The sequence below is a fragment of the Paenirhizobium cremeum genome, from assembly GCF_022884085.1.
Taxonomy (GTDB): Bacteria; Pseudomonadota; Alphaproteobacteria; order Rhizobiales; family Rhizobiaceae; genus Allorhizobium; species Allorhizobium cremeum.
On sequence record NZ_JAGGCS010000018.1, the window covers coordinates 55,731 to 102,744 of the forward strand.

Annotated in this window: 38 protein-coding genes and 1 pseudogene (1 of these 39 running past the window's edge); 13 read left to right on the forward strand and 26 right to left on the reverse strand. The window is 60.8% G+C overall.

Annotated features, from left to right (window positions below):
* Positions 1-2,845 carry the 5' portion of a Ti-type conjugative transfer relaxase TraA gene (traA, locus tag J5N58_RS23480; protein WP_112592643.1) on the reverse strand. Its footprint begins 458 nt before the window's first position, so only the first 2,845 of its 3,303 coding nucleotides appear in the window; its start codon is at positions 2,843-2,845; its stop codon lies beyond the left edge, outside the window.
* Positions 2,846-3,103: 258 nt separating this feature from the next.
* On the opposite strand from traA, the gene traC reads away from it, so the two are divergent.
* The 5 genes from traC to J5N58_RS23505 all read left to right on the forward strand — a co-directional run bounded on the left by traC (position 3,104) and on the right by J5N58_RS23505 (position 6,483).
* On the forward strand, positions 3,104-3,400 hold the full coding sequence (traC, locus tag J5N58_RS23485) for a conjugal transfer protein TraC (protein ID WP_112831521.1): 297 nt from the start codon (positions 3,104-3,106) through the stop codon (positions 3,398-3,400).
* 4 nt (positions 3,401-3,404) lie between these two features.
* A complete protein-coding gene (gene traD / locus J5N58_RS23490) occupies positions 3,405-3,620 on the forward strand; it encodes a type IV conjugative transfer system coupling protein TraD (RefSeq protein WP_162708394.1) in 216 nt (71 codons plus the stop codon).
* Positions 3,607-5,532, forward strand: a complete 1,926-nt coding sequence (gene traG / locus J5N58_RS23495) for a Ti-type conjugative transfer system protein TraG (protein ID WP_112831522.1) — start codon at positions 3,607-3,609, stop codon at positions 5,530-5,532. Before traD ends, traG begins: the two co-directional genes overlap by 14 nt.
* A 275-nt stretch (positions 5,533-5,807) precedes the next feature.
* The gene (locus J5N58_RS23500) at positions 5,808-6,065 is read left to right on the forward strand and encodes a WGR domain-containing protein (protein WP_112831531.1); all 258 of its coding nucleotides are present in this window, start codon (positions 5,808-5,810) and stop codon (positions 6,063-6,065) included.
* 139 nt (positions 6,066-6,204) lie between these two features.
* Positions 6,205-6,483 (forward strand): HU family DNA-binding protein, encoded by a 279-nt coding sequence (locus tag J5N58_RS23505; RefSeq protein ID WP_112831523.1) that lies wholly within the window; start codon positions 6,205-6,207, stop codon positions 6,481-6,483.
* Positions 6,484-6,522: 39 nt separating this feature from the next.
* Here J5N58_RS23505 and J5N58_RS23510 read toward each other — a convergent pair whose 3' ends face one another.
* From J5N58_RS23510 to J5N58_RS23565, 12 genes are all read right to left on the reverse strand, one after another.
* Positions 6,523-6,693 carry a hypothetical protein gene (locus tag J5N58_RS23510; RefSeq protein ID WP_244713357.1) on the reverse strand — a complete coding sequence of 57 codons (171 nt, stop codon included), beginning with the start codon at positions 6,691-6,693 and terminating at the stop codon, positions 6,523-6,525.
* A 340-nt stretch (positions 6,694-7,033) separates the two neighbouring features.
* The gene (tnpA, locus tag J5N58_RS23515) at positions 7,034-7,468 is read right to left on the reverse strand and encodes an IS200/IS605 family transposase (RefSeq protein ID WP_112831524.1); all 435 of its coding nucleotides are present in this window, start codon (positions 7,466-7,468) and stop codon (positions 7,034-7,036) included.
* A gap of 159 nt (positions 7,469-7,627) precedes the next feature.
* Positions 7,628-7,945 (reverse strand): DUF736 domain-containing protein, encoded by a 318-nt coding sequence (locus J5N58_RS23520; RefSeq protein WP_112831525.1) that lies wholly within the window; start codon positions 7,943-7,945, stop codon positions 7,628-7,630.
* A gap of 599 nt (positions 7,946-8,544) precedes the next feature.
* Positions 8,545-8,838: a type II toxin-antitoxin system RelE/ParE family toxin gene (locus J5N58_RS23525; RefSeq protein ID WP_112831799.1), complete on the reverse strand. Its 294-nt coding sequence runs from the start codon at positions 8,836-8,838 to the stop codon at positions 8,545-8,547.
* The gene (locus J5N58_RS23530; RefSeq protein ID WP_112831801.1) at positions 8,835-9,140 is read right to left on the reverse strand and encodes a type II toxin-antitoxin system RelB/DinJ family antitoxin; all 306 of its coding nucleotides are present in this window, start codon (positions 9,138-9,140) and stop codon (positions 8,835-8,837) included. The genes J5N58_RS23525 and J5N58_RS23530 overlap by 4 nt, the downstream gene beginning before the upstream one ends.
* Before the next feature lie 158 nt (positions 9,141-9,298).
* Positions 9,299-10,225, reverse strand: a complete 927-nt coding sequence (locus J5N58_RS23535) for an ArdC family protein (RefSeq protein WP_112831829.1) — start codon at positions 10,223-10,225, stop codon at positions 9,299-9,301.
* Positions 10,226-10,551: 326 nt separating this feature from the next.
* A complete protein-coding gene (locus J5N58_RS23540; RefSeq protein WP_112831803.1) occupies positions 10,552-11,160 on the reverse strand; it encodes a hypothetical protein in 609 nt (202 codons plus the stop codon).
* Positions 11,161-11,493: 333 nt separating this feature from the next.
* On the reverse strand, positions 11,494-11,958 hold the full coding sequence (locus J5N58_RS23545) for a hypothetical protein (protein WP_244713359.1): 465 nt from the start codon (positions 11,956-11,958) through the stop codon (positions 11,494-11,496).
* A gap of 4 nt (positions 11,959-11,962) precedes the next feature.
* Complete coding sequence (locus J5N58_RS23550) at positions 11,963-12,307, reverse strand: hypothetical protein (protein ID WP_112831805.1); 345 nt, start codon at positions 12,305-12,307, stop codon at positions 11,963-11,965.
* On the reverse strand, positions 12,304-13,194 hold the full coding sequence (locus tag J5N58_RS23555) for a DUF7007 domain-containing protein (RefSeq protein ID WP_112831807.1): 891 nt from the start codon (positions 13,192-13,194) through the stop codon (positions 12,304-12,306). Before J5N58_RS23555 ends, J5N58_RS23550 begins: the two co-directional genes overlap by 4 nt.
* Entirely contained in the window at positions 13,191-13,667 is a 477-nt protein-coding gene (locus J5N58_RS23560) for a hypothetical protein (RefSeq protein WP_112831808.1), read from the reverse strand. The genes J5N58_RS23555 and J5N58_RS23560 overlap by 4 nt, the downstream gene beginning before the upstream one ends.
* A gap of 96 nt (positions 13,668-13,763) precedes the next feature.
* Entirely contained in the window at positions 13,764-15,497 is a 1,734-nt protein-coding gene (locus J5N58_RS23565; RefSeq protein ID WP_112831810.1) for a ParB/RepB/Spo0J family partition protein, read from the reverse strand.
* 313 nt (positions 15,498-15,810) lie between these two features.
* On the opposite strand from J5N58_RS23565, the gene J5N58_RS23570 reads away from it, so the two are divergent.
* On the forward strand, positions 15,811-16,626 hold the full coding sequence (locus tag J5N58_RS23570) for a hypothetical protein (protein ID WP_162708405.1): 816 nt from the start codon (positions 15,811-15,813) through the stop codon (positions 16,624-16,626).
* Positions 16,627-16,877: 251 nt separating this feature from the next.
* Here J5N58_RS23570 and J5N58_RS23575 read toward each other — a convergent pair whose 3' ends face one another.
* The 8 genes from J5N58_RS23575 to J5N58_RS23610 all read right to left on the reverse strand — a co-directional run bounded on the left by J5N58_RS23575 (position 16,878) and on the right by J5N58_RS23610 (position 26,981).
* Complete coding sequence (locus J5N58_RS23575) at positions 16,878-21,980, reverse strand: lactate dehydrogenase (protein ID WP_112831814.1); 5,103 nt, start codon at positions 21,978-21,980, stop codon at positions 16,878-16,880.
* A gap of 101 nt (positions 21,981-22,081) precedes the next feature.
* A complete protein-coding gene (locus J5N58_RS23580) occupies positions 22,082-22,480 on the reverse strand; it encodes a DUF3085 domain-containing protein (RefSeq protein ID WP_112831816.1) in 399 nt (132 codons plus the stop codon).
* A 12-nt stretch (positions 22,481-22,492) separates the two neighbouring features.
* Complete coding sequence (locus J5N58_RS23585; RefSeq protein ID WP_112831831.1) at positions 22,493-23,095, reverse strand: DUF1419 domain-containing protein; 603 nt, start codon at positions 23,093-23,095, stop codon at positions 22,493-22,495.
* A 145-nt stretch (positions 23,096-23,240) separates the two neighbouring features.
* Positions 23,241-24,206, reverse strand: a complete 966-nt coding sequence (locus J5N58_RS23590; RefSeq protein WP_112831833.1) for a DUF3991 and toprim domain-containing protein — start codon at positions 24,204-24,206, stop codon at positions 23,241-23,243.
* 219 nt (positions 24,207-24,425) lie between these two features.
* Complete coding sequence (locus J5N58_RS23595; protein WP_112831818.1) at positions 24,426-24,611, reverse strand: hypothetical protein; 186 nt, start codon at positions 24,609-24,611, stop codon at positions 24,426-24,428.
* Between the two features lie 282 nt (positions 24,612-24,893).
* Positions 24,894-25,166 carry a hypothetical protein gene (locus tag J5N58_RS23600; RefSeq protein ID WP_112831820.1) on the reverse strand — a complete coding sequence of 91 codons (273 nt, stop codon included), beginning with the start codon at positions 25,164-25,166 and terminating at the stop codon, positions 24,894-24,896.
* Positions 25,163-25,984 carry a DUF429 domain-containing protein gene (locus J5N58_RS23605; protein ID WP_112831822.1) on the reverse strand — a complete coding sequence of 274 codons (822 nt, stop codon included), beginning with the start codon at positions 25,982-25,984 and terminating at the stop codon, positions 25,163-25,165. The genes J5N58_RS23600 and J5N58_RS23605 overlap by 4 nt, the downstream gene beginning before the upstream one ends.
* Before the next feature lie 16 nt (positions 25,985-26,000).
* A complete protein-coding gene (locus J5N58_RS23610) occupies positions 26,001-26,981 on the reverse strand; it encodes a 3'-5' exonuclease (RefSeq protein ID WP_112831824.1) in 981 nt (326 codons plus the stop codon).
* Between the two features lie 77 nt (positions 26,982-27,058).
* On the opposite strand from J5N58_RS23610, the gene J5N58_RS23615 reads away from it, so the two are divergent.
* The 3 genes from J5N58_RS23615 (at position 27,059) to J5N58_RS23625 (ending at position 31,999) form a co-directional block, all read left to right on the forward strand.
* On the forward strand, positions 27,059-28,576 hold the full coding sequence (locus J5N58_RS23615) for a hypothetical protein (protein ID WP_244713364.1): 1,518 nt from the start codon (positions 27,059-27,061) through the stop codon (positions 28,574-28,576).
* A gap of 94 nt (positions 28,577-28,670) precedes the next feature.
* The gene (locus tag J5N58_RS23620; RefSeq protein ID WP_244713366.1) at positions 28,671-31,343 is read left to right on the forward strand and encodes a UvrD-helicase domain-containing protein; all 2,673 of its coding nucleotides are present in this window, start codon (positions 28,671-28,673) and stop codon (positions 31,341-31,343) included.
* A 200-nt stretch (positions 31,344-31,543) separates the two neighbouring features.
* Positions 31,544-31,999 carry a hypothetical protein gene (locus J5N58_RS23625; RefSeq protein ID WP_244713375.1) on the forward strand — a complete coding sequence of 152 codons (456 nt, stop codon included), beginning with the start codon at positions 31,544-31,546 and terminating at the stop codon, positions 31,997-31,999.
* 62 nt (positions 32,000-32,061) lie between these two features.
* On the opposite strand, the gene J5N58_RS23630 is transcribed toward J5N58_RS23625, so the two are convergent.
* On the reverse strand, positions 32,062-32,973 hold the full coding sequence (locus J5N58_RS23630; protein WP_112831961.1) for an HNH endonuclease: 912 nt from the start codon (positions 32,971-32,973) through the stop codon (positions 32,062-32,064).
* A 410-nt stretch (positions 32,974-33,383) separates the two neighbouring features.
* Between J5N58_RS23630 and J5N58_RS23635 the strand changes: the two genes are divergently transcribed.
* Positions 33,384-34,838, forward strand: a complete 1,455-nt coding sequence (locus J5N58_RS23635) for an ATP-binding protein (RefSeq protein ID WP_112831963.1) — start codon at positions 33,384-33,386, stop codon at positions 34,836-34,838.
* A 131-nt stretch (positions 34,839-34,969) separates the two neighbouring features.
* Positions 34,970-38,272: a DEAD/DEAH box helicase gene (locus J5N58_RS23640; RefSeq protein WP_112831964.1), complete on the forward strand. Its 3,303-nt coding sequence runs from the start codon at positions 34,970-34,972 to the stop codon at positions 38,270-38,272.
* A gap of 354 nt (positions 38,273-38,626) precedes the next feature.
* Here J5N58_RS23640 and J5N58_RS23645 read toward each other — a convergent pair whose 3' ends face one another.
* Both J5N58_RS23645 and J5N58_RS23650 read right to left on the reverse strand, forming a co-directional pair.
* Positions 38,627-40,366, reverse strand: a complete 1,740-nt coding sequence (locus J5N58_RS23645; RefSeq protein WP_162708414.1) for a phospholipase D-like domain-containing protein — start codon at positions 40,364-40,366, stop codon at positions 38,627-38,629.
* Entirely contained in the window at positions 40,363-43,860 is a 3,498-nt protein-coding gene (locus J5N58_RS23650; protein WP_244713385.1) for an AAA domain-containing protein, read from the reverse strand. The genes J5N58_RS23645 and J5N58_RS23650 overlap by 4 nt, the downstream gene beginning before the upstream one ends.
* Positions 43,861-43,940: 80 nt before the next feature.
* On the opposite strand from J5N58_RS23650, the gene J5N58_RS23655 reads away from it, so the two are divergent.
* On the forward strand, positions 43,941-44,822 hold the full coding sequence (locus J5N58_RS23655; protein WP_112831967.1) for an SIR2 family NAD-dependent protein deacylase: 882 nt from the start codon (positions 43,941-43,943) through the stop codon (positions 44,820-44,822).
* A 197-nt stretch (positions 44,823-45,019) separates the two neighbouring features.
* On the opposite strand, the gene scpB is transcribed toward J5N58_RS23655, so the two are convergent.
* Both scpB and J5N58_RS23665 read right to left on the reverse strand, forming a co-directional pair.
* Complete coding sequence (gene scpB / locus J5N58_RS23660) at positions 45,020-45,706, reverse strand: SMC-Scp complex subunit ScpB (RefSeq protein ID WP_112831968.1); 687 nt, start codon at positions 45,704-45,706, stop codon at positions 45,020-45,022.
* A gap of 2 nt (positions 45,707-45,708) precedes the next feature.
* Positions 45,709-46,650 carry a DUF1403 family protein gene (locus J5N58_RS23665; RefSeq protein ID WP_112831969.1) on the reverse strand — a complete coding sequence of 314 codons (942 nt, stop codon included), beginning with the start codon at positions 46,648-46,650 and terminating at the stop codon, positions 45,709-45,711.
* 242 nt (positions 46,651-46,892) lie between these two features.
* Here J5N58_RS23665 and J5N58_RS23670 point away from each other — a divergent pair.
* Positions 46,893-47,014 (forward strand): annotated as a pseudogene (locus tag J5N58_RS23670) (IS6 family transposase); the annotation flags it as partial.

Below are 47,014 nucleotides of genomic sequence, written 5' to 3' on the forward strand. Positions count from 1 at the left end.
ACTGTTCGAGATCGCGTTTCAGCGCGGGGAGATTGAGCTCGGCGATCCGGCGCGCCTCGCGCGCCGCCTTGCCGGCGAGAATCCCTGTTCTGCCCTTGAGCGGACCGATCGATGCCGGATCGGTTTCCAGCTTTTGCAGCATTTGGCGAGCGCACTCCCTGTCGACCAGGACCGCATCGAACTCCATTGCCCGAAAGGCGGTCTCGGGATCGGCGAAGACGTAAGCGAAGCGGGCAGAGACTTCCTCCCATTGCTTCCTCAGGGCCGGATCGGCGTCGATCCTCTCGCCGACCCGATCGCCAACGGACTTCTCGAACCGGGTTATGCCGGCGACCATGGGCTTTTCCTCCTGTCTCTGTCGGGCGATCGGGGATTGGCGAAGACCAAGACGCTCGGCGAAGACGGCAAGGCGCTCCGCGAGATCGGCCAGTTTCGTCTTTTGCCGCAGCGTCCAGTCGAACCGGTCGAGTAGAAGCGTGCGCGCCACCTCGACGATGTGCAGGCCGCGGACCTCGGCAAAGCGAAGCGCCTCGCGATAGAGCTGCCCGCGTTCGTAGTCGAGCGTCGTCTCCTTGGCGTTCTTTCGCGACAGGACCTTCGTGAGACCACCGTTGAAGGCGAAGGACCGGTGCCCGTAATAGAGCTGCAGATCCTCGCGATGGCGGGTCATAGCCACATAAGTGAGATGCCGATCCAGCGAGAGCGACGCGAGCACCTTGACCTTGTCGACGGTCGCGCCCTGAGACTTGTGGATCGTCGTCGCATAGCCATGATCGAGATTGTTGTAGAAGCGTTGTTCGACCGTGACCTGGCGGCGCTGTTCGCCCTCACCCACGACAGCAACGATACGGTTCGGCCCGGCCTCGACGACATGGCCGATCATGCCGTTCTTGACGCCGAGCGAACCATCGTTCTTCAGGAAGACGATCTGGTCGCCGGCGTCGAAGCGACGAGTGCCGTCGGCGGTCTTGAACGCGTGTCCTTCGCCGAGGATGCCGCGCTCCACCAGTTTTGCCCGCGCCAAGTCGTTGAGCATACGCACGTCGCGGCGCAGATGCGCGAGCATCAGCATCGACTTTTTCGGATCGTAGTCGCGGTTCCAGTCGGCGATCAGGTGTTCGACGGCTTCCGCCTTCAGTGTCGATCCGAGTAACCTGCCCTGAGCTTGATAAGCTGACAGTGCTCGATCGACATTGCCCCGAGCAAGATCGAGCGAGGCGGCCCGCATCCAGTCCTCGCGCTGGCGATAGATCGTTTCGAGTTCGGCATAGCCGATGCGGTCGACGATGGCGCGGAAGGCCGCCCCCGCCTCGATCGGCTGGAGCTGTTCGGGATCGCCGACCAGAACGAGCTTCGCCCCTGCCCTGACCACCGCATCGACGAAGCCCGCCATCCGTTTCGAAGCGACCATGCCGGCCTCGTCCATGACAAATACGGTCCTGGCGTCGAGCGTGTCACGGCCCTGTTGCCAGCGCAGCTCCCAGGAAGCGAGTGTGCGGGAGTCGATGCCCGCCTCCTTCTCCAATCCCTCGGCAGCCTTGCCGGCGAGCGCGCCACCGACGACGCGATATCCGGCGAGCTCCCAGGCCTCGCGCGCCGCCTTCATCATCGTCGTCTTGCCCGCACCGGCGCGGCCGACGACCGCGGCGATCCGGGGAGGACCGGCAATACGCTCGATGGCGGATTTCTGTTCGTCCGAGAGCCGCTCATGCCGCCGGAACGTCGTATCGAGTATCGCTTTGGAAACGGCATGCGTCTCCGTGTTCGACAGCCAGATCGCCTGGCGCGCCATCGTCGCTTCCAGCCGGATCATCGACCGCGTCGTGTAGCGCGCCGGCATCTTGGCGCCGGTGGCGAATTCGACCGTGTCGCGCTGCAAACGCAGCACGGTCGGATCCTGGATGATGCGCGCCATCAGCTGCTGGAAGATTGTGGGATCGTCGACATAGCGATTGAGCACTTTGGCGACGTCGCGTTCATCGAAGACGCTCTTTTCGCGCGTGATCACGTCGAGGACGATGGCGGGAGTTCGAAGGATACGGCGGGTGTTTTCCGCGCGGCGCTGCTCGTTGAGTTCAATCCGCTCCAGCTCCGGCCGGACACCCTGGCTCTCGGCCTTGCGCTCGATCGCCTTCGCGCCGACGCCGATATGGATGGTCGGTTCAAGTTCGATCCCCTGCCTCTCGTAGGAGCGGCCATCGACGCGCAGATCGATGCCGCCGAGCGCCAGATGATGGTTCAGCCGCTCGAACCATCCGTCGCGCAGGGCGTTGAAATCCTCCGTCGAACCGGCCCAGAGCTCATAGAGGATCTTGCCGGATTTGGTGCGGACCGGCTGGCCGTCCTCGCCAATGACGGCAATCTTCTTTGACCCGAACCCGTCGTCGGCGAGCGGCCGCAACGTGGTCATAAGATGGATATGCGGGTTCCCTGTATTGTCGTGATAAACCCAGTCGGCAACCATGCCCTTGGCCAGGATGTGTTTCTCGACAAAATCCCGGAACAGGGCGATGTTCTGCTCCGCCGACAGTTCTAGCGGGAGTGCAACCGTCAGGTCGCGGGCAAGCTGCGCATCCGCACGTTTCTCGAAAGCTTCGACTTTGTTCCAGAAGGCTTCGGAGGCGCCGGCGACAGAACGATCAGCGATCAGGGAGCGAGCCCATTTGGGGGCGCCGGCGGGTAATTCAAACTCCTCGTGCAGCAGGCCTTGTTTGCGGGTGTAGTCGATGGTGCGGGCTTCTCGCTCGTATTCCATCTTCGCACAGTGCCGGTAGGCCGCAGACAGCACGACACTGCGGCCGGAGCCGCGACTGACGATGCTGGCTGAGAAATGGGCAATGGCCACGGCGAAGGAAACTCCAGGGTTCGAACGGGTTCGTCCGGAGCGGCTGGGGCCACACGGCCCCGCCAGGGCATGAAAGCAACACGTCGCATCGCGACGTATAATTGCGCCTTTGGAAACCGCTCCTTCGGAACGGCCGGGATCATGTCCCAAAGTATCGGCTTTGCCGATGTGCAGATCTGCACATTTCCAAAGATGCGCATCCGGGAGAGAGTGGGCGTCGCTGAAGCAACGCCACGACCACCAGGAGATGCGACCGGAATGAAGAAGCCGTCATCGAAAATCAGGGAAGAAATCGCCAGATTGCAGGACCAGCTGAAAGCCGCCGAGACGCGCGAGGCCGAGCGGATCGGCAGGGTGGCGCTGAAGGCCGGGCTCGGCGACATCGAGATCGAGGAGGCCGCATTGCAGGCGGCCTTCGAGGAGATCGCGAAACGCTTTCGCGCAGGCAAAGGCGAAGCGACCGGGAAGAAAAGCGCTGACGAGAGCAGGACCGGCGGTGAAGCCTCCGCGGCGCTCGCGTCTGGCGCGGCTGCGGGCAGGCCTGGCGAGGCTTGAGCGGATGGCCAGAGCGCTGACGACGGACGCGCGCAAGAAGGACACGCGCGAGAAAATCGAGCTTGGCGGCCTGATCGTCAAGGCAGGGCTGCGCTTTGAGAAACGCGCGCTGCTGCTCGGCCTGCTGATCGACGCCGGACGCCGGATCAGGGGCGATGAGGCGGAGCGGTCGCGCCTGACCGCGATCGGCGCGGAGGCCTTCGGTCATGACGGCGAATAGATTTCTGCTGTTCGCCCTGCCGGCCACAATCATGCTCGCCGCGATGTTTGCAACGTCGGGCATCGAGCACAAGCTTGCGAGCCTCGGAACGAACGCTGAGGCAAGGCTGATGATCGGCCGCGCCGGGATCGCCCTGCCCTATGTCGCGGCGGCCGCCATCGGCGTCATCGCTCTATTCGCCGCGAACGGATCGGTCAACATCAAGGCGGCGGGCTTCAGCGTGCTTGCCGGCAACGGCGCGGTGATCGCCGTCGCGGCGATCCGCGAGACAATTCGGCTTGCGGGCATCGCGGGCAGCGTGCCGGCGGGTCAATCCGTCTTCGCCTATGCCGACCCGGCGACGATGCTGGGGGCGGCGGCGGCTCTCTTCACCGGCATCTTCGCCCTGCGTGTGGCAATCAGAGGCAATGCCGCTTTCGCGCCAGCCGGGCCGCGCCGCATCGTCGGCAAACGCGCCGTGCATGGCGAGGCCGACTGGATGAAGTTGCCGGAAGCGGCAAAGCTTTTCCCCGAGGCCGGCGGCATCGTCATCGGCGAGCGCTACCGCGTCGACAGGGACAGCGTCGCCGGCATGCCGTTTCGCGCCGACGAGCCGCTGAGCTGGGGGACCGGCGGCAAGGCGCGGCTTCTTTGCTTCGACGGCACCTTCGGCTCCTCGCACGGCATCGTCTTTGCCGGCTCCGGCGGTTTCAAGACGACATCGGTGACGATCCCGACCGCGCTCAAATGGGGCGGCGGGCTTGTGGTCCTGGACCCGTCGAGCGAGGTCGCGCCGATGGTCGCCGAGCACCGTCGCAAGGCCGGCCGAAAGGTGATCGTTCTCGATCCCTCGGCATCCGGTGTCGGCTTCAACGCGATGGACTGGATCGGCCGCCACGGCAACACCCGGGAAGAGGATATCGTCGCCGTCGCCACCTGGATCATGACCGACAATGCGCGCACCGCGTCCGCCCGCGACGACTTCTTCCGGGCCTCGGCCATGCAGCTTCTGACGGCGCTGATCGCCGATGTCTGCCTGTCCGGCCATACCGACGCGCAGGACCAGACACTCAGGCGCGTGCGCGCCAATCTCTCCGAGCCGGAGCCGAAACTGCGCGAGCGCCTGACGCGCATCTATGAACAGTCGCAATCCGACTTCGTGAAGGAGAACGTCTCCGTCTTCGTCAACATGACGCCGGAGACGTTTTCCGGGGTCTATGCCAATGCGGTGAAGGAGACCCATTGGCTCTCCTATCCAAACTATGCCGGGCTCGTGTCGGGCGACACATTCTCGACCGACGATCTCGCCGACGGCGAAACCGACATCTTCATCGCGCTGGATCTCAAGGTGCTCGAAGCCCATCCGGGCCTGGCGCGCGTCGTCATCGGCGCGCTGCTCAACGCCATCTACAATCGCAACGGAAACGTCGAAGGGAGGACGCTTTTCCTGCTCGACGAGGTGGCCCGCCTCGGCTACCTGCGCATCCTCGAAACCGCCCGCGACGCCGGCCGCAAATACGGCATCACCCTGACGATGATTTTCCAGTCGATCGGCCAGATGCGAGAGGCCTATGGCGGCCGCGACGCAACCTCGAAATGGTTCGAAAGCGCGAGCTGGATTTCGTTTTCGGCAATCAACGATCCCGATACCGCCGACTACATCTCGAAGCGCTGCGGCGACACCACCGTCGAGGTCGACCAGACCAATCGATCGTCCGGCATGAAGGGATCGTCGCGGTCACGCTCGAAGCAGCTCAGCCGCCGGCCGTTGATCCTGCCGCACGAGGTCCTGCGCATGCGCGCCGACGAACAGATCGTGTTCACGTCGGGCAATCCGCCGCTCAGGTGCGGACGCGCCATCTGGTTCAGGCGCGAGGACATGAAGGCCTGCGTTGGGGAGAACAGGTTTCATAGGGGGACCGAAGTCCCGTGAAACAGAGAGTTGGGACCGATTGAGTTGGATTGCCTTATGTCCCGACCTGACGCGGATGCTGGCCAATGCGAGAGGATCGTGACCCGCACGGGACGAAACCGCTTGCCGGGTTCGGTGCGCTTGCGCATAGAGCCGTGCGGCAAAGCCGCCTCGCCCAACACCTCTCTATCTCTATCTCTAAAGACGGAAGACACATCAGAAAGATGAATCGATGAGCCCACATTGATTCAAATAAGTCGTTGGACGCCGTTTCGTTGGGACGCGACAATCCGGCCATGGAGAAAGAGGCAACAGACCCGGTTCATCTTCACCGTATCGATGAAACACAGAACATGCGGCGCTTCTATGCGCTGGCGATCCAGCCGACGCTCTTTGGCGGCGCATCGGTCATTCGCAACTGGGGTCGGATCGGAGCGAACGGCCAGACGATGATGGAGACATTCGACAGCGAGAGAGACGCCAGGCAGGTGTTCTCACGCCTGGAGCGGACCAAAAGAAGACGTGGCTATCGCGACGTTGCTTTCACCGATTGAGGGCACCGTAACGCGCAAGCCCGATGTTTCCTGTTGTTTGCGCGGGGATTGCGGGAAGGCCTCGAGCTTCACCCCTATCCTTGCCCGGTCTTCTTCATCATACCGGATGGATAAACCAGAACGAGGGAACCATCCAATCATGACAACGACCAACGAAATCGCCGACAAGATCGCATCCGAGCAGAACCTGACCAAGGCGCAGGCCAAGGCGATCGTCGAAAGCGTGTTCAAGCAGATTGCCGATGCGGCACAGGCAGGCTCCGAGACGTCCATACCTACCTTCGGAAAATTCAAGGTGAAGGAAACGCCGGAGCGCGACGGCCGCAATCCGGCGACAGGTGCCACGATCAAGATTGCCGCGTCGAAGAAGCTGACGTTTGCGCCGGGCAAGGCGGTCAAGGACTCGCTGAACGGCTAAGGCAGAAGAGCCGCATGGGGGAACGCAGAATAGAGCCTCCTAGAAAGGAGGCTCCGCGCCCAGTCGGCCGTCCTGTTCGGCCTCGATGACCGCAAGTTCGGCCAACACGATCTCCAGCTCCGCCGCAATCTGGCGGCGCTCGCTTTCGTCGCAGGCGCTCCTCAGTTCGGCTTTAAGCTCTTCGCGTTGCATTTCGAGGGACATCGTCATCGTTCGTCTCCTTGACGTTTCGTGAAAGACGACGTCCGCGGTCGGTGAGACGGGACAGGGTCAAGCATCGCCAAGGGCGACCGGCGGAGCCGGCGTGTGGGGGAGCCGAAATGCGCCAGCATTTTGGGGGGAACCGCTCGTGCTTCGACGCTTTCCCGGCTCTCCGGCACGATTGGTCATTCTGAGCAGACTTCTCCTCTCCGTATGGCACCAAAAAAAACCTGGATGCGGGCTCGATGCCCGCGGCCGGCTTCATCATGCGACACAAAGTCATGACCTCCACCAGAGGTGGAGGTTTGAAACGCTGCGCTTGAACCGCTAGAAGCGGTTTTGCTATAAGTTAGTAGCTGCGATTAAAGAGGTCGGCAAAGTCGGAAGCTTTGTCGACCTTTTCCTGATTACGGATGTAACGTCTGACGACCTGCTCGTCATAGCCAGCCGTGGACACGAAGTACCCTCGCGCCCAAAAGTGATAGCCCTTGTAGCGGCGCTTGCGGGCGTATTTGTTGGCAACGTAAATTGCCGTCTTACCCTTCAAAAAACCGACGATATGCGACACCGAGTATTTCGGCGGCATTGATATCAGCATGTGCACGTGGTCGGGCATCAGGTGCCCTTCCCGGATCTCGCAACCCTTTTGTCGAGCAAGAGTATGCAGAAGATCACCCAGTTCACGCCGAACGTCCCCGTAAAGGCGTTTCGTTCGGTACTTACTTGAAAACACCACATGGTACTTGCAGTCCCACGTCGCGTGCGATTGCGATCGTTCGTCCATAAAACCTCCGTTCTATGTCTCGGCCAATCTAACGGTCCAAGCACGGAGGTCTCTCAACTACGATGTAGAACGCGTCCAGTCCTCCACCGGAGGTGGAGGTTTACTTACTTCATAGAAAAGAGCCCCGCCGTGTCTGGCGGAGCTCTTCGGGATTTGGTCTCAGGCCTCGCGCTTGGGGCGGTTCCAGATGAGGGCGTATTCGCCGTCCGTCTCGCTTGGCCAAAGGGCTGCGGTGATCGGGGCATTGAAGCTCGGATCGTCCAGCTTGACCGAGATATATTCCTCGCCGTCGTTGGAGACCGCCTTCCAGCCGGCGCCGACTTCGACGCCGTTGCCGGCGGTGATGCGGAAGTCCGGAGCGTCGCGCGAGACGCGCTCGATCGGGTTCAGGCGGGCCTTCATACTCACGGTGAGCGTGCGCACCGTGCCGACGATCGAGTTGTTGCCGTTGGTGGTGAATTCGCCGATGACTGCCATGGTCGTGTTCCTTTCCGGTTGTTCGGGCCGCGCCGATCGCGGCCTCGATGACGGTGTAAAGACCGGGGGCGATCGACGCCGCACCGCCTGGCGGCCGCAACGCATGTGGAGGACGGCCGGGAGCGGCTTTCTTGGTTGCGCGAGGAATGCGAACCTGTTCGCAGGGGAAGAAAGCCACGGACGGCTGTTGCGGACGAGGCGATCGAGACGAAGGCGTCCTTCGGTCACACCAGATCCATCGAGGTCCGCGTCGGTGTGGCCTGCTCTCGGCCGGATGGAACATGATACCGGCAACCTCAGCTGACGATCATCCGCCAACAGGCTGCGCAACGTTCGGCGCCATGCTCATGTCCAACGTCATGGCTCTGGCCCGCTCCCGCCCTCGAAGCCACAGCCAATGTCTTCGGTCGCATCATCATCGCACTACGATCGAAAACCGGGCATGGTCGACGATGGCTACCTCGGTCAGGGAGGTTCTCGGTCTACCCTGCGAAACAACCGGTTGCTCTCCCCTGCTTCACCGCATATCGGCTGTAGGAGAAGGATAGCAGCCTTACTGGGATGTATTCCAACTAGCACCGTTTGCGAAGCGGGTACCTTCAGCCTTCAGGGAGCACGTCGGGCCACTGCTGCGCTCCATGCAGCACGCGCAGGATACGGATCGCCGTGGCAGTGACCACGTAGGCGCATATATAAGGTGTGCCAGAGATGACCAGTTCGCGTGTTCCGGCAACTCGGCCCGGACGGCCACTGTCAGGGAAATCGACAAGGCGGCGTGCGGCGCTGGCGATCCGTTCATCGATCGCGATCGCGGCGACGGGATTATTCGCCTCAATATGCGTGAATATGCCGTCGCGATCGGAGATCGCGAAGGCCGACCACATCAGCTTCACGACTTCGCGTCGCCGGCGCTGCGGGCGGCGGCTCGCCGCCTGGCAAAATGCGCTTCGGCCTCATCGTCGGCGATGTCCGGGCGAGTATCGCCCAGGGCTTCCAGCACCTTCGCCCTGAACCAGGCATCATGCGCCTCACCACCGGAAACAAGCTCCAGCGGCAATACGCCTTCATTGGCGGTGCGCGTGAGGAGGATGCGCACTGCGTCCGAAACTGTCAGGCCCATCCCTTCCAATACGGCGGTGGCGCGATCCCTGACGTCGGCATCAATGCGAGTTTGAACGAGAGCGTTTGCGGCCATAGGCATCTCCTGTCTTCAATCACAATGTAATGCACTTGAATGACAATTACCAGTGACAGCCTGTCCTTCCCCAGAGCTCTTGATCGGGGGTAGTGGCGCAAACAAGATCGGCTGGTGGGAAGAGGCCCGTGGCCTCTCCCGTGACAAACGACGTGACCTTACGCCGCTTCCCGTTCGGTTTCTTGCCTCGGCTGAAGCTCGTGCAGATAGTTGACCGCACGCTGGGCATGCGCGGCCGCGGCGAAAATGAACCGCTTCTCGTTCTTCAGAATTTCGAGCCAGCTGGCAAGGTAGCTTGCGTGGTCGGGCCTGGGCCCGAGTTCCGGAACAATGCCGAGGTCGGCGGCCAAAAAGCAACCGCCAAGGTCGGCGATCAGCTCTTCATGGGCCCGGGACGCGCGATCCTTGTGGTAGCGGGAGAGGTCGCGATCAAGCCTGTTTTCCGAGCCCGTCCAATGGGTTAGCTCATGACCGAGCGTCGCGTAGTAACTCGGCGCGTCGCGAAAACTCTCGAATGGCGGCATTTGTACGATATCGAGCGCCGGATTGAAATAGGCCTGGCTGCCGCCGTGCCGGATGACAGCGCCGGTATTGGCAAAAAAGGCGTCCGCATGGGCAATCCGCTCGACTGGATCGGGCGCCGGCGCCGAAGCGCGGTAATAGTGTTCGGCAAGTCCATCGATCTGGTCCGCGCAGAACACCGTATAGGCTTTCAGGAAGGGAATTCCGCGCTCCACTTCCTCACCATGGGCGTCCGTCTCGGTTTTGGTGAACCGGCTGGCATAGACGACGGTTGCACCGGTCTCGCCCTTGCGCACGTGCCCGCCCAGTTCGACGCTCTGCTTGAAGGTCATCCAGGTCGGCGAAACGAAACCTCGCGACACGGCTTCCGACCAGAGAAGCAGCGTGTTGATGCCTTGATACGGAAGACCATTGTGGCGTAGCGGCCGCGTAATGCGCCCTGTCGTATTGGCCGCGTTCCAGGGCTTGACCCAGGGACGCACACCCTTCTCAAGATCGGCAACGATCCTGTCGGTGATGCGTGCGTAGATGTCCGTGCGGGTGTTTTCCGATTTCCTGCTCATGGTTCTCATACCTCCGAGTTGGGGAGGCCGCGCCGATCGCGGCCCCGTCGCGAAGGGCCAAAGGCAGGAGCGACCGGGCGGCAGGCGCACCGGAACGGCCGGAACGAAGGTGGAGGACGGCGATAGCCGTTGCGCCTTGCCGCCGGCTCCTGCAGGACCGGCGAACGGGACGAGGCCGCGATGCGGCGTCTCGTCCATCTCTTTCCCTTTTTGCGTCTCTTTTCCCGGCGGCCGGCGATAACGGTCACGCGAAGAGGCCGGCTTCGGAGGAAGGCAGCCTCTTCGCGGATTGGTATGGGCGGAGCCGAAGCTCCGCCGGTATGGCCTCAGTCGAAGGCCGACATCTGCGCTTCGGCCGCCTTTCGATCGAGCTTCTCGCCTGGATTGTCGACCGGGCGGTCGAAGGGCTTCCAGGTCTCCCCGACGACCTGCTCGTAGGCGGCGACAGCACCTTCGGCGGCCATGCGGAGCGCATGGGCCTGAACGCCCATGTCGGCGGCGAATTCTCGCTTGCGCTGCGCATTGCTGTCATAGCCGACCGGACCGAGATCGTCCTCGCGATCGTCGCCCGCACCCTTGGCGGTGGCGTCGCGCGCCTCGGTGACGGCACGGGAATAGAACTGTCCGGCGCCATGGGCGGATCCGACATAGGCGCCAACGATACGCTGAAGATGGATCTGCATTGCCCGTTCGCCCAAGCCCTCGGAGAGGCCGGAGGCGGTCTCGACGATCAGGCGTTCATGCATGTCGCGGATGCCGTCGCTGTCGAGGATCGCGGTGCCGAAACTTTCGGCGATGCGGAGCGCCTGGCCTTCGTCGGGGCATGTGAGACGGACCATTTCGAGTGTGGCGCCCTTGCGGAGCTGCACCACGCGCGCTGAAGGTCGGTTGGCCGGGCGGTTCGATTGACGGGAGGTGCTTGCGGGCTTTGCCATGACGGTTTCCTTTTCTGGCTTTCCGAAGCGGTTCCGGCCCCCTGGCCGGTCTGTCCTTCGGTGCGGTCGAAGAGAACCGGCGCCAGCCGGGCGGTTCAGGGTCCGGGCAGGCCAGATCGAGAAAAGACGGTATGCGGGCAAGCGGGAGCAATGGTCCTGCGCCGTCCCCGCGTGCCTGCTTTGCGACGAGCGGCACGACCGGCCGCCCCGCGGCGCGCAAGCGGCCTTGAACCGGACGGGCGACGGTTCAGACCGCAGCAAAACCGAAGGACAGACCGGCCGGGGGATCGGGTCCAGATGCCATGGCGGACAAGGAAGTCGGCCATGAGAGTGCTACACCTCGTCATCCGTAGCGCCGGCCGCGCTTAGTGGTGGCGCCGCGGTCGCAGCGTTCGCCGAACCGGCGCCGGACAGCCGGTAGGACTGCAGCCAGCTCGGGCCATGGGAATTGCGTAAGCCCCGAAGGATCCCGCCATCGTCATGGGGGGCGCCGCCAATCCAGACATTGTTTAGAACGCTCTTCCAGCGCCGGCCGTGTCTCACTGCATAGGCCTGCAGCGCCGCCTGCTGCTCGGGGGTGAGTGGCGGAAGCCGATCGCGCTTCGGCAGGCGCCGCCGCGTTTCCGGCACGCCGTCGGCACGGACGGCTTTCGCGGCAATCAATCGCTTGAGCTCGGCCACACCGGCGTCGAGGCAGGCCTTGCCGTCCAGATGATGGAACTGCCGCCAGAAGGCGGCGCGCTCCTGAGGTGCCGGACCGATACCGGCCTCGCGTTCGAGATTTCCGATCGTCGCCATGGCGCTAGATCTCCCCCCGTGTTTGAGCTCGAAGCTTTGCGGCGCTGGGGCTTTCGCGACAGGCGACTATCGCGGCCTCCTGCCGTGCGAGCTTGCGGGAGAGCGCATCGATCTCCGGCTGACGCTCGGCGGTGATGGCGGCGAGATTGGAACGATAGCGGGCGAGGAAGGCGTCCGGTTCCGGTGGCCTGCCACGGCGATATCTCGGCCGGCGGGCCCCAAGCGACGGAATCAAAGCCGTCATTTTGCGGATGATCTGGCGCTCGATCATGGCGAGCTGGTGCCGGGTCTGCCGGCAGGCCTCTTCCATGCGGCGCAACCGAGCCTGACGATCGATGGAGGGCATCATGGCCTCGTCCTCCCCGTCCATGTGACGAAGCTCGACGGGCCGTCATAGGCGGCATGCCGCGCCGCGTCAATGACGAAGCCGAACCGCCCGACCTGGTATTCGGTGGACGCAACCAGGAAGCGCCGTTCTTCGACATGAGCATCACGTCTTCCGCCGCGGGTGGCGATCACCTCGGTCATGCCGGGATGATGATAAGAGTGAAGTGCTGATATCACGATCCAGTCGCCGGCATGTTCCCGTTCGAAGGCGCGCCGGTCCTTCACATGAGATTCACCAGGCGCGAGGATTGTTCCGGACATCGCCTCCCAGGCGTCGGGCCGCCAATCCTTGATCGTTGCTTCCGCCGAACGCCGCTCGAAACCGGTGAAGAGGTCGGGGAAGGTAATGGCAACGGCGGCCCAGGCAGAATCTTCCTCATAGAAGCCGTCCCGCGAACGAAGCAGCGGGTGGACTTTTGCGTTTCGCTCGGGCGAAAGCGAGAAGCCGCCATGGCCTGCCGTCGTGTGGGCGACGACACCTTCCGCATAGAGCGTGGCGCCTTGCGATGGTCCCCACGGCGTATTGCAGGCAATGCGGACAGTCCGGCGTGCGAGCGCCCGAAGCTCGCGACTATGCTCGGCCTGCTCGATCATGCGCGCGCGGAATGCGGCCTCATCCTCGACCGGGCCATGGTACGAATAGAAATCGTCGCGTCTGAGCGCGGCAAGCGGCCGCGAGACGCGCCAGGCGCTCGCCAGCAGATGCCCGCCATCGCGGGATGGCAGCATGGCAAAAACGAGATCGCCGACCCGCGCAACGGCCATGCCTTCAGCGCGGCCGAATTCCACGCCAGCAATATCGTCGCTATCGACCTCCCGGGTTTGCGATTGGATGGGCATCGTGTTCATGGCGCGATCCTCCCGTCATCCGCCTTTGCGGCTGCTTCCTCGGGCGTCACCGCCTCGAGCACGGCGCTCGGGTAGCGACGAGACTGCAACCAGGCCTCGGCAGCCTCCCGGTCCTCAGCGAGGTGGAGCAGTTCGCGCGTCTCGCCGGCGCGGTTGAAGATGCGCACTGCGCCGAGCCGCGGGCGCTCAAGGACCTTGAAGGTGAGATCGGAGTCGAGCCCGAAGGTCCGGTGGAGGGTGACGAGGATCATGGACTTGCCGCCGATGTCCTCCTGATGGAGCGTAAAATACCCCGGCGACGTGTAGCTGCCGAGCTTGCGCGGCCCTTCCTTGCGGATGAGCCTGCCCTGGCTGTTTCTGGTTTGCCAGGCGGCGAGCTTCTTGTGGAAACGTTCCGGCGGGCGGGGTGTGCCGTCCGACCAGGACACGAGGGAGCCGATCGGGGCGAGATCGAAGATGAGGGACGCGGACATGAGAAAGCTCCAGTTCCGGTTCTGCGGTTGATGGAAACGAAAGCGCCGCCGGGGCGGCCGGCGGCGATCGTCATTCGGGAGGGAAAAGGCGGTCGGCTATTCCGCCGCGACGCGATAGGCGTCCTGCTCTTCATCGGCATCGGACGCTTCGGGGGCATCCTCGAAGGGGCCGGGACCATCGCCTGTGCGCTCAAACGGATCAAGGACCTCGTTTCCGTCGAGGCCGGCCTCTCTCTCATCGAACGTCTCGCCCTGCCTGATCAGATCGGCGACACCTTCAGGATCCGGCGCGAAGAGCGCCGACGCATGGACGAAGTGCCCGTCTTTGAAGTGCTCGACCAGGGCCGCGCGGGTCTCCCGCACCCGCGGGCGCGGCAGCACGTTCGCCTCGCCCGCCGCCTTCTCAAGAGCCTGCCGCGACAGGCACAGCAGGAAATCCTCCGAGCCCATGTTCGGCAGGTAACCGTCGGCGCCGATGACGTCGCCGGCGATGCGGGAAACGATGCCGCTGTTCGACATCCCGCGCCGGCACGAGAGCACGTCGATCAGCACCGAGCGCGCCGCCACCCGCACCGTCTCCATGTCGAAGGCGAGCCTGCCGTCCTCGGAAAAGAGGGTCGCAGCGTGACGCGTGAACCGCTTGCCGAACACGGTATCGCCGGCGCCGCTGTCGACCCGGACATTCTGACCGGCAAAGGCAAGCACCAGCAGCGCGATGAGCATATCGTCCTCGATCGGCGCCCGGCTGAGCGCCTCATGCAGCGCATCGGTGCGAAAGTCGCCGATCATGTCCAGGCCCTTCTGCGTGACGTCGGGACGCGGCTTCGGCGCATCCACGATCGAGCCGTCATGAACGTTGTCCTGCCCGGCGACGGCCGACGTGCCGCCCTTGGCCTTGTTCTTGTCCTCGGGCATGCGGAAGGCGACCGACTGCACCTTGCCGTCGCGGTCGAGATACATGGCAACGTGGTCGGACTTGGAAGGTTTGCCGTAGACACGCTCGGCCTTCTTCGGCAGTTCCGGCTGGCCCCAGGAGTTCGCCTCGACGATCGCGCCCTTCTTCGGAAGGTTCGCCGTCATCCATTCCTGCTGGGCGCCGAGGAAGGCCTCGACATTGGTGGTGTAGCGATTGTCCTCGTCGGCGGGCCCGAACAGGTCTTCCGCCCACTCGATGCCATAGGCCGCACGCAGATCGTCGCCGAAACTGGCGTCGCGTGCATACATGCGGGTCTTCGACAGGGCATTGGCAATCTGCCACCAGGCCGCCGTGTCGCCCTTCTTCGGCTTATTGGCCTTCCAGACTTCCTTCTGCTCGTCGATCGCGGCTGCCGCGATGGTGCGCAACTGCTGTTCGTTGGGCATGTCGCCCTTGGCCATCTGGTCGAGCATCGCGGGAAGCACGTTGGCGAGAAGCCGGAGCTTGCGGATCTGGCGAACCGGCAATGCCAGCGCCATGGCGATCGCCTCCTCGGTCCAGCCGAGGGCCACAAGCCGTTCCGTGCCGCGCCATTGGTCGATCGCGTTAAGCGGCTCCCGCGCGATGTTTTCGATCATAGAGCGCATTGCGCCATTGTCGTTGGCCGCATCGGTCACCAGCACCTCGATCTCCTCGAGGCCGGCGGCGATCGCCTGTTTGACGCGGCGGTGGCCGGCCTGGATGATGTAGCCGTTGCCGCCATCGGTTTCGGGCGAAATGACCGGCGGCTGGATTATGCCGACAGCTTTCACCGTCGCCAGCAGCAGCGCATCCGCCTGCGGCGATGATTTCGAGCGGCGGGCGTCGTCGGGATTGTCCTTCAGCGCACGCGGGTCGAGTTTGAGGATCTGCATGGGATTTGCTCCTTTAAGGATTCCGGAGCGGCGGTTGCCACCCCTTCCGTCTTCAGTTTTTCCGAAGACACTTCCCGGACCGCAGAGCGGACAGACCGGCGCAACTGCGCCCGAGCGGCCCTGCCCGTCAGGGCGAGCGGAGCAAAGCTTTGCGAGAACGACGGACAGGGGTGAGGAGGGGGCGGTTGAGCGAGAGCGTCGACGGGAGGGCCGATCTGCGAGTACTCCCTCTTCCCACCTTTTCTTTTTCCTCTAGAACCTTTCCTTCCGACCTTTCAACGGCGACAGCGACGGGTTGCGGAAGGAGACTTGAGTGACGATACCGACATGGGCTTTGGCCCAAGCGAACATGAGCGTATGCATCAACGGAACCTTCATCCCGTTCAAGAACGCGCCCGACGCGATGCACCGCTTTGTTCGCCCCGCCTTGTTTTCGACAGCCGACGAGGTCTACGAGCTAAGGTTCTTCGGCTCAGCCTTTCTCGGCAGATATCGGGGTGCGAGCGTAGCGATCTCGACGGCTCATCAAACGGACGTCTCGGTCGGCGCGCCTCCGGCAGAGAAATTTGTCGTTGTCGTGAAGAGCGCAGGCCAGAACCTCGCAATTCCGCCAACCAACCTGCATATCCCTGTCGTCGAAAATCCGGATCATCAGTCACTCCGGGATCTGATATTTTTCGCGTTCGGGCACGAACCTGCGCGAACTGTCCATCTCGATCTGACCGAGGTGCTCTGGTCGGACGCGGAACACGTTGCGGTCGATTACTCGTTCCTGATCGGTTATCCCACCAGTTCAAACATCATTGAGCTCGACCCTGACGACCCAACGAGGCTTTCCAATTTCACCATGCGATGGATCAGGCAGGATCTGGAAGCGGCAGGGCCGCAGCTGCTGGATACTGAACACAGGAACATCTTCGTCAAACACAAACGATCAACACGAGACAGTGTCGACCCCGACGGGTTGAGCGGATCGCCAGTGTTTTCGATCGTCAGGCGCGGTTTGAGGGAAAGGTTCCTGCGTTTCGACGGCATCGTCACGAACGCAAATGGGGACCGCTTCGCCGTCTACCCAAGCGTCTTTATTCGCGACATGCTGGATCATATCGTTGAGCAGGGGCAGGCGTGAACCACTCATCGCCGGTGGAAGAGGTTGCCCTGATAAAAAAAGAGGGCCAGCGGAAGCCGCGGCCCTTTAAAGTGTGAAGGTCAATAAACCTCCAGAGGGGAACAGCTGGTGCGGCGGAACTGGGAGGAGTGACCGCCATGTGCATCAGCTATAGGCAACATGCCCTTTTTCTGACCAATCGCATACCACTTTTTGCGCAATGCAGCTATGCAGATGCTGCGGTGCATTCAAAATCGGCGTGATACGGCCGTTCAGGCCGCCTGCAGTCCATCACGCGCGTCGGCGGCAAGCGCCTCCTCCACCTCCCGCAACGCCCTGCGCTTCTCCGCCAGCTCGTCGGCAAAGGCAAAGGCGCCGCCCTGCCGCGACCGGTAGGAGGTCAGCCGTCGCTGATACTCTTCCAGGCGCTGGCGATAACGATCCCGCTCCTCCTCGAAACCGCTGAGCGCGTGCTCGAGGCGGGAGACCGCGCCGAGCGGTGTGACGGTGACCGGCAATTCGATCTCGTAATCCGCACCCGTCCGCTGGAGCAGCGTCTGGTAGTGGTAATTGTCACCGCGGCCAAAACGCTCGCCGTCATAGACGAGATCGAAGCCGCCGATCGAGGCGATATGAAGCTCGCCTTCCTGGCTGAGCTGGACGAGGGTGAGGATTTCCTTCATCAACGCCCGACCGGCGTCTTTCCGCTCCATGAACGGCTTGCCCATCACGGTCATCGCGAAGGCGTCGCCTGACGTCAGAACTCGGCGTTCGATATCCTGGGCGATTTCACGGATGCGGCGGGTCGCCGTTTCGATCTCGCGCTCCGCGTCGCGGATCTGCCGGCGGACTGCGAAGAGATCGTCATCATGGGCGGCGCGCAACCGTTCCAGACGGGCGATGTCGGCTTCAAGTCCCGCTTTGTGCATCAGGCGCTCATCACCACTGGCAATCGCTTTCGCCATGGCGAACTGGTTCGCCTGGCCTTCATTCAGGTCTTCGAGCCTGCGGATCGAGGTATCGCCGGAAAGGGCGGCGGCGATGAAGCGGGCCTTGCGCTCGTTCTGCTGCCACATCGTCGCGTCGAGCGAACCTTGCGTGGCATAGGCGTAGATATCGACGCCGTCATGCTGGTTGCCCTGGCGGACGATCCGGCCCTCGCGCTGCTCGATCTGCGACGGCAGCCAGGGCACATCGAGGTGATGCAGCGCCTTCAGACGAAGCTGCGCATTGACACCCGTGCCCATGGTTTCGGAACTGCCGATGAGGAAGCGGACTCTTCCGGCGCGCACATCGCCGAACAGGCGCTGCTTCGCTTCCGTCTTCTTGTAGTCCTGCATGAAGGCGATTTCCGATGCCGGCACGCCCATGCGGATCAGCTCGTCGCGGATCCAGCGATAGGCCGAGAAGCCGCGCGCCTTTTCGACATTGATCGTGCCGAGATCGGAAAAGATCATTTGCGCGGCGCCGGGCAGTTCGTATGCCTTGCCGTCCGGGCGGACATAGCTGTTCTGCGCAGTTTCCTGCCAGATCCGGTGGGCATTGCGGATGAGAAGATTGAGCTTGTTCTCCGGCTCGTCATCCATGTCAGGCATGACCAGACGCAGGTCGATCGCCGCATGGCGTCCGTCGGTGATGACGGAAAGCAGGATGTCGTCACCGGGCTCGGGTGGACGGTCGCGCTCCTCGATGGCCTTGATGCGGGTTTCCAGGATCTGTTGATAGGCCTTGAAGGCGGGTGTCGGTGCGGCGGTGAGAATCTGCCGCTTGCCGGTGGCGATCTCCGGCACCTTCACATAGGCCTTCAGGTCCTCCGGCATCACCACATCGGCGAAGGCGCGGAACATGGCGATCAGTTCGGGCACATTCACGAAGGACGCGAAGCGGCTCACCGGCTTGTATTTGCCGGACGGTTGCAATTCCAGCTCCGTCTTCTCGTCGCCGAAATTGCTCGCCCAGGCATCGAACTCGTGCAAGCCCCGTTCGCGTAAAGCCTCATGACCGAGCAGCCGCTGGATCGAGAACATTTCGCCCAGCGTGTTGGTGATCGGGGTGCCCGACGCCAGCACCAGGGCGCGGCCCGGATTCTTCGTCTCGATGAAACGGCTCTTCACATAGAGATCCCAGGCCTTCTGCGAGCCGTTCGGGTCGATCCCCTTCAGTGTCGACATATTGGTGGCGAAGGAGAGCTTGCGGAATTCCTGCGCCTCGTCGACGACAATCTGGTCGACGCCCATCTCCGAAATCGTCAGGAGATCGTCCTTGCGGGTGGACAAGGCTTCGAGGCGCTCCTGCAGACCCTCCTTCAGCCGTTCCAGCCGTTTGCGCGACACCCGATCCTCGGCATCGACCTTCACCAGCAGATCCTCATAGAGCTGCAGCTCGTCCTGGATCATCTGTTGCTCGAACGCCGAGGGCACGCCGATGAACCTGAACGCCGAATGGGTGATGATGATCGCATCCCAGACGGCGGTCGCGGCCCGCGACAGGAAACGCTGACGCTTGTCTTTGGTAAAATTGGTCTCGTCGGCGACGAGAATATTGGCCGACGGGTAGAGCGCCAGGAATTCTCTTCCCGCCTGCGCCAGGCAATGACCGGGCACGACCAGCATCGCCTTGGCGATCAGCCCGAGGCGGCGCTGCTCCATGATGCTTGCCGCCATGGTCATGGTCTTGCCGGCGCCAACGGCATGCGCAAGATAAGTCGAGCCGGAAGAGATGATCCGCCAGATGCCGCGTTTCTGGTGGCCATAAAGAGTAAAGGCGCCTGAGGCGCCCGGAAGCTGGAGATGCGAGCCGTCGAATTTCCTCGGCGCGATGTTGTTGAAGCGGTCGTTGTAGACCCGCGCCAGCCGGTCGGTGCGATCCGGATCGGTCCAGACCCAGGTCTGGAAGGCTTGCCTGATCTTCTGCAGCTTGTCGCGCGCTGCTTCCGTGTCGATGACGTTCAGCACCCGGCGCTCACCGCCGGCCTCCTTGATCGTGTCGAAGATCTGCGGCACGCGGGAGTTCAGCGCATCGGCGAGCAGTTCGCCGGCGTCGCGGCGGCTGGTGCCCCATTCTGACGTGCCGGCGGCCGTATAGCCAAGCTGCCTTGCCTCAACCGTCCATGACCCCAGTTCCGGCATATGATGGATGCGGATTTCCGCACCCATCATCTCACGCACGAAGGCAACGACGTCGGAGGCAGGGATCCATGGTGCACCGAGGCGCGCTGTGATGTCCGATGGACCGAGATCAGCGGGCTGCACCGCCTGAAGCGCGACGACATTGCGCCGGAACTCCGCGTCGAGTTCGGCGGCCGCCTCCGCCCCGGCAAGCTTCGTGCGGACCGGACCGGAGAGATAGGCATCCGAGGTCTGCCAGGAACCGTCGGCCGGATCGCGGAAGATGGCGTCGCCCAGTTCGGCGATGACAGCTTGCACGTCTCGGTGCAGCAGCTCAGCGATGTGCTCGATATCGACGCGGCCGCGTTCGTTCAGAACCACGGCCAGCGCGTCCGCGGCGCTGGTGATGTCAGGCGAGACCGGCGGCGAGATCACCCGTTCGGAGAAGATCGGACCCGGCCGCGCCGTGTCGGTCTCGAGGTCGTAATCCTCGATCGAGGCGACCAGCCAGCAATCGGGGTCGTCGCGGAAGGGTGCAAGGTTCGGCTGGCGGTGAACCTCACGCACTTCTCCGGTTTCGTCATTCTCGGTGATGGAAACCGTGGTGTGGTTGATCGGACCGAAATCGCGGACGAAGGACGACCAGGCGATGCGCAAACGCACCTGCATATCCCGCCACGGGCGATCCTGCTCTTGGGCCTTCAGCACCTCGCGCACGGCATCGCGGACCGGGATCAGCTTGTGGATGATGCGGACATGCTTTTCCGGAATGCCTTCGGTGGAGCGGCCCTTGCGGACCTTGATCTGAACCGGCGCGCCATCGACCATCTGCATGAGGCCATGGCGGTTGTCGATGAAGAAGCTGCCTTCGCGAACCTGTTCGGATCGGGGACGGAGATCGACGATCTCACCAAGCTCGGTTTCGAGGTCGATGTCGATCTCGGTCGGCTCGCCGTCGTAGCGGCCTTCGGGAAGTAGGAGGATGGCCCGCTGCAGCACCGCCTCAAGGTCTTCGCAGGCACGCGGTCGGCATGTATAGGTCTCGCCGCACGGGCCAGATGTCAGTGCGTGGTCGCCGAGCACGAAATCGGGATGGCGCGCGAACCAGCGATTGACGCGGATCGCGCCCTCGTCTTGCGTTGCGGCCCGCACCTCCTCCAGATCGAGCCAGGCGAGATCACTTGTCCGTTCGCCCGCCTTGCGTTTGCGGAAGAACAGGATGTCGACCACCACGTCCGTGCCGGCGTCGCGCCGGAAACTGCCTTCGGGCAGGCGGATCGCCGCGATCAGGTCGGCGGATTTGGCGATATGCTCGCGGGCGGTCGCGTCGGCCTTGTCCATCGTACCGGAACTGGTGACGAAGGCGGCGAAAGCGCCGGGTTTCAGCAGGTCGATGGACTTCGCGATGAAGTAGTCGTGCAGGCGCAGACCGAGCGAGCGATATTGCCGGTCGGAACGCACGGTGCGATCGGAAAACGGTGGATTGCCGATGGCGAGATCGTAGATCGGCGCAAGCTCGGTGCGCGCGAAATCGCCCTCGATGATCCGGGCCTTCGGTTGAAGCAGCCGCGCGATACGCGCGGTGACAGGATCGAGCTCGATCCCGGTCACATAGCTCCTGTCGCGATATTCCTCCGGCTTCAGCGCCGGAAACAGCCCCGTGCCAATGCCCGGCTCCAGCACACGACCGCCGCGCCAGCCCAAGCGCTGCAAACCTGCCCAGATCGCCCGGATGATGAATTCCGGCGTGAAATGGGCATACTGCGTGCAACGCGACAGGCTGGAATAGTCGCTCTCGGACACTGCATTCTCGAGCGACGAGCCGAGATCGTCCCAGCCCTCCCGGAATTCGACTTCGCCCGGCCGGCGGAACATGCCATTGGCCAATTCGCCAGCGCCGAATCCGGTGAAGCGGATCAGTCTCTTCTGCTGCTCGCGGGTCACCGGAATGTCGAGCTTCTCGATCTCGCTGGCGATCAGGATGGCCGCGACGTTCATCCTCGCCCGCTCCTTCCAGGATGCGGCGAGACCACGATCCTCGCCGTCTTCGAGATAGAAGTTGGTGCGATCGCCTTGTTTGCGGACGGCAGGCTTTCGCGGGGCTGCGCGCGGCATCGCCGGTGCGGGCGCCGGCGGCGTCGGATCGGGATCGTCGTCATTCGCCGGCTCCGGTGCGAAACCACCGAAGGCGGTGACACCGAGGCCGAACCCGGACGACAGCGCGCTTGAGCCGAACATGTCGAGGGTGAAGGGATCGTCATGCGCCATTTGAAAGATTCTCCTGTTTGAGGGCGCGCGCCGGTTTGCCCGCCGGCAATGCAGGCGGTTCGGTCGCGCGAGATTGGGTGGGTGAGGCGAAAGCGCCGCGGTCAGCGGCGGATCAGGCTGAGGGATAGGGACGTGTCGTCCATGGTGATCTGAAGATGCGTCGCGTCCGGCGCGGCCGCCGTCAGCCGTTCGAGTTCGACGGCATCGATGAACTCGACGCCGTCATCGCCGCCAAAGTGTCGGCGCTTGTAGTGCCAAGTGTCGGGATTGGTTTTCGGGTCGCATTCCTCGGCGTAGACGACGAACGGGCGCTGGCCCTCGGCGAGTTTGCCGTTCGAGAGAAGGTAGACGCCCTCATCACCGACCAGCCACAGGCCGGGTCTGGCGTCTGTTTCCGGCGATATTCCCTGATAGGGAACGCGATATCCGCCATTGGCGTCAGCGTCGGCGCGGCCGCGATCGAGCACGGCGCGCATTTCGGCGATGGAGAAGGTGAACATTATCCGCCCTCCTCATGCCGCGAGGGCGTCGGGCAGGTAACGCAGATGCACCGGCAGCTTTGCCGCGATCTCCGTGTCAGTCAGGTGGTCGAGCAGCTTGCATGTCGTGGCGCCTGGCTTGGCGAAGAACATGACCGTGCGCTTGCCGCGATCGGCCTCCGGCCAGCGCTCGCCGGCATAGCCGCGATAATCGTCGGCCGTGCTCGACCAGATATGCTCGAGGCGCTCCTCGCGCGTCATTGCCCGGACGGGACGGGATTCGCGCTCCACGATCGCGGCACGCATACGCTCGCAGGATCCTTTGTCGGCCACGTCGCAATATCCATGGAAATGCCGGATACGGCCGTCGATCGACAGGGTGAAGAAAATCGAGGTGATCGAGCCGGTGAGGAATTCGCGCATGGCGAACATGTCGCCCCGCATCCAGAGCGGCGGCAGGATCTCGAACATATAGTCATGTTCACGCTCACGGATTTCGAACCACTCGCCGCGGTAAAGCCCGCCGTCGTCGTCCGCCCACCGGTTCGGGCGTCCCGCATGGCGGTCGAACATGCGGAACATCTGGTGCCGGTCGGCGATGCCCTGAAAGACTTTGCGGATGGGAGAGAGGGTCATGAGTGGGCTCCTTTTGGCCTTCGTCGGGGCGAAAGCGCGGCGGAACCTCATGGTCGCCATCTCCTCTTCAGCCCTTCCTGACCCCTCCCCCAAGGCCGCCTCTCCGTCCGGACGGGTCAAGGGCCGGCTTCAGCCGGGCGAAGCTTCACCCTTGACGCGGCCGGCGGGCATGCGGCAGGCCTCTTCCGCTTCTCTCCCTTTTCCGTTCCTTCTTTTCCTTCTCCCGCGCCCTGAGCGCGTCGTTCCAGTCCTCGACCGGCGGCATGAGACGCAGCCAGTCGCAACCGGCCGCATCGGCGATGTCGCGCAGCCGGCCAGCGAAGGTCTCGCCCTGGCCATTGGCGTCCGTTGCGGCGACGAGCTGGACGCCGAGACGCGCGGCGAGCTTGCAGAGCGCGGCATCTGTCGCCGGCGACCATCCCCCGCCGGTGCTGAGATACTGACTGCCTTCTCTCGCACCTTCAAAGGCGGCCAGGCTCATGGCGTCGATCGCCGCCTCCGTCACGCATAGTCGCAAGGCGTCCATCGGACCGAACCGGAAGAGGACCTTCGTTCCGCCGGTTGCAAAGCCACGCCAGTCGGGGCCACGTTCCTCCCAACCGGTGACGACGCCCTCATCATCGAGATGGGCGGCCCACATGCTGCCATGCGGGCCTTCCCGCAGCACGTTGAGCCGCACGGCGTCGCGAATGATCGCCTCGGGCAGGCAGCGCTCCTCCCGCAGATAGCGCCAGGTCATCGAGCCTCGCCATGGTTTGCGGCGTTGCTCCCATCGGTCCTGAATGGGTCTGGACGGAATGGACGCGCCCACGGATGGGGTCCAGACCGGCTCCCTGGACACGAAGCCGACCAATGAAGCGATGCGGTCGAGCGCTTCGATGAAGGCTATACCGTCGAGGTGCCCGGCCAGGCTGAAGACGTCGCCTTTCGCGTCGGAGAGGGGATCGAACCATCCCCGCCCCTCATGGATGACGATGACGATTTCCGCTCCCCGCCGGTATTTGACGGCCCTGCGTGTGCTTTCCTGCCTGTCCACCGCAAAGCCCGCCTGCTCCAGCAGGGCGCCGCACGGAACCCGGTCCCGCAGGTCCTCCAGCTCTTCTTTTCTCATGTGTTTGCCGGCGCGTTCGCGTCCGCCTTTCTTGTCCTCTTTTTCTCTTCCCGCAATTTGCGGAACCGCCTGCCCCGGTCCGCGAAGAGCAAAGGGGGCAAGGGCGTGGCTGGCAATCTGCAGATCTGCACCTTCGCGCCGACGGCCCGTGCCAGGCGCGGCGAAGCCTCCCTTGCCGCCTGCCGCTCGCAAGCGGCACCCATGAAGGGAAATGCCGGCTCAATGAGCCGGCCGGCGATCGTAGGGGTCGAATTCGTGAATAATGTCGAGATCGTCCTCGGCGTCGATTTCGTCGCTGACGACGACGCCGAATTCGTCGCCGGACCTGAACAGCGTGACCGGGACCATGAGGGTGCGGGCAAGTGCGAAGGCATGAGACTGAGCGAGAGCAAGATCCTGTGCCATGTGAGAAACCTCCGTCCGGAGCGGGCCGATCCCGCTCGATGGCTCCTCGAAGGACCGGGGACGGTCGCGATCACCGCGAAGGCGAAGCCGAGCGGCCGCACGCGTGCGTAGCGGACCCTCAACGGGTTGATCGTCGGAGATCCGGACCTGGTCCAGGACGCCATCATCTGAGAGCGGGATTGGTTTGCTTCGGATGGGCGGGGGGTTCCGGCACAGATCGTTCACTCGCGGCACAGCGATCGCCGCGGCCAGAGTGTTGTGCGTTATCCGCCGTTCAGCCGTTCAGCTGCGACCGGCGGCTTCCTGATCGGCGATGGCCTTGACGACCTCGAAGTCCATCTCGGCACGCGGCTCGATGCGGGCGACTTCGCTGGCGACCTTGGCCCAATGCCAGGATTCGGCGGCATTCCCTTGCGCCCGGCTGCGTGCAGCTCTTCGCTGCGCTTCATAATAGGCATTGACCGGGTCGGCTGCGGCCAGTCGCTTGGCGTCTTCCTGCCAGCGGCGGCGAAGCTCTCGGCGGTGTTCGATCCATTGCCCCAGTAATCCGATCATCGCCGACCCCGCCGCGACGCCAGAAGCTCCGATTGGGGTATCCAGATCGCAGACGTGTCGTCGCCGAACGGCACGGCGGTTCCCTCGAAAACGCATATGCCGGCCCACGCGCAAATGACCGCGTCGAGCATGTCCTCAAACGCCTTCAACTGCCATGATGGAGCTTCAAACGGAGGTAGCCGCAATATCTCGGAAGCGCCTTTTATTTCCAGGTCGAGGCTGGCGACGATCGCGCTCCAGGTTTCGAAGAGTTTGCTGCGCCGGCTGACGGGGGTTTCCATTGGCCAATAGTTGCGCGTCTTCGCCTGCTTGTAAGGCAGCCGCTTTTCGGCGCGCATCAGTTCGACCAGGGCCGGATGCGGGTAGACTTCCAACAGGCCCGGCGCGCTAACCTCCCGCGTCAGCAGTCCGTACCCGCAGCACTCGAAGCCGCTCTTCAAACCATCGCTGATCTTGCCGGGCCTGATCGCGCTCGGTGTGTGGGTGCTGCAGTGCCGGGCGCCGTAAGCTGCCGAGACCAGATTGTCCGACACGCGCCGCGCTGCGATCGGCTCACGAGACAGAGGCATATCCACGGCCACGAGATCGACAGGCGCTCCAGCGATTTTTGCAGCTGCGGCGAGAAGAGCCGCGGGTTCTGCGACCGAACCGGAAGGGCGGGACGTGGAGATCGGCCCCTCATCGGCGTGGGCCAGGAGTTGACGATAAGACGACCCCGCGAAGATCAGGCGCCAATCGCCACCCATGGAGGAAACCAGCGCGACACCGCTCGGCTGTGTCGCCGTCCAGGCTGCATCAATCCCCAGAATGGTCGTCATCGCGCCTCCCGACCATTCAAGCAGCCCCGAAGCGATCGAACGCGGTCAGATATTTGACCGGTGGATCGGCATCCCAGCGATAAATCTCTGTCCGCAGAAAATGCAGTTCCTCGTCGAGCTTCTCTTCGGGCAGTTCAACCCACCAGGATTTCGGGCGGCCGTCGGAACCGTCGGACCAGCGATAGCCGCGCGTCTTGAGCTGGTCCTTCATGTCGAATGGGCTGTTTTCCGCGTAGATGCGGACCCGCGACCGCTGACTGGCCTGATAGAGTTCCGCGAATGGCGCCGCGGTCGAACCGGACCGTGTCTGTCCGAGCACCTCCAATAGTGCGAAACAATCGTCGACAGCCCGGTGCCCTTCGTGGAAATAGCCCGACTGGCCGATCAGGTAGCCGAGCTTGCTTCCCTCGAAGCCGCGTCCCGACCAGTCGATCTCGGACACAGAGCAGGCCCAGGCCTTGTGAACAAAGATCGGCGAGAAGGCTTCACAAAAGGGACGGTCGAAACCGGCGTTGTGGGCAATAATCAGGTCGGCCGGCTCAATGAGGGATTTCAGGCGCGCAATGTCGATCACCTGACCGGCGACCATGTCATCGGTGATGCCGGTCAGCCGAGTAATTTCGGCTGGGATGGGAACGGTCGGCTGCTGAAGTCCGCCATAGACGCCGGTGACATCACCAATCTCGCCTGCGTCATTGAAACTGAAGGCTATCACACCGATTTCGATGATTTCGTCGGAGCGATAGTTGAGGCCGGTGGTTTCGGTGTCGAGGATCACGCCCTGGCGTGAAAATTCGGACCGAGCGCGCTCGACAACTGGTCGGGGCGAAAGCTTTCGCAGGACACGATAGTTGCCGGTCGCTTCCAGATGGCAGGCCATGGCCTCGTCATCAGAACCGATGTTATCCTGCCGACTTCCAGCAACAGCCTGCGGCTTGGCCACCTTCGTGGTGGCCGACAAAACAGGAGCTGCAAAGAAGTCGAGTTGTGAGGTCATTCTATTCCGATCCGATTGCGGCATGGCCGGCCACAATACGCATCGGCATAGACGCAAGCAACGACGCCACCGATCAGGTGCACATCGCACAGAGCCAGCGGCGGCGGGGGAACTGCGGACAAGCACTATTCGAGGCAAAGAACTGCTTTGGACAGCGCCGTCGAAATCGTAGGATGCCGGACAATGATTTGACGATTTTGAGCATAGCCATGGACAATCAGGCGCAACAGCCGATCCGCGAACATCATTTTTATGTCTCAACCGCAAAATTTCTATTCCACCACCCTCAGGACGGCATCGTGGCTGTTCGCGACCCGATACGACTGGAGGACGCCAAACGGTATGGGCTTGACCCCATCGTACTTTACGGACTTACCGTTGCCGGCCTGCCGATCCGCTGGCTGACGTTCTCCACGATGGAGAAGCGCAAATCATTGCGCGACGTGTTGCTGACGGCATGGAGAAACGCCGAGGGTCTGCGCGGCCTGCCGGATGTTCTGCGTGTGAACCGCTACGTGGAACGGGCCGACCCATCATTGGCGACGGATATTGCCAAGATCGGCATCCGGCTTGAGGTTGCCGACCCGAAGGACAAAGCGGCTCCGGCATCGTTGCGCTCGGCGCACGACGCCTCCCTGTGGATGCGGAAAAGGCATGATCCGGTCGATCGGTCTGCGGCCGCATCCGTCGAAGCGCTTTGTCGTGATGCGCATGACGATCACGATTGGCGAGCAGGCAGCGGTCCCCGCGGGCTCGGCAACCGAAAACTCGAGGACAACATCGAACGGTGGCTGGAATTGCCGATGCGACCACCGGCAGACATTCTCCCCGATAAAGTGGCGTGGGAAGCCGGTCCATGGCTGTCGTCCTGGGAAACCTCGCTTCCACCCGATCGGCCACGCTATTTCAAACACGACGGATTTACCGGGAGGATGTGGCTGTATTCGGGATCGGACCCATCCGAAGACGTCGATGACGATGACGACATCCCGGCCTACGACGAGTATGACAACGTGCCCGAAATCGCCAAAAACCTGGTCGCCTGCTGGCCCAATCCGCCGAAGGAGATCGCTGCGGCCGCTGGAATCACCCTGCGCCAACTCCAGTGGTTCATCTCGGAGCGTTCCACCCTCGACCGGTCGGCGCGCTTCGACCTAGAACGCCTATTGGGCATCGAATACGACGAACGGATGGGCGGCTACACGCCTGCGGGTCCCTACGTCCTGATCGCCAGAAAGGCACAGGCCGTCGAAGCGGTCTATCAGGAGATTTCCGGGGGCGGTGATGCCTGCCCTTGCGAACTCGTTCCCGCTCAGGGACAGGCCGACCCGAGCTGGAGATACGTCTTGATCAATGCGTTTGGGACACCACCAACCCTTGTCATGGCGCCCCGTGGCGAGGCGGTCACGGAACGCCTTCCCGAACTGATCATGAACTACGAGGGCATCCGGCCGGTTTCGCCGGCCTTTTATCGCGACGTGGTCACGACCTGCGCCCGCGCTTGCCTGACACCTGAGGCCAATCCACGGGAGATGCGGGATTTTGCAAAGCGCTACGAACGGGAATGGGTCGATTGCGCATGGCTGCCGGACTGAATTTGCTGGTAGTGCGTGAGCCCTGATGTCTGATCGTGTTCGAACATACCGGCCTGGATTTTTTGCACGGTTCCTTCCTCAAGGAAAATGGAAGATGACGCTGACCGCGTCCTCGCCCGCATCCATACGTCTTGAAGTCGGCGACGCGGTCAAACTTCCCTGTCTGGATGTCGTCGCCATTTCCGTCAGCAAGGCATTGCTGTGGCACACCGTCGAAGTCCGGTCGCGCGACCGGATCCATAACCTTTCCTGCCTTGGAGAAGAAGCCGCGACACGGTTGGCGGCCGATCTTTACAGCTTCATCAACAACCACCTCTTCGAGTTGATCGGCTCAGACACCGGCCGATTGAGCGAGGTGGATACGAAACTGCAGGCCATCACCGAAGGAAAGCGACAGTATCTGGCCCAAGCCGACCTTGGCCGGGCCATTGCGAGCGTAGCCGGTGAAGCCACCGCCGCGCTTTCGCACCCTTTATTCGATCCGGAATTGATGCCGCCTGCCCTGAAAGCGGCGCTCCCCCAGTCGCTCGCCTTCATCACCGATCCGGATGTGCGGCATAGATATAATGACGCGTTCGTTTCGGCAGAGCTGTCGAGATACCGATCGTTCTTCGACAATCTGGACGGCCGGTCATTGTCCGACCAGCAACGCGAGGCATGCATTCGCCTGGAGGACAACAATCTGCTGGTCGCCTCAGCCGGATCGGGCAAATCCGCGACCATGGTCGGCAAGGTCGCCTATGTTCTCGACAAGCAGCTCTATCGGCCGGAAGAGGTGCTCGTGCTCGCCTTCAACAAGAGCGCCGCCGACGAGCTGAAAGAACGGATTTGCAGGCAGCTGGCGATCGGTCCGGAAGACCTCGGATGCAAGGTGACCACGTTTCATGCGCTCGGTCGCGGCATTATCGAAGAGGTCGACGGTCGGCCGCCACAGCTTGCCGATTGGGTTGAGCACCCCGCCGGCGAAGCGAAGATCATCGAACGGATCATCGAGGAACTGCTGCGATCGGATGCGGAATTCGCCGAGCTCTGGGTCAACATCCTTGTCCTTCATCCGAAAGCGGACATTCCGGCCCAAGAGTTCGGCTCGAGGGAGGACTATGATCGCTACCTGTCGGTGCGCCGCCGGAACGGCAATGCGACCATCGGCACGTTGGCCGGCATCTACGTTAAGTCGCTCCAGGAGCAGACGATCGTCAATTGGCTGTGGCTCAATTCCGTCGATTTCGAGTACGAACGCCAGATCGCGATCGAAGAGCAAAACGGCGAGATCCGTTACGTCCATCCGGACTTCTATTACCCCGCCAGCAAGACGATCCACGAGCACTTGGCCATCAACGGCAATGGTTCGTCGCCCTTCAGAGACTACGTCACCCATGCCGAAAACAAGCTGGCCGGCTACAGCAAGGCTGGGATGGATGTCTTCCAGACGACGTCGGCGCAGGCGAGCAATGGGTCGTTGATTGCAGCACTCGAAGCCGAGCTTCGGAAGCGAAACATTTCGCTCGAACGAAAAAGCTACACCGCAATCGTCAAAGCCCTCGAGCCCGTTGTCATCAAGCACTATCACAAGCTGATTGCCGTCTGCACCAAACACATCCGCGCCAGCCACCTGACCCTAGACATGCTGCTGGAGCGCGCCAAATCGCTCCACGACCGGACCCGCGCAAAGGAATTTGCACAGGTCGTCTGGAAGATCGCGGAGACCTATTCCCGGAAGCTGGAAGAAGCCGGCCGCATCGACTTCGACTCGATGATCGCCAATGCCACGCAGTTCGTGGAGACCGGGCAGTATAAGAGCCCCTATTCCCTGATCCTCGTCGACGAGTTCCAGGATGTTTCCGAGCCGCGCGCGAAACTGATCAAGGCGCTGAAGCACCAGAAGCCGTTCACAAAGGTCTTTGCCGTCGGTGACGACTGGCAGTCGATCTATCGCTTCGCCGGATCGGACATTACGATCTTCACGCAGTTCGAAGCAAATTTCGGGGCAAGCTGGCAAGGTCGTCTGGAGCAGACCTATCGCTGCAACCAGTTCATCGCCGACACGGCTGCCAGCTTCGTGCAGCGCAATGCCGCTCAACTGAAGAAATCGGTGCGCTCGACGCGCCCGGCAATTGCGCGATCGATCCGGGTCGTTCCGATAGACGGTGATCGCGGCAAACCTGATTTCGCTGACGCCTGCCAGCGATTGCTGAAGCGACTCGATACCTTCCTTGGGGGGATAGCGGGGCAATGGCGGAGCGACGAGCACCAGAAGCTCAAGGTCATGGTGTTGTGGCGCTATAACCAACTTGATCCTTTGAAGGGGGCACCGCCAAAATTCGAGCACATCGAGGTTTCGGGACTGTCATTTCATCGCGCCAAGGGGCTCGAGGCCGACTATACGATCCTGCTCGATGTCAGCGAAGGCGACTACGGAGTGCCAAGCCGGATCGAGGATGACGAGCTGCTCAATCTGGTCATGCCGCAACCGGAGACGTTTGAATTTGCCGAAGAGCGTCGCCTCTTCTACGTTGCGTTGACGCGCGCAAGTCGTGGTGTGTTCCTACTCACCAATAGCCGTGAGCCGTCCAGATATATCCGCGAACTGTCCGAAATCGCCGGCGACAATCTGCGGTTCGAAACCATCGATGGCGATCCTCTACATCAATGTCCCAAATGCCGTGTCGGACAGCTTGTCGAGAGGAAAGCCCGTAACAATAGTCGGTTTATGGGGTGCAATCAGTATCCTGCATGCGATCATACCCAGCGGAACCCGGCTAAGTAGTGAAATGGCGGCGGGCGATACCGATTATGATCATTCCGCCAACAGGCACATCGTCAGCAGAGAGGTGGTTTCGGCTCTGTTGCCATGGGGAACAGAAATGTGACCTCACATGTCAAACGCGACGAATTGCAGCAATGGTTCGGAAATGCATTTCATGCCTTATGGGCTTCTATTCTTGTTCAGCTTTGGAAAAACAGCCTATGAAGACACTCCTTTTCGCAATCGGTTTGGCATGCGCGCTCCCAGCAGTTGTTGAAGCAAGCGATAGCATCCACGTGACCGTAGTTCAGAATGACAAGGAGATCTTGGTCGGTTTTCTTCATGTCGATGCCACGGGAAGGAAGGGTAACATAGAGAGCTTCAGAGACCACCCTTACATGATTTGTCGTCAAGAGAGCCCTGAACGCGTCTCCGCCGATGCCGCTACAGCGACAGATGGCGCGTCGGTTCAGATCACGCGCCGAGACAATGGCCTTGTTGACGTTGAGGTAACTGTTAGGACAGTAGATCAGCACGAGCTAAAACTCGCGCAAAATCAGTGTGCTGCGACAACCGTTGAAGTGAAATCAGTCAGCGACAAAATTCTTCTGCAGCCTTCCGATGGGCCCGTACATTTTCACCTGGCAGGTGCGACTGTCGCGATCAAAGGGCTGTAACTTGGACTTCAAGTGCTGGGGATGTGAATCGAACTGCCTGGCACTTACCCCCCGCCGAAAAGTCAGTGCTTGAAGCAATTCTCGCGATGCCACTGGAGAAAATGAGGGTGTGGCCGCTCGAACGTTCGTGACGGCACAATCGCCCTTCCAGTCTTGTTAATCAGACCTTGGATGCTTGCCGGATCGTTGGCCTGCCGCGAGATCAGGATCTCGAGCTCATCCGAGAGGCCGATCAGCCCGCGGTCGAACATCCAGTGTGCGGTGCCTGAAAGGGCGATGCCATTGCCGAGAGTATCGGGGCCGTTTGCCTCCACAGGCCGGATATGCGCGGCATCGACTTCCGCACGCCCGCCCCCGTTGATGAGCTTCAGGCCCGTGATCGCGCACCGTTTATCATAGGCCTGCAAAACGAGCCGGCGAAACAGCCGATTGCGAACGATCCGCGACGAAAGCTGCGTGATCCGCTCGCGCTCTTGCTCAAATTTGAACGGCGCCTGAGCTCCGTCTTCAAATCCGTCGGCAGGAGGCGTTACCCCCGGTTCATCCAACCGAGGCAGTTCAGGCTGACGCTCATCGAGGCCAATCGACACGATGCGATTGAAATCCGCCGGGGATATCGGACGCACTGCGGCCTGTGCTCTACCGGAAATCCGGCCCTCGTCATTCAGGACCCCTCTCTCTATGACACCGTCCGGCCCACTGAACGGAACAGGATTGATGAAATCGAGGTAGCTGCCGAGTTCGATGAACGCCAGATACATGCCGGGCGCCTTTGGATCCGGAATGACTTCAGCGACCTTTGCGACGGCAAAGTAGCCGCGAGTCGCTGCAACCTTGCGCGGCTCGTAGTATATGATCCAATCTCCGACGCAGGCTTGCACGCGGCCGAGATACTGGCTCGGGAACTGATACTGTTCCGCCGGGCTGTCGTCGTAAATCGAATCTGAACGATGAATAAAAACCCCGAATCCCATTTCGGATGCTTACCACGACCAAGGCGTTTCAGCATATCGCGGCTTCATCAGCAATTTTGGGTTCGTTTGCCAGCTGGCCTTAGCAGGCCACGCCCCGGCATTGGTGCCGGCGAACAAGCTTACGGCATGATATAACCCGCTCTTCTTTTTGGCCCCTATCTTGTTGTTTTCACTCATATCAGATGGAGTAGGAAGGCCAGATTCTGACAAAACCAGGATAAAAACTAACGACTGTCTTCGCTCTCTGCAAAGCGATCGCCGTAAGCCATTCCATCAAAACGCGGATAAAAATCCGCGTCGAAGGCCACTCGGCATCGCTTTGTTTTTGTTTGCAATTCTCCACGGCTTCCGCTGGAAATAGGTTCTGAACCAACCGAATCTGATATAAGGGGGATAAAAGAGGAATCACCATGCCGATTCACGACCCCTGCGCACTTCTCAACCGATTGCTGGAAGAACCCAACGAAAGCGCATGGTTGGAATTCAAGGTCAACAACAAGGATCCACGCGAAATCGGGGAATACGTGTCGGCGCTTGCAAATTCGGCAATGCTAGCGGGGCGAGATCGCGCCTTCCTTGTATTCGGAATCGAAGACCGTACGAGGAACAGGGTTGGCACAGAGCTTCGCCTGCAGCAACTCAAACAAGGCAATGAGGATTTCACCAACTGGCTGGCACGAATGGTCGAGCCGCGAGTGCTCATTGAGGTTCTCGACTTTGTCTGCGATGGCTTGACCTATTCGGTCGTTGCTATCGAGCCGTCCTATGAACGGCCTGTAAAATTCGCCGGCACGGAATTTATCCGGATCGGCGAAAACAAGAAAAAGCTCGCCGAGTTTCCTGAGCACGAACGCGCGCTCTGGATAGCAACCGGCCGCCGGCGCTTCGAAACCGCCGTCGCGTCATCGAATGTCACGGCCGACGATGTCTTCGCCACGCTCGACCCCGACCCGATTTATGATCTGACGGGCGAGCCAAAGCCGAAGAATTCTCAAGAGATCATTCGAAAGATGATCGATGCGGGCTTTCTGCTCGATAATCTCGAGGGAAGGTTCGACATCACCAACCTGGGGGCAATCATGTTGGCGCGCGATGTCACTGTCTTTCCTTCCATCGCGGGAAAGACAGTTCGCATCGTCAAATACACCGGTCGCGACAAATTTCGCTCAGACTTTGAGCAGGAGGGCAAGAAGGGATACGCCGTCGGCTTTACAGGAATGATGCGGTTTCTGATGGAGCGGCTTCCAAAAGAAGAGCGATACATCGACGGCGTCCGACGTATGGTGCCGCATTTCCCGGAAACGGCCGTTCGTGAAGTGATCGCCAACGCTCTCATACACCAGGATTTCATGGCAACCGGCGTCGGTCCCGTAGTCGAAATCTATGAAAACCGCATCGAAGTCACCAATCCGGGCAATTCCTTGATCAGCACCGATCGCATTCTCGATGAGCGCCGTTCGCGAAACGAGAAACTCGCTGCGACGATGCGTTCCTTCGGACTCTGCGAGGAGCGCGGCGGCGGCCTTGACAAGACTCTGATCGAAATCGAAGCGCAGCACCTGCCCGCTCCCGATTTCATCTCGTCTGAGAATTCGATGCGGGTCGTGCTGTTTGCGCCGAAGCCCTTCGGCCAGATGTCGAAGGCCGAGAAGTTGCGGGCATGTTTCTTCCACTGCGTCATACGCTGGCTTACCCATGACTACATGAGCAACGCGACTCTCCGTGAACGCTTCTCACTGGCGCCGGAAGAGTATCAGGCCGTTTCCGCCGTCATCGCCGAATCTATTAAGCTCGGCCGCATCGCACCTGCCGATCCTGATCAAGGCAAGCGCAACGCGCGATATGTGCCCTACTGGGCAGCTTGAGCAAGCCTGCGAGCATTGCCGCCCTCAAAAGCAACGCGCATAGGTTGAAAGCTTTACTGATCGGGCTTAGCTTCTGCTGCCGACACTATAGGGAACTTAAGCGCGGCCATGTTGTGGGGAAGTAGGGAACAATGGGGTTGTTCGAGGATTGGCGTGGCATCGTCACGTTGCCACCTCTGCCGGAGTTACGTCAAAAAGCTGGGCGCTTCACTGTTCGCCAAATAGTATTTCGGGGCGCGACCGTGCGCGCCCGCATCTATCCTTCGCAAGTTGCGAAGCACGATATCATTCGTACCGACCTCAAGCCGCCTTATGACGAGTTGCTTCTCCGGCACAAAGGCGCGAAACGGCGGCCGAGCAGCTTGCCGGTCGTTACATCCGTCGAGGAGTTCGACCGAGCGAACCCGCCTACATCCTTGACGCTGCGCTGGGATCGGGCGGAAGTCCTCTTGGATCGTGCCAATACACCAGAAAAGCTGCTCGACACCTGGGCTCATCAGTTCAGCTTCCGGCTGGAGGGAGATAACGACGAGCCGGGGCTCCGTCTCCCTCAGATCGGTGCCCTTCATGCCATTGCCGCGCACTTCGCAGTCGGAGAGACATTCGAGCCCGCGACGGTCGTCCTACCGACGGGAACGGGCAAGACAGAGACCATGTTGGCGGCGCAGGTCTACCTTCGCCCGGAGCATACACTGGTGCTGGTCTCTGGCGTTCCTCTCCGCGACCAAATAGAGGACAAGTTCCTCTCACTCGGTTATCTGCCTACGGCATTGGCAATCCCGCCGGAACTGGCCGGCCCGCGCGTCGCCGTCATCGCCGGCGGTATTCGCAGCGCAGACGAAGCTGAGGCGCTCCTCAAGCAAGCGAACGTCTTCATCACACTTCCAAATTCGCTCGATGCTTCCCATCCAGAAGCCGTTGCCGCCCTCGCGCAGGGCTGCTCGCACCTTTTCGTCGACGAAGCCCACCACATCACGGCCAACACTTGGCGATCGGTACGCGATCGTTTCGACGCCAAACGCGTCATCCAGTTCACGGCAACGCCGTTTCGACGGGACGAGAAGCGCGTCGATGGCAAGATCATTTTCAACTACAAGCTCGGCGACGCGCAGCGTGCTGGCTATTATAAGAAGATCCAGTTGCGGACCGTTGAAGAGTACGGCGACCAAGAGGCTCGCGACTTTGCCGTTGCCAATGCCGCCGTCGCAGCCCTTCGCCGTGATCTAGATTTGAACCGCGACCACATTTTGCTCGCTCGCACTGAGACTCAAGCGCGAGCTGATGCTCTCGCGGCAATATATGAGCAGATCGCGGCAGACCTTCATCCGGTGAAAGTTTACTCAGATCGCCCCGACAGTCAGAACCGTGCGGCACTGAAGGCGCTCAGGAACCGGCGCGACACAGGTTCGCGAATTATCGTCTGCGTGGATATGCTCGGCGAAGGTTTTGACTTCCCCCAGCTCAAAGTTGCCGCGCTGCACGATACCCACAAATCACTCGCGATTACCTTGCAATTTATTGGACGCTTTACGCGCAAAGGCCCAACGGACGTTGGCGATGCTACTGTCATCACCAACATTGCCGACCCTCAAGCTGAGCGGAAGCTCGCCGGCCTGTATGCTGAGGGTGCTGATTGGGACAAACTCATTCGTCGTCTGAGTGAAGAGCGTATCGCCGACGAGCTACAGCTTCAGGAGGTTATTGAGCGGTTGAAACAGACTGGCGATCTCGCCGCGCAGCTATCTCTGTGGAACCTACGACCCGCTATCTCCACCCAGTTCTACAAGACCCAATGCCATGTCTGGACGCCGCTGGAATATGCCAAAACGCTCCCTCGCGACGCCGAAAGCTGGTATGCGCTCGACGAACAAGACAAGCTGCTCATCGCTGTCGTCGCTCATGTTGAGGATGTAAAGTGGGGTGACTACCAGAATATAGCAAACAACCTCTATGACCTCATTATTGCCCGATGGGACGCTGGCCAGAAGGTCCTGTCGCTCTATGCGAGCGACTACGCTCGTATGCGCACCGAGCAAATGGCAAAAGCGGTCGCTGGAGAGGACGCCGAACTCTTCGGCGGCGATGCCATCTTCAATATCCTCAATGGCGTCGAGCTTCCTTTGGTCAAGAACCTAGGCTCGCGTCGCGTCGGAGCTATCAGTTTCACGACCTACTTCGGCACGAACGTCACCGAGGGACTGAGCCACATCGATAAATCGGAGGCCGAACTAAACAACATCGCCTGTGTCGGCTACGAAGACGGTGAACGCGTGCTGTGGGGAGGTGCCAAGCGAAAAGGCAAGGTCTGGCAGCAGCGCAAATCAGGCTCCGTTGCCGACTGGGTCGAGTGGACCAAATCCACATGGGGCAAGGTTACGTCAGACGACGATGACGTCACCAATATCATCAAGGGCTTTCTTCGCCCCCAGAAGCTGCTCGCACCTCACCCATCTCACGCGATCTCTGCTGAGTGGGGTGAGCAAGCACAGCTTAGCCTCGCGGAGCGGCAGTTCGTACTGTTCGGGAGCGTTGAGAAGCAGCTCTTCGAGGTCGATGTCGAAATAGACTCCGTTGAGGAGGACGGCACGGTGTGCATCGGCTTCGAAGCCGAGGACGTCAGGTCCGTATATCGGCTCGAAATCTCACCAGGGCTCCCGGGAGGTTACGCCTATCAGCATAAGTCCGGGCCGAAGGCCTCATTCCAGAAGGTTACCAAGGCCGCAGAACCGCTGGAGCAATACCTCCAGCGCGATCCCGTCATCATCCGCTACGCGGATGGCACTCATTCCTACAATTGCTATCACATTCCCACAAATTTGCAGGCGGGTCTCTATCCCAAAGATCAGCTGGAGGCGTGGGATTTCTCGAATATTCCTCTCAACAGCGAGTCCATGGGAAAAGCTGGCAACACCCAAACCATCCAATACCGCGCCTTCGAGCACATTCATGACGAATATGGTCTGATTTTGAACGACGATGGTCCTGGCGAGGCTGGTGATCTAGTTTGCTTCAAGGATGTCGACGAAACCACCACAAAGCTAACGCTTGTCCACTGTAAGGGTGCAATTGGCGCCCGGGTTTCAGGCATCATAGACAACTTTTACGTCGTCTGCGGGCAGGCGCAGAAGTGCATCTCGACCAAGCACAAAGGTATTGCGAAGCTGGTCGGCGTCTTACAGCGGCGCGAGCGGCTTTGGGCTGCATCCGGCAGCACAAGGTTCTTGAAGGGCGGCCATCGCGAAATGGCGTACTTCCGTGAGAAAGCCCGCAAGTCGAAAGTCGAGTTCGAGGTAATTCTCGTACAGCCTGGCGCTAGTGTGGAGACAGTCAGCGACGACATCTTACGCCTTATTGCGACCACTGATCTGTTCCTCAAGAAGACCACGGAAGCGACGTTCCGCGTTGTCGTAAACGCAGGCAACGCTAGGTGCTAGCTTCGGACCACGCCGAACTTCGAAAGCAGCTCAGTTTACGTGTCACCAAGGATCGAACCGCCAGCATATTGTCCGAGGATTGGTATCACAAGCTCGAGAAAGCCCTTCGTTTCGTTAGCGAGGGCCGTGACCACTCCGTTTGACACACAGCCGGAAAGGAAGCGAACCTCAAGTCCGCTATTCTCCGTCGTGCGTAGGCGAGTAGGTCCCGAAGCCCGCGTTGCGGGAAACCGCGATCGCGGACAATGTCGACGGCGGCAACAGCCCGAACTTATTCTTGACCGGAGCCTCCACGCGCTCCGTAAGACAACAACTCATCGGTCATGAAGGGTTCGACGTCGTCCGTAACAATAATCACTCCATCAAGGCGGGAGTAACCGTTAGGCCGAGACTCATTAATTTTCCGCGCAGAATGTCAGCCACGGCCGGTCCGTTGATAAGAACTCCAAGTTCAGCGCCCTTTACTCTCGCGCCATCGACGACGGTCGATAACCAGTTGAAACTTGTTATTGCAACCGCGTCCTTGTCCCAGGCAAGAAACTTGCCATGTAGGTCGGGGATTTGCTCAATCGTCATTCCCCTCTTGAGGATTTCTCCCACATCCGGAACTCGTCCGCTTTCGACGAGACCCTTGCTTGGGCGCTGGTAAAATAGGAACGGCTTCCTACCCAGTTCCGCTGCACGTTGCAGTGGCACTAAAACCGATGTTTCTGCCGCCAGGCCAAACAGATCACAGCCGAGAACGACGGTTTCCCTCGACCGGTCGCGCGCCATGGTGACGCAGGCGTAGTGATCGCCATCGGCTATCAGGTTCAAGGCGTGAGTTCCAACCTCCTGGTGCCGGCGGGAAATAAGTTTGATCGAGTTCCAGCAGCGATTTAATCTTCGTACGACTGCGGGCCACGATCCCGACGCAGGTAGCTGAGCGGAAATCAAATGGCTCAAAATCTCTGATGCGAATCTAGGGCTCACTGTTCTGAACGACACGTCGATGGCGGTAAACCACGACGACAGGAAATTGCAGCTTCCTACGATGGTCGTCCACTTCCCTGTCGTCCGATCATCATAGACGATCACCTTTGCGTGGGAGCCGGAAGAGTTCGGCGATAGTTGCACCCGCAATCGAACGTTCGGCGAAAGCGTATCCAGAACCTGGTTTGTTTCCTGAATGGGTCGCGGCTTTTCCGGCGACTCTGGATCGGAATGCAGCCCCCACAGCAAATCAATCCGCACCTTCCGTCTGGCGGCGCGTTCGATATCGGGAAGAAGCCGCCTGACCACTTCAGGATGAAGGAAGCAGGAGTGGATCACGATGTGGGTTTTGCTCGCTTCCAGAGCTGCCTGAAGTGCGGACAGGTGCTCTGGCCCTCCGACGATGATACTGTCCGCAGAAACGTTCTCGCGAGCCATATCAGGCATTTCTGTCCAGGACGTTAGATCGTCGTCTTCGATATCGAGGTCGGAGACCATCGACGCGGCCGTCTCGATTTCGGCTCGAAGCTTCAGTGGTGCATAACTTGGAAGCCCACGACGCACCTCGTCGAAAGTCAGGACGATACGTGCATACGTTCGCGACGGCGCTCTGTTTGCAGGCAGGAAGCCATCAAAGCCTTCGCTGGAATTCAGGTAGATGAGATCTCGGACGCCGGGATCGTCGTAGTTCAAGGTGAAGTGTATAGGGTCGATAACCGCGGCGTCTTCGGGCAATTCCGGTTCATAGACCAGTTCGAGATCATCGGTACGAAGCCATGTCCCTGTCACGCGGTCCATGCATAGCGAGGCGTAACGGGTCTCTCTCCTTAGTTCAGGGAGCAGCTCGTCATCTTCCGCCCGTTTCGCGCCGACGGGCGTCGCCGTGAACAACGTATGCTCCCCGCTGGATCGGACTTCAATCCAACCAGAGCGCAACAGATTGATCAGTGATTCAATTACCAACCGCGGCGGCAGATTGGCTAGCGCGGCCATGTCCGACAGTGATCGACGATTTGTCTTCAACTCCACCAGCAGCATGTGGTCAAGGAGGCTCCACCTCCTGCCCAAGCTTACCTGGTAGCCGATCGCCGCACGGAAGACAGGCAGGTACAAGATTTTCATCGCGAAGCCTCCACCCATCCAAGGCGTCCCGACTCACGCGCCTGCTCCATTCGGTGCATGAGGCGGCCGATGTATGCGTATTCCTCGTCGGGCGAAGTGTGTTCGGTACAACGCGATTTGAAGAAATCCCAACTGCCGACTATGATCAGCTTCTGCTTGGCGCGGCTCAGCAACACGTTCATCCGGTTCGCCTCCTTCAGGAAACCGACGCTCTTCCAAGGTACTAGCGGATTGTTTCGAACGAGGCTCACGATGACCACGTCTGCCTCGCTGCCTTGGAATTCGTCAACGGTCGCGCCCATCCGCTTGCCATGACTGAGGTCGAACGGGGAGGAGAACATATGCTCCAGAAGCCCTGTCCTTTTTTCCACAAGAACCGCTTCTCTGATCGCAGAGAGCTGGTGGTTGTACGGGGATAGTACTTGGATTTCACAGGGAGTGTCGCCTCGCGCACGAAGTTGCGAAAGAACGTCAACGACTGCGCGAGTCTCAGACGGAGATTCAAATATCCCGTCCTTTTCACCTTCTGCGTCTTCGACCTTCTGCTTCCAGGGAACGTCGCACCAGACGATGCGCTGGGCCGGCAGCCAGGAGTCTTTGAGGATCGTAAATGGAGGATCGCCGATGAATTTCTCATACGTTTCCTGAGGCGACGACAGGATCGTTTCGGTGGGAGTGTCGGCGGGATAGAAGACTTTGCCAACGAGGTCGGCAATATCAGGGTGCATGCGATGCTGGTCGGTGAGTGTTGCAGCGGGACCGCGCGTGCCACTTTCATCCAAACTGTTCTGGAAGATGCGGCCGAAGAGGTCGACCATTCGCCTCCACTGGTCGCACCGCTCCTCGAAGGACCCAGCTCCCTCCTCATCATCGACGATGGATTTATCGACAAGTCGCGGTGCAAACTCTTCGCCAGTTTCGATCGCCCGCTTTACCCTCAGTGCATCACCAAGAAGATCTTTGAATATCTTGGAATTGAAGGGAGGGAGTTGAAAGTGATCGCCGATGAGCAGGAGGCGATGGCTCTCGGACAACGCCACCGCCATATCGAAGCCATGCGCCTTTCCAGCTTCCTCGATAATGGACCAGTCGAATCTACGGCCCCTCTCAGAAAGATCGGCCAGGTCCGGCGAATTCAACGTTGTGAACGTGACGTTCGCAGCGTCCTGGATCAGCATCTGCATGGTACGCAGTTCGACGTCGGCAGCCTCGTCGTGTAGAGCGGCGTCCGGCATCAGAGCCGCAAGTCTTGATTTAAGCCGCTCAGGAACCCGGCCAGCAAGTTCGCTGGCTTGCAGCCGACGAACCATCGACTGGGTCACCGGCCCGACATCGTGTTCGGTCGGCTCCTTGGGACCTAGTCTTAAGAGGATTGGCCTATTGTCCTCCTCGATCGTTTGAAACAGCTCGCTGAGCTTCTTCCGGACGTCGTCGACGGTATGATGCGAGTGCGCCGTCACCAGGATTTGAGCCGACGTATCACTGTTGAAGAGACGATCCGCGAACGCCTTGATCAGCGTCGTCTTCCCGGTTCCCGGAGGTCCCTGGAGCGCGAAAGACGGCTGCGTCTCCCAGAGCCGCCTCAAGGCCTCGTTCTTTGATCCGTCCAGTTCGATCTGGGTCCGTTTTTTTGGCTCCTGATCCCCACTAGGACGACTTGTTCCTAGCGGATCCCCTAGCAATCTAAGAAGACTTTCGTGTGATCGAAGATCCTCGATCGCCTCGTACCTTCGCTTGATTTGTGCGATCGTTCCACCATGATTGCGAGCGAGGTACATCAAGGAGGGTCGTACCGGAAAATTCCCTGAGGCCCTGAAAAAGTATTGCGGACCGTCCGCTTCTGGGCTCGATGCCAGAAATCGCCAGTCCGCCTGGCTGCTTTCGCTATCGACCATCTTTCGCTCCAGGAGCGAGTAGGTATCCCGGTTAGGGTCGTCGTCATCGTCTGTCCCGACAAATTCCGCACCGAGCTTGAACCAGTCTCTCAACTGCTCCGACGGTCTCGCCAATCCCAGATGCTGTGCCAGCAGGTTTCTATTCGCCTCTTCTCGCGGCGTCACGACGATGGTGGTGTCTTGTTGAGTATGGTGGACGCTGATGATTTGAACCGGGCAGATCCTGGCCGCGGTAAGAACGGTATCTAGCTGCTGTGTCACCCTAAAGAAGTCATGAACCAGCTTGAGGTGCGGCTGGATCTCACGCTTGCTTCCCGAGAAGGAAAAAACCTTATTCCAGGGCGCACTTCGGTCTCGGATAGTCTGGTAGGTCTTCCGCACGTCAGGGTATGAGATGATCTCAAGGCGCCGCTGTCCCAGACTGAAATACTGGTCGTCAACTAGAGACCGCGGAATTGCCTCAACGGACTCGCAATACCCAATATCCCAGGTCTCGAGGGTGTTGAGGCGCCAAGGCTTGATCTTGTACTCGAGCTTCTCGCCTCGAATTACAAAGTGAGGATACGGCAAGTTCCTGGACGTAACTCGTGGATCGCCCCGTAGATCCTGTTCCATCCACTCGCGCTGCTTGAATGGCTCGTCTGCCTTAGCCTTGCGTTGCGAGCTGATTTCAATCGACTTAGACAAGTTTGTTCCCGGACCCAATCTGACCGAGAGCACTAGGTTACGCCCGAATCCAGCATTGACGACCGAAAGATCCCGGATCAGGTTTCTGATTTCCGACAGCACCTCGTTTGACGTCGCCAAGCGCTGCTCGTGGTTTTCCTCAAGCAGTCGCAAGATGATGCTTTTCTCTCCGTCGCGAAGGGCCTGAAGGCCCGTCACCGCCGTCCGGATCGCGTCGCGCTTCTTGATGGTTCTTGCGGAAACACCGAACAACTCGGCAGCCACGAGGCCGAAGTCGAACCAATCGGTGGCCGTGGAATATTCGCCATCCGCCTTCTCGAGCTCTGGCGCCACGACCTGGGACATTCGAGCGACCTTCGCGGCCGAGCCGTCCGTCCCAGCGACTCGGAGCGACCATTCAAATCCACTCAACCTGAACTCTCCAGCGCCGTCGGGGTCAACGAAAATCGACGCCGGCGATAACGCCCGATGCAAAGTTCCTTCCCTATGAAGGAGCGATAGGGCCTCCGCTATCCTTAGAAGGCCCTCCCACAGCGGTCGCCTTCTGCCTAACTCATATAGGTTTGAGAGCCATGGGGACCGGGCTCGATCTCGGAGCACCTCCGACAACAGAACGCGACGCCCGCCGTCCAGCACAGCATAGTATTGCCGGTCATCGTAGTTCAGGTCCTGCAGCCTGACGAACAGCTCTGCTGCGCCTGGGTAGCCTTGAAGCCGGGAGAGGGCTCGAACCTCTCGGTTCCAGAGAGCTTTCATCTCGACGTGGTCACCACCACGTTTTTTCCAGATCTTAACATAATAAAGATCGCCGGAGTCCTGAGCCATCCAAAGGTCAGGAATGCCACGGAGGGGATCACCGGTAATGATCTTCTTGTTTAGGCGATACCGTCCTCCGACCGTGTTCTCGACCATACTTCCATTTCTCCGCGAATCCTTTATCAACTTAGTCAAAATCGCAACCTACGCGCAAGCGACCAAACGGCAGGCTCGGCATGGTCATTCAAGACGACAATATGGACGATCTGGTAGACAACTGGCCGTCCTTCCAGAAGCGCGTCACGGTTTTCCTCGGAGCCGGGGCTTCAATTGGCGCACTGAATCAGGCAGGGCGAGCCCTGCCTAACGCGTACCAGCTCCGCAACGATCTTTGGGAAAAATACAAATGGCGGGCTGATGACGGGAATTTCGATCCGTCGACGCTGCGGCTCATGAGCTTGGAACACGCAGCCGCCATCATCGAGGCGAAGACAGGCAGAACAGTCTTAGGCGAATACCTACAAGATGCGTTCCATTGCTCCAAGCCGCTGTGGCAGCATCTCGCGCTCCCCTATCTCAATCCGGCGTCGCTTTTCACAACCAACTATGACCAACTGATCGAACTGGGTTATGCGGGATCCGGAAAAGTCCTTGACGTAATCTGTTCCAACCGCAGTCCGATGGCCGGGCAGACTGCACTGTTTAAACCTCACGGCAGCTTGAGCCACATCAACCAACCCGTAGGTCAGGGTGGGCTCGTCATCACCCAATTCGACTATCTTGAGATGATCGCAGACTACCGAAAGATGCTTCAAAACGCGATGACGGGATTTTCCTCAACTTGCGTTCTGATTATCGGTTACTCGTTCGGTGACATGGACATCGGCTCGGAACTGTATGCTCTGCGTAAGAAAAATGACGGCATACCCTGGTATGCAATCTTCCCTCGCGCGGACAAGGAGGTCCGCAGGATGTATTCTAGGCGCTTTGGTATCGAGCAGATCAACAGAACATTCGAGAGCTTTCTGGCAGATCTCGATGCTCGTATCGACTTCTTGCCATCAAAACTGAAACACGCCCAAAAAAATGTTCTCGAAGCGAGTGACCTCATCCAGTAAAGGAAGGTTAGCGGGCTACCCTCTCCAGGATATGTCGGCTGTCGTGCAGCACCACCATGGTCGTTTCGTGCCGCAGGACAGCGCCGCACTTGCCACTAGCATCCTCAATCATGCCTGCGAAGCTGCTTAGGTGCAAAGAGTTGGGTGGAGACTCTGTCTCTGGGTGACTACTGCTCTGAAACCTTGACCTTACTACACTACTCATCGATATCCGCCTCGGTCATCGGGGCCTCCGCCTGTACGGCGTGCCGACTGAGCAATCCAGCATCCTCCAGCGCCTCGATGTCCGGCAAGTCGCGCAATGTTTCCATGCCGAAGGCGGACAGGAAGTGCTTCGTCGTGACATAGGTATAGGGCGCCCCCGGCGTGGGGCTGCGCGGCCCAGAGGAAATAAACCCGGCAGCACGCAGCGCCCCGATCGTATCGCGGCTGACCTCCTTCCCGAAAATCTTGCTCAGTTCCCCCCGCGTCACCGGCTGGAAATATCCCACCGCCATCAGCACCATCGCCTCGAATTCCGACAGCACCGCCGCCCCTCCTCGCGTCGGCGCTGTCGAGGCCCGGATCGTCTCCGCGAACCGCACCCGGGTGCGGTGCTGCCAGCCGCCGGCGACCGACACCAGCTCGTAGGGCCGGGAACTGAGTTCCTCGCGCAAATCGTCGATGATCAGATCGATGCTGCAGTCCTTTCCGACCACCCGCGCCAGCGTCTCGCGGGTCACAGGCTCGGCTGAAGCAAAGATCACCGCCTCGACTCGCAGCATCCATTCGCGCCAGCGCAGCTCCGGCGGCAGATCCTCCAGTTCCCGGTCATACAGGACATCATCCTGGGGAATCTTTTTAGTGCTGCGGCGTGGCTGCGGCGTCGCGCTCGTCCCGGCCATCGTCACAGCCCGTAGATCCGGAACGACGATCGGCCGGAGAGCTCGCGCACGGCGCCGAAACTCTTCAGTCGTTCGAACAGCCGGGTCGCGGCCCAGCGGGACAGGTTGCTGCCGGGCGCCGAGGCCGGCACGGCGTCCTCGTCAAGCAGGGCTTGGATAACGGCGCCGGCACCTTTCGTCCGGACCTTTGGCGCCACGGTCCTCAGCGTCTCGGCGCGGCGGGCGATATCACCGGCGGTGCGCAGGGCCGCGCCCGCTGCCTCGGTGAGGGCAAGGCAGACGGCCCGGGCAAAGGCCGGCTCCCCCGGGCGCACGCGGCCCGTCTTGAAGGCCGACCCATAGCGCTCGGCCATCAGCAACGGCACAGCAAAATTCCATTTCAGCATCGCGGCGATCAGCATGTCGGCCAGCGCCCAGGCGAGCGGCTCGGCGTCGGGGCGGTCGCTGCATATCGCCGAAACGAGGTCCGCCGCGGCGAACGGTGCCGGCCGGCCCGACTGCAATGCGCCGTCGGCATGGTCGACGGCCGCCGCCAGCCGGTCGTCCCAGGCCAGCCCCAGTAGATCGGCGAGTTCGGCGACGGCCTTCGAGGAAAAGCCGGGTTTTCGGGTCGCGACCCTTTTGTAGGCGGAAAACACCTTGCCGGCGGGTCCGGGATCGTCGCCGGACGCGGTGAGCAGAACGGCGTCGCGCAATGCGTGTTCGTCCTCGCTGCGGCCCATCAGCCGCACGGCCGCCGCGGCGCATTTCAGAGCCTGGCGCGCGCGCCAGCAGCCGGCCCAAGCGGGTTCGGCGCGAACCAGATCGTCCAGTGATTTCAGGGCGATACCGGCGGCAAAGGCGGCGTCCGCCTCCGTCAGCTCACACCCGCGCGGCAGGGCCCAGCCCGGCAAGGCAGCGGAGAGCACCGGCGAGGCGGCGAGAGGGTTGACGGGCGAATCCATGACCGCCACCCTATAACGAGTGCGCGGTTTATGCGATAGATATCGCCACAAACCGCACGACCTGTCTTTGCTTTATAATGACCGATAATCTTGCATTACCGCTCGTTTTGTACATTATAGAGAAATGACTCGAAACGACGACCAAAACAGCGAAAATCAGGGCCTGTCGCAAATTTTGGTAGTTAACGCGCTGTTGACCATCGGCGAGGAAATTGCCGCTCCCATTATCGTGGAGCGCACAAATGATTCTGAATGCCATTGCCGAGAAGCTGAAGCGCCAGTCAAAGGATGATTTCAAAGGGCGGCATTTCGAGGCATGGCTGATCGTGCAGGCGGTGACCTGGTATCTGCGCTATCCGCTCAG

Coding starts and splice junctions, on each gene's coding strand:
- traC (WP_112831521.1), top strand. CDS start 3,104: ATGAAGAAGCCGTCATCGAAAATCAGGGAAGAAATCGCCAGATTGCAG.
- traD (WP_162708394.1), top strand. CDS start 3,405: ATGGCCAGAGCGCTGACGACGGACGCGCGCAAGAAGGACACGCGCGAG.
- traG (WP_112831522.1), top strand. CDS start 3,607: ATGACGGCGAATAGATTTCTGCTGTTCGCCCTGCCGGCCACAATCATG.
- J5N58_RS23500 (WP_112831531.1), top strand. CDS start 5,808: ATGGAGAAAGAGGCAACAGACCCGGTTCATCTTCACCGTATCGATGAA.
- J5N58_RS23505 (WP_112831523.1), top strand. CDS start 6,205: ATGACAACGACCAACGAAATCGCCGACAAGATCGCATCCGAGCAGAAC.
- J5N58_RS23510 (WP_244713357.1), bottom strand. CDS start 6,693: ATGACGATGTCCCTCGAAATGCAACGCGAAGAGCTTAAAGCCGAACTG.
- tnpA (WP_112831524.1), bottom strand. CDS start 7,468: ATGGACGAACGATCGCAATCGCACGCGACGTGGGACTGCAAGTACCAT.
- J5N58_RS23520 (WP_112831525.1), bottom strand. CDS start 7,945: ATGGCAGTCATCGGCGAATTCACCACCAACGGCAACAACTCGATCGTC.
- J5N58_RS23530 (WP_112831801.1), bottom strand. CDS start 9,140: ATGGCCGCAAACGCTCTCGTTCAAACTCGCATTGATGCCGACGTCAGG.
- J5N58_RS23535 (WP_112831829.1), bottom strand. CDS start 10,225: ATGAGCAGGAAATCGGAAAACACCCGCACGGACATCTACGCACGCATC.
- J5N58_RS23540 (WP_112831803.1), bottom strand. CDS start 11,160: ATGGCAAAGCCCGCAAGCACCTCCCGTCAATCGAACCGCCCGGCCAAC.
- J5N58_RS23545 (WP_244713359.1), bottom strand. CDS start 11,958: ATGGCGACGATCGGAAATCTCGAACGCGAGGCCGGTATCGGTCCGGCA.
- J5N58_RS23550 (WP_112831805.1), bottom strand. CDS start 12,307: ATGATGCCCTCCATCGATCGTCAGGCTCGGTTGCGCCGCATGGAAGAG.
- J5N58_RS23555 (WP_112831807.1), bottom strand. CDS start 13,194: ATGAACACGATGCCCATCCAATCGCAAACCCGGGAGGTCGATAGCGAC.
- J5N58_RS23560 (WP_112831808.1), bottom strand. CDS start 13,667: ATGTCCGCGTCCCTCATCTTCGATCTCGCCCCGATCGGCTCCCTCGTG.
- J5N58_RS23565 (WP_112831810.1), bottom strand. CDS start 15,497: ATGCAGATCCTCAAACTCGACCCGCGTGCGCTGAAGGACAATCCCGAC.
- J5N58_RS23575 (WP_112831814.1), bottom strand. CDS start 21,980: ATGGCGCATGACGATCCCTTCACCCTCGACATGTTCGGCTCAAGCGCG.
- J5N58_RS23580 (WP_112831816.1), bottom strand. CDS start 22,480: ATGTTCACCTTCTCCATCGCCGAAATGCGCGCCGTGCTCGATCGCGGC.
- J5N58_RS23585 (WP_112831831.1), bottom strand. CDS start 23,095: ATGACCCTCTCTCCCATCCGCAAAGTCTTTCAGGGCATCGCCGACCGG.
- J5N58_RS23590 (WP_112831833.1), bottom strand. CDS start 24,206: ATGAGAAAAGAAGAGCTGGAGGACCTGCGGGACCGGGTTCCGTGCGGC.
- J5N58_RS23595 (WP_112831818.1), bottom strand. CDS start 24,611: ATGGCACAGGATCTTGCTCTCGCTCAGTCTCATGCCTTCGCACTTGCC.
- J5N58_RS23600 (WP_112831820.1), bottom strand. CDS start 25,166: ATGATCGGATTACTGGGGCAATGGATCGAACACCGCCGAGAGCTTCGC.
- J5N58_RS23605 (WP_112831822.1), bottom strand. CDS start 25,984: ATGACGACCATTCTGGGGATTGATGCAGCCTGGACGGCGACACAGCCG.
- J5N58_RS23610 (WP_112831824.1), bottom strand. CDS start 26,981: ATGACCTCACAACTCGACTTCTTTGCAGCTCCTGTTTTGTCGGCCACC.
- J5N58_RS23620 (WP_244713366.1), top strand. CDS start 28,671: ATGACGCTGACCGCGTCCTCGCCCGCATCCATACGTCTTGAAGTCGGC.
- J5N58_RS23625 (WP_244713375.1), top strand. CDS start 31,544: ATGAAGACACTCCTTTTCGCAATCGGTTTGGCATGCGCGCTCCCAGCA.
- J5N58_RS23630 (WP_112831961.1), bottom strand. CDS start 32,973: ATGGGATTCGGGGTTTTTATTCATCGTTCAGATTCGATTTACGACGAC.
- J5N58_RS23635 (WP_112831963.1), top strand. CDS start 33,384: ATGCCGATTCACGACCCCTGCGCACTTCTCAACCGATTGCTGGAAGAA.
- J5N58_RS23640 (WP_112831964.1), top strand. CDS start 34,970: ATGGGGTTGTTCGAGGATTGGCGTGGCATCGTCACGTTGCCACCTCTG.
- J5N58_RS23645 (WP_162708414.1), bottom strand. CDS start 40,366: ATGAAAATCTTGTACCTGCCTGTCTTCCGTGCGGCGATCGGCTACCAG.
- J5N58_RS23650 (WP_244713385.1), bottom strand. CDS start 43,860: ATGGTCGAGAACACGGTCGGAGGACGGTATCGCCTAAACAAGAAGATC.
- J5N58_RS23655 (WP_112831967.1), top strand. CDS start 43,941: ATGGTCATTCAAGACGACAATATGGACGATCTGGTAGACAACTGGCCG.
- scpB (WP_112831968.1), bottom strand. CDS start 45,706: ATGGCCGGGACGAGCGCGACGCCGCAGCCACGCCGCAGCACTAAAAAG.
- J5N58_RS23665 (WP_112831969.1), bottom strand. CDS start 46,650: ATGGATTCGCCCGTCAACCCTCTCGCCGCCTCGCCGGTGCTCTCCGCT.